Genomic DNA, 48456 nt, shown 5'->3' with positions numbered 1-48456 from the left:
CCGTAGGAGTCATTTAAACTAAATATGCCGACATGGCTCAATTGGCAGAGCAGCTGATTTGTAATCAGCAGGTTATCGGTTCAAGTCCGATTGTCGGCTTTTGCTTATGCAAATGATAAGCGGTCTTTTAGGCAAAGCATAAAAAGATTTGGACCTTTAGCTCAGTTGGTTAGAGCAATCGGCTCATAACCGATCGGTCCTGGGTTCGAGTCCCTGAAGGTCCACTTTTTTAAAAATGAATATGGCCCGGTGGCTCAGTTGGTTAGAGCGCCGCCCTGTCACGGCGGAGGTCGAGGGTTCGAGTCCCTTCCGGGTCGTTTATATCACTTGAGTGATATGATTAAAATTTAATATCCCATGGGATCATAGCTCAGCTGGGAGAGCACCTGCCTTACAAGCAGGGGGTCACAGGTTCGAGCCCTGTTGGTCCCATTATGCCGCAGTGGCGGAACAGGCAGACGCACAGGACTTAAAATCCTGCGGGACTTATACTCCCGTACCGGTTCGATTCCGGTCTGCGGCATATCTTTTAAATTATGTGGGCGTAGCTCAGCTGGATAGAGCGTTTGGCTACGGACCAAAAGGTCGGGAGTTCGAATCTTCTCGCCCACGTTATTAAAAGTTGAAAACACACTAGTCTTTTCGATTAGTGTGTTTTTTTGTATGGAAAATATGAAATTATGCAAAATACATAAAAAATCACATATTACCTTTACAAAATAGTCATAATGCACTAAACTAATGTTATTAGACAAGAAAACGGAGGTACTTGCATTATGAAGGGAAATGTAATTGTAGGACAATCGGGAGGCCCGACAGCAGCAATCAACTCTAGTTTGGCAGGAGTATACAGAACAGCCAAAGATAGAGGAGCAAAAAAAGTGTATGGAATGAGATATGGTATTCAAGGTCTGTTGGAAGAGAAATATATTGATCTTTCCGAACACATTACAAATGAATTGGACGCTGAAATTTTAAAGAGAACACCCGCAGCGTACTTAGGTTCATGCAGATATAAACTTCCTGAAATTCATGAAGATATGACTCTGTATGAGAAAATTTTTGAAATTCTAAACCGCTTAGAGATAGAAGCATTCATTTATATCGGTGGAAATGATTCTATGGATACAATTAAGAAATTATCTGATTATGCTATTATAACAGGTCAGCCGACAAGATTTATCGGCTGCCCAAAGACAATAGATAATGATTTGGCTTTGACTGACCATACGCCGGGATTCGGAAGTGCGGCGAAATATATTGGAACATCGGTCAAAGAGATTATTTGTGATAGTTTTTGTTTGGAATATCATAAAGGGTTAGTGACGATTGTAGAAGTGATGGGACGAAATGCGGGCTGGCTTACCGGCGCGGCAGCACTGGCAAAAGGGGAGGATTGTGCGGGTCCGGATTTAATTTATCTTCCGGAACTTACTTTTGATGTAGAGAAATTTATGGACAAAATAAAAGAACTGCTTAAAAAGAAATCTTCAGTTGTTGTTGCTGTTTCAGAAGGAATTAAACTGGAAGATGGACGTTATGTATGTGAATTGGGAGCAAATGTAGATTTTGTTGATGCTTTTGGACATAAACAACTGACAGGAACGGCAAGTTATTTGGCAAGCAGAGTGGCAGGTGAGATTGGCTGCAAAACAAGGGCAATTGAGTTGAGTACACTGCAAAGAGCAGCGTCTCACTGTGCGTCAAGAGTTGATATATTGGAAGCATATCAAGTAGGCGGAGCGGCAGTAAAAGCCGCTGATGAAGGTGATTCCGGTAAGATGGTTGTTCTGGAAAGACGTTCCGATGATCCATATCAGTGCGGAACAGAGGTAAAAGATGTACACAAAATTGCTAATGATGAGAAAGTAGTTCCGAGAGAATGGGTGAATAAAGAAGGAACCTATGTTACAGATGAATTTGTAACTTATGTCAGACCACTGATTCAAGGAGATGTATCGCCGGTTATGGTGGACGGAATTCCGCGACACTTAAACAGACCAAGATAAAGGAAAGCAGGGAAGCACATTTTGATTGTGTTTCCCTATGTATTCCTTATTTTTGTGCAAAAGTTATCTTGTTTTTAAGGTGAAAGTAGAGCATAGTAGAAGTACTTTTACAGTTGAGTTTCAGAGGTAAGAGTTGTTTTAGGACAAGAAAAACAAAAGGAGAAAATTATTATGCAGAATGTAACATTTAGAGAACCTGTTATAGAAGATGCAAAAGAGATTGTTGATTTTTATAACTATGTAGGTGGAGAAACTTCTTTTTTAAGTTTTGAAAAAGATGAGTACCCATTAGATGTGGAAGGACAGAAAGAAAGTATCCAGGCTACAAATGAATCACCAATTAATACAATGCTTTTAGCTATTGTTGACGGAAAGATTGTAGGAATTGGAACAATCAGTTCAAGCCATAAAATTAAATCAAGACATAGCGGAGAGTTAGGTATTGTTGTGGCACAGGAATATCAGGGAAAAGGTATTGGAACAAGTATTATCCAGCAGTTAATTGATTGGGCAAAGGGGAATGGAGTTACAACAAGAATTCAGTTAGATACACGTACGGACAATGAATTGGCAGTGAAATTATATCAAAGTTTCGGATTCGAGATAGAAGGCTGCTTAAAGAACAGTACATTATTAGATGGAAAATACTATGATTTATATGTCATGGGAATGATGCTAAAATAATATCGTTTTGATGAGGGAGCATAACTATGTTATGTTCCTTTATTAGTATTCTGAGTTGCGCAAATAAATTTGATGTCTTTTTGTGCAAAAAGACATCTTGCTTTTATGGAGAATTTGCAGTATAGTAAAATTACTTTCAAATCTGAAATATGCATTTCTATTGCAGACAAAATCATTTATTCAAGTTCATGAAAATTATTTCCACTATTAGAATATCAAAGAAGGAGGTAGAGCGTGTCCGAGAAAGAAGGATATGAAGTAATAAAGTTTGTGGAGCGGGGAAATGATTGCTATATAGTTGCTGACTATGTAGAGGGAGTTACCTTATATCATTGGATACAACTGCATAAAGAGTTGGAAAAGGTGATATTAAACAAGTGGATTAGGGAATTAATCCGGCAGTTAAGTTTATTTCGAAGGCAGAAAGATAATCCGAAATATACTTATTTGAATCCGCATTGTATTGTGATAACGGAAGAAAAAGAAATTATGCTTTTTTATCCCGGAGAAAATGTTCCACGTTTAAAAGGAAAATTTGCAAAACAGTTTCAATCTGATAGTCCTACTCAGGACGTTGATTTATATTGTCTGGGAAGGACAATACAATTTATTATGGCACATGAGGAATGTGTCCCACATCTGAAGAAAAGAGAAGAAATAAGACTCTTAACATTTATTAAGAAATGTCTGGAAAGTAACCGCAAAAAACAATTAAAAAATATTTTTTCATTAGAGAAAAAGTCGATTAAAAAGAAAATAAAATGGATACCCATTGTGTTGGGAAGCGCTATTTTTGTTATCGGTATAACCGTTTCCACGGAAAAAGAAAAAAAGCCGTGTAAAAATGAAACCGATTATTTTGAACTGGGAATGTATTATTTTTTGGAACAGAAAGATTATACGCAAAGTAAATTATATTTTCAGAAGGCAAAAAAGCAGGAGAAAAGTGCAGATGCTTATGTGAAATTATCGGAGTTTATGCTGAATCAGTCTGATGATAAAGATATGGAAAAAGTTTTAAGAAAGATAGAGAAAGAAGCGGATAAAGAGAAAAAAATAGAGAAAAAGCTGATGTTGGCAAGAGGTTGTGTGTTGCTGGAAATGGATTGGGCATATGAAATGATTGTGGAAATGTATTTGAACAATCCGCAGGAAGTTTCAGAAGAACGATTGAAAGAATGGAATGAATATAAAGCGCTGGCATATGAAAAACTTTCTTTATGGAAAGAAGCGGGAACGCAGTATCGGATTTTAAATGAGCAGGAAAAGAAAAGAGAAGAGAAAGAAAAGATGTACAGAGAAAAATATATGGAGATGGATATAAATTATTTGAAAGAACTGTGGAAGGAAGAGTCTTTTACTATGGAAGAAAAACAAAGTATTTTGCAAAATATGGTAAAGGAAAATCCGCAGATGAAAGAAGAAGAGTCCTTTATACGATTTCTACAGGATAATCATATTCAGATTTAAGGGAGGTTAATATGAACAGAAGAAAATTAGGTGTAATTATTTTTATATTGCTTATTCTTTATGGTCTAAGTGCGATGGCTGTTGCCGAGGAGGGAGAGGAAGAACTACATATTGAATACGAAGAGCCAAACGGAAAAAATCAGTATTATACGAAAAAACCGACGGTAACCGTTTATCATGGAGGCAAAGATGTTATAACGAAAATTCAACTGAAACAGGAAGAGGAAATACTGTTGGAGAAAACGATAGATAATGGGGAAAAAGAGTTTCGGATTGAAGGTGAAGAATTTAAGGAAGGCAGGCATATATTGTGTGTATGGCAGGAAAATGAAAAAGGAGAAGTGATAGAGGAAACGAAAATAGAAAGAGAATTTCATATTGATACTGTTTCGCCTGAAAAAACAGTATTTCAATACGAGGGGAGCAGCGAAGGAGAAATATTATATTTTCAAAAAGAAACAGTAGTAAAATTACAGGCAAAAGATAATGGAGCAGGCGTAGAAAATATTTTTTATCAGATAGGAAAAGGGGAAACAAAGAAGGAGAGTGCAGATGAGATACAGATAGAACTGCCTAAAGAATTTAAGGGGGAAATTACCGCATGGGTGGAGGATAAAGCGGGAAATCGGGGAGATACGGCAGTATCGAAATACATTGTATGCGATGCAAAACTGCCGCAGATAGAAATACATACGGATCTGGAAGAAGGAAAATGGTATTCTCAAAATGTAAACGCAGAGATTATAGTGGAAGAAAATGGTGTTTCATCAGGGGTAGCATCTATCCGCTGCTATTTTAACGGGAAACTGGTAAAAGAAATTGAAAAACTGCCGGAGTTTTGCCAAAGTGAGCGGGTGAAACTGCAAATCAAAGAACTTGGAGAACTTTTAGTTGAAGTAAGGGATTATGCAGGTAATATTTCATGGAAAAAGCAAAAAATGCTTATTGATAAGGAAAAACCGGAGATTACTGTTTCAGGAAGTTATCCGAATATGATTACGAGCAGGACGGTGCATTTAGAAATCAGTGCAAAGGACAGAAAGCAGTTACAGGAAGCCTCTTTTATAGTAAAAAGAAAAAATGATGCAGGAGAAAGTGTTTTCTCAGAGAAAAAAGAAACAAAGTTTGTAAAGAATAGTTGGATAACAGATTTGGAAATTGAGGAAGACGGTATTTATACCATCGAACTAAAAGCCGTTGATATGGCAGGAAATGTGGAGAGAAAAGAGGAAAAGATAATTGTTGATAAGACAAATCCGATTATTCGCTATGTGGAGGATTTGGACGGGAAATGGATAAAGAGTTTTGAATGGAGGTACCCGCTTTCAGAGTTTATTTTTGATTTAACAAAATTTCGATATGAAATTCGGCTGGACGGGAAAATGCAGACATTGTTTCTGACTGAAAGAAAAGAGGGAAAACATATATTTTATGTAAAGGCGACAGATGTTGCGGGAAATGAAGCGGTTGCAAGAGCAGAATTTGTTATAGACCATACAAAACCTGAAATTTTTGTGGAAGGAGCAGCGGATAACGAATCATATGAAGAAAAAACAGAGATAAAGTTAGGGGTAAAAGACAGTACGGAAAGATTGGAAGAAGTGTGGATTAATGGAGAAAAGCAGAAAACAGATGCGGACAGTAAACTGTTTCGGTTTACTGCAGATGAGATAAGAGACTATAATATAGTTGCGCGCGCAGTTGATCTGGCGGGAAATCAGTCGGTAAAAAATATCAATTTTTCCATTATGGAGAAGAAAAATATATTGGAAAAAGTATTTGCTCCAACTGAGACGGAAAAACCGAAAAATCAAAAGGAGAAGAAAGAACACAAAAAGCAAGAGGTATATCTCATAGCAGGTATTGTAATATTGGCGATGATGGGGATTATGTTCGGATATAAAATGAAAAAAAGACCTCATAAAAGGGAGGATGCCGAGTAACCACTTGCATGATCCTCGGCATATATTATGAAAAAGTTTATTCAAAATAGTATAATGTATACTAACTAATTGGTTTGGTTTATCAAAGTTTCATTTGATAGTATAAGTATATGCGAAAGAAGTGAAGAAAAAGTGTTAAACAAATGAAACTTTTTTGAATGATAAATGAACAAATTGTGAACAACTATTTTCTGAAAGCAAAATGTGGAAGTCCGTTTTGCATAGGAATTTCCACTTCTCCCTGAATAAGCGGTGAGGCGTAATTGATAAATTCATCGCTTATATTTGAACCGTTTTCCGTAATCCAGTCAATAGGAACCCCTTTTTCTTTGTTACAGATTGCAGTTACATCTGCTGTTGTGCATTCCATCACATATGGATTGGAAGAAACTCTTTTGAAAGAAATCATTTTCCCTGTTTCTCCTGCGAGGGCAGAGTTTACACCGAAAGCACCGCCTGCAACGGCTTCGTCCAAATCTGTTTTAGAGAGGCAGGAAGAAGAACAGCGCTGGCTTACGTTTAATTCAACTGAGCGGACTTTAACACCTACTTTTTCCTTTACTAAGTTCTCCAAATATTTTCCTGAACCTGTGAGCATTTTATGACCAAATGTATCCACTCCTACATCGCTTGCATATTCGCAGATGAAAGTTCCGTTTCCATCATGAATACCTTCGGATACACATACAATTAAGTTTGTAGTTGTTTCTAAAGAATGTTTTACTTTCTCAATAAAGTCTTCCTGATTAAAAGCAACTTCAGGAAGATAGATAAGAACAGGATTATCTCCTTCAAACTTTCTTGCTAATGCACTGGCAGCAGTGAGCCAGCCTGCGTGTCGTCCCATAATTTCCACGATGGTAACTGATTTTTTGTTATCGTATACAGAAGCATCAATAGCGATTTCACGAACTGTTGTTGCAACATATTTTGCGGCACTGGCAAATCCCGGAGTGTGATCTGTTTCGACAAGATCATTGTCAATTGTTTTTGGAATACCGATGATGCGGATATCACTCTGAACAGATTCGGCATATCTGGACAGTTTGCTTACGGTATCCATAGAGTCATTTCCTCCGATGTAGAAGAAGTAGCCGATATTTTTACTGTTGAATTTTTCAAAAAGTGCAGGATATACAGGATCTGATAAATCTTCAGGTAATTTAAAACGACATGAGCCGAGGTAAGCGCCGGGTGTTGTTTTTAATAATTCCAGTTCGCCTGTAGAAACGAGGGAATTCATTTCCATTACTTCGTCATGAAGAAAACCTTCAATTCCGTTTATCATACCGTATACAATTTCTATATCATCTGATTTTTTTAAGGATTCAGATACAACTCCATATAAACTTCCGTTGATTACAGCGGTAGGGCCGCCGGACTGTCCGACAATTACATTTTTCATTACTAAGTTCCTCCTAATTTATTCTCACTCCAAATAAATGGGTTCATTGGTATTAACTATATTAATATAAATGAAAATAGGAGAATTTACAATAATACAGTTGGAAATTCTCTAAAAATACATTATACTATATAGTATTGTTATAAATGGGAGGTACGAGATGAAATATCTAACTTTTGCAATCCCGTGTTATAATTCAGCGGAATATATGAGCCATGCGGTTGATTCTATTTTAGTTGGGGGAGAAGATGTAGAAATTTTAATTGTCAATGATGGTTCACAAGATGAGACACTGCAGATTGCAAAGAAATATGAAGAAAAATATCCTGATATCATCAGAGTGATTGATAAGGAAAATGGCGGTCACGGTGATGCGGTGAACGCGGGTTTGAGAAATGCGACGGGAAAATACTTTAAGGTAGTAGACAGTGATGACTGGGTGGACGAGCAGTCTTTAAAGAAGATTTTAGATACTTTACATAGTTGGGAAGAGGAGAAGCAGGAAGTAGATATGCTTATTTCTAACTATGTGTATGAAAAAGTCGGTGTGAAGAATAAACGAGTGATCCATTATAGGAATGTTTTGCCGGAAAATAAAATTTTTGGCTGGAGTGATGTAGGGCATTTTGGAATTGCACAGTATATTTTGATGCATTCAGTTATTTATCGGACGGATCTTCTTAAATTAAATCAATTGGAATTGCCGAAACATACATTTTATGTAGATAATATTTATGTGTATTATCCGCTTCCGCATGTAAAGAAAATATATTATTTAGATGTCAACTTTTATCGCTATTATATAGGAAGAGAAGACCAGTCTGTGAATGAGCAGGTAATGATAGGGCGTATTGACCAGCAGATTTTTGTCACGAAAACAATGATAGATATGTATTATCTGCGAAGAATAGGCAATAAAAAGTTGAGAAATTATATGATAAACTATCTGGCTATTATGATGACGGTGTCATCTATCTTATGTATTCGCTCTAAAAAAGAGGAAAACTTGGAGAAGAAGAAAGAACTTTGGAACTATTTAAAAACAAAGGACTATAAAGTATACTGGAAGATTCGATACAGTATATTGGGACAGACCATTAATCTTCCGGGAAAATCAGGAAGAAAAATTTCTTCCTTTGTATATATTGTGGCAAGACAGTTAATCGGATTTAATTAAAAGGTATAAAAATTTGAACGGTATCATATATATCATTTGAGAAATATTTTTCAGGTCGATATATGAATGGACAGAAACTAGAAAATATGTTGAATCTGGCATTAGATGCGACAGAGGAAGAGCGGGAAAAATCACTGGAATTGGACGTGGGTTATAATCCTGTGGAAAGAATATGGGATTTGATTGTGAAATATTCGGGGAACTTGGACAGGGTCAGAGAATTAGGTGCGGAAGTGGTTGAACTGCAGAATGAATTTGCAATTGTTACCATAGCGGAAACTCTGATTGAAAGTCTGGCGCTCCTTCCTGAAATAGAATATATTGAGAAACCAAAACGGTTATTTTTTGAAACAGCAAATGGAAGGCGGGTATCCTGTATCAGTTCGGTGCAGAATGCCCGTCCGTTTTTATTTGGAAAAGGTGTTTTGGTGGGGGTTATTGATTCGGGGATAGCCTATGCAAATGAAGATTTCAGAAAAGAGGACGGAAGCACAAGAATTCGCGTATTGTGGGATCAAAGCATTTCGGGAAACCCTCCTGAACACTACAGCATCGGAACAGAATATACAGAGGAACAGATTAATGACGCATTGCGGCAGGAAAGCAGAAGTGAACAGTTGAAAATTGTTCCGAGTATAGATACGTCGGGACACGGGACGGCAGTGGCGGGGATTGCTGCGGGAAATGGCAGGGGCAGCGTCGGAAATGTTCAAAAGGGGGTTGCGTCAGAGAGTGAGTTGGTTATAGTCAAATTGGCAAGTCCGAGAAAAGACGGATTTCCAAGAACAACGGAGTTAATGCAGGCGATTGATTATGTTGTGCGAAAAGCGAGAGAATTTGAGATGCCTATAGCAATCAATATCAGTTTTGGAAACACCTATGGGTCACATGACGGAACGAGCCTGTTGGAGAGGTTTATCGATGACATTTCTAATTATTGGAAGAGCGTTATTTGTATAGGGAGTGGAAATGAGGGAGCGAGTGCAGGACATACATCAGGACAGGTGCAGAGGGGAGTTGACACGGTTGTCCAGTTGGCAATACAGGAAAGCGAGCAGACGGTAAACTTACAATTATGGAAACAATATTCTGATGTTATGGAAATTTCATTAATTTCTCCATCAGGTGTGCGAATAGGACCGTTTCAGGAGATTTTAGGTTCACAGAGATTTTCAATAGGAAAAACGGAATTACTTGTTTATTATGGCGAGCCAAGTCCTTATAGTACGAACCAAGAAATTTATATTGATTTTCTTCCAAAGGATACATATATTACGGCAGGTATATGGGAGATTGTTTTAACACCGCGACAGATAGTCACGGGAGAATTTGAAATGTGGCTTCCTAGTGAAAATGTATTGAATAAAGGAACGGCCTTTTTATACCCGTCAGAGAGAAAGACATTAACGATTCCATCAACGGCAGACAGAGTTATATCGGTTGGTGCGTATGATGCGTTGACATTTACTTATGCAGATTTTTCGGGACGTGGAGGAGATGGAAAACCGGATTTGGTTGCTCCGGGAGTTCGGGTTGTTGCTCCGACAAGGGAGGGAACTTATGAAGCAGTGAGCGGAACATCTTTTGCCACTCCGTTTGTGACGGGAGGGGCAGCACTTTTGATGGAGTGGGGAATTGTGCAGGGAAATGATCTGTATTTGTATGGGGAAAAGGTGAAGGCGTATTTACAACGGGGGGCTAGACCGCTGCCTGCTTTTACAGAGTATCCGAACAGGCAGGTGGGATATGGAGCGCTGTGTGTGCGGGATAGTTTACCGTTTTTCTAAAAAATTGATACGCCCTGCAATGCGGAATGATACCTTGCAAGTCGTTATAATTTGAATTTTCATAGTCTTCTCCCGCTGAATGTGTTATAATAAAAAGCAGTTGTTTCATGACAAAAAGAAAAGAAGCAGTTGAAAGGAAATGATGAACATCATGGTGAAAAGTATTAAAAAGCGGGACGGGAGAATTGTTCTGTACGATGAAAGTAAAATTGCATCAGCCGTTTTGAAGGCGATGGAGGCGGCGGGAGAAGGAGATGCGACAGATGCCGCGCAGGTTGCAAATGATGTGCATATGGAACTGGAGAAACTTCCGGAAGATATGCCGCCTCAGATTGAACAGGTTCAGGACGCTGTAGAGAGGGAATTGATGAAAAACGGATTTGAACAGTCCGCAAAGAAATTTATTTTATATCGTGCAAAGAGAACGAATATTCGCGAGGCAAATACGAGTCTGATGAGAACGATTGATGAAATCACAAATGTCGACGCGCGCTTAAGTGACATGAAAAGAGATAATGCGAATATTGATGGGAATACGTCTATGGGAAGTATGCTTCAGATTGGGGCTGCGGGGGCAAAAAGTTACAATGCGGCATATCTGCTGACGGAAGAGCAGGCAAAGGCATATTTAAACGGAGACATACATATTCACGATTTTGATTTTTACTCGCTGACAACAACCTGTACACAGATTGATATTGTGAGATTGTTTAAAGGCGGATTTTCTACAGGACACGGCGTAATCCGTGAACCGCAGAGCATTCATAGTTATGCAGCGCTGGCAGCGATTGCCATTCAGTCAAATCAAAATGACCAGCACGGAGGACAAAGCATTCCAAATTTTGATTATGGGCTGGCAAAAGGTGTTGCAAAAACATTTGCGAAACTGTATACGGTAAAGTTGACGGAATCACTGGAAGATGCGTTGGAATCAGACAACGAGTCGGAGATAGTAAAAGAAATTTTGCAGCAGGCAACAGAGGAATTCGGACACAGGCCGTGTTTGGAGAAAGATGAGGAAGCGTTTGATGCTTTTATTGCGGAGGAACTTATCGGACGATGCGGTTTAGACACGCATAAGGCGAAACAGGTTGTGGCTACAACGAGAAGAAGAGCGGTGAGACAGACGGAGAATGAGACGTATCAGGCAATGGAAGGATTTGTGCATAACTTAAATACAATGCACAGCCGTGCGGGAGCGCAGACCCCGTTTTCTTCCATAAACTATGGAACGGATACATCTCCGGAGGGACGTATGGTTATCCGGAATGTTCTTTTGGCAACTGATGCGGGGCTGGGCAACGGAGAAACCTGTATTTTCCCTATACACATTTTTAAAGTAAAAGAGGGCGTAAATTATAATGAGGGTGACCCGAACTATGATTTGTTCCGGTTAAGTTGTAAAGTCAGTGCGAAACGGCTTTTTCCGAATTATGTCTTTTTGGATTCGCCTTTCAATCTGCAATATTATAAGCCGGGACACCCGGAAACAGAGGTTGCAACAATGGGGTGCCGTACCCGTGTAATCGGAAACTATTGCCATAAAGATAAAGAGATTTCGTATTCCAGAGGTAATCTTTCCTTTACATCTCTTAATCTTCCGAGAATAGCCATTGAAAGTAATCATGACGAGAAAGTTTTTTATGAGAAACTGGACAAGATGATGGAATTGGTTGCGCAACAGTTGTATGACAGATTTGAGATTCAGGCGAAGAAACACGTTTACAATTATCCATTTCTTATGGGACAGGGCGTGTGGCTTGATTCGGACAAGTTGGGACCGAACGATGAAGTGCGTGAAGTGTTAAAACATGGAACGCTGTCTATTGGATTTATCGGACTGGCGGAAACGCTGACGGCGCTTTACGGTCATCATCACGGGGAAAGCGAGGAGATGCAAAAGAAAGGTCTTGAAATTATCGGACATATGAGAGAATTTACGGATCGGGAATCAGAGAGAAGAAATCTGAATTATACGTTGTTGGCAACTCCGGCGGAGGGACTTTCCGGAAGATTTGTGAAAATGGATAAAAAGCGTTATGGTGTTATTAAAAATGTAACGGACAGAGAATACTATACAAACAGTTTTCACGTTCCGGTTTGGTACGATATTTCCGCCTACGATAAAATATATAAAGAAGCCCCATATCATGCTCTGACAAATGCGGGACATATCAGTTATGTGGAATTGGACGGAGACACTGCAAAGAATGTGGAGGCATTTGAGAGTGTTATTCGCTGTATGCACGATGCGGGAATCGGCTATGGAAGTGTGAACCACCCGGTTGATCGTGATCCGGCCTGCGGATATGTAGGCGTGATTGATGATGTCTGCCCGAGATGCGGAAGACGTGAAGGGGAGGCAATCAGTGAAGAAAAATTGGAGGAACTTCGTAAACTGTATCCGAATATGCCGCAATTTTACGGTTGTGAATAAAGGAGGAAGAAAGATGGAACAGAGAAACAGATTAGGACAAGATGTTGGGTTTGAACGTATCAGAAGAATTACCGGATATTTAGTGGGAACAATGGATAAATGGAATGACGCCAAAAAAGCGGAGGAGAAAGACCGTGTAAAACACGGACTTGGAAAAACAAATGCTTAGACTTGCAGGGATTGTAAATGACAGTATTGTGGACGGACCGGGAATACGGATAACTATTTTCGGTCAGGGTTGCCCACATCATTGTCATGGCTGCCAGAACCCGGAAACGTGGAGTGATACGGACGGTACGTTAGTGGACGAGCGGGAAGTCGTGCAGATGATAGAGACGAATCCATTGGCGAAAGGGGTAACTTTTTCCGGTGGAGAGCCGTTTGCACAGGCGGAAAGTTTCAATGTTTTGGCGGAATTGTTAAAAGATAAAGGATATGAAGTGGCAAGTTATTCAGGATATACCTTTGAAGAATTGTTAAATGGCACGGAGGAACAGAGAGGGCTTCTGAAGAAAATTGATGTGTTGATTGACGGAAGATATGAAGAGGATAAAAAAAGTCTGAACATTATCTACAGGGGAAGTGTCAATCAGAGAATAATAGATGTGCCGGAAAGTTTAAAACAGGGAACGGCTGTTGAGATAACGGGCGGCCGCTGGGCAGGAGAATATTTATAGAGGTGTCGCATGGCGGCACCTCGTTTTTGTGTATATGGAAGTTATAAAGTAACCAATGTCGGTGTATGTCCGGTATATGTAAGGAATTTTTCTAAAATATCGGAAGTTTTAAGTTTTAAACTGGAAGTATTTACGCAAGGGTGACAGCCTATATATTCACCTTCCAGTAAATCTTTATCAATAATTAGAGTCACCTGTTTTTCCACATCGTTCATCAAGCCGAGTACACTGACTGAGCCGGGAGTAATATCGAGAAATTTCTCCATATATTCCGCCTCGGCAAAAGAAAGACGGGAAATACCGAGTTGTTTTGATAAGTTTTTTGTCAGAAATTTTTTATCTCCGGGCATGAGAAGGAGAAAGAAAGTCGTTTTCTGCCGGTTGCAGAGAAAAAGATTTTTACACATGGTTACCTGCAGTTTCTCATCTATTTTCTCGCATGCCTCCATTGTATCGGCAACTTCGTGGTCCATACGTTCAAAAGGAATTTGTAGTTTTTCCAGCAATTGATACACACGCATTTCTTTTGGAAGCCGGTGATTATCTGTTGGAGCAGTTGTAAATATTTCGTCCATAATGGGAATCCTCCTTATATATTGTCTGTTGTCAGTATAGACAATTTCAGGGGAAATGACAAGTTGAAGAGAGAAAATGTTCGTGGTAAAATAGTGAGTCAGAAGAAATAAAAGAAGGGGAAGAAATGAGAAAGTTATTAAAATATTTAAGGCATTACAAAAAAGAAAGTATTATTGGCCCGCTGTTCAAATTATTGGAAGCATGTTTTGAATTAACGGTTCCGATTATTATGGCGAGAATGATTGATGTGGGGATAAAAAATCAAAATATGTCATTTGTGTGGAAAATGGGTGGAATTTTAGTTGCTTTTGGTGTGCTTGGACTTGCATGTTCCCTCACTGCCCAATATTTTGCAGCGAAAGCAGCTGTAGGATTTGGAACGGAACTGAGAGAAGACTTCTTCAGGCATATCGGACGCCTTTCCTACCGTGAACTGGATATGGTGGGAAATGCCACGCTTGTGACGAGGATAACAAGTGACATCAATCAGGTACAGTCAGGGGTAAATCTTGTACTCCGATTATTTTTGCGCTCTCCTTTTATTGTGGTGGGAGCGATGGCGATGGCGTTTACCATCAGCGTAAAACTGGCGTTGATTTTTGTTGTGGCAGTGCCGCTTCTTTCCGTAGTCATTTACGGAATTATGATATGGACAATACCGTTATATAGAAAAGTGCAGAAAAGACTGGAAAAGGTTATGCTGATGACGAGAGAAAATCTGTCGGGAGTTCGTGTTGTCAGAGCGTTTCGCATGCAGGAAAGGGAAAAAGAGGAGTTTCGTCAGGAGACGAAAAATCTGATGCATATGCAGATTTTCGTGGGGAAAATATCGGCGCTTTTAAATCCGATAACCTATTTGATTGTAAACGGGGCGACGATTTTAATTGTGTGGTTCGGCGGTCAGGAAGTTTATTACGGTAATCTTTCTCAGGGAGAAATAGTGGCGCTTGTAAATTATATGTCACAGATTCTGCTTGCACTGGTTGCACTGGCAAATTTAATTATCACATTTACAAAAGCGCTCGCATCGGCAGAGCGTATCAATGAAGTGCTTGCGCTGGAGACATCAATTCACGGTGGAGACGGTGTGGCAGAAGAAACGAAAAACGGTGAAATGAAAATTGAATTGGACAAAGTGAGCATGATGTACTACGGAGATAAGGAAGAAGTTCTATCAGATATTACCCTGTCCGTAAAGAGAGGAGAAACAGTTGGTATTATCGGCGGAACCGGATCGGGAAAAACAACGCTTATCAATCTTCTGCCAAGATTTTATGATGTCTTTTCGGGAAGTGTGAAGATAGACGGAAGAGATGTAAAAGAGTATGATTTAACAGCGTTGCGGGAGAAATTTGGCATTGTGCCGCAGAAGGCAGTTTTATTTCACGGGACAATCCGTGACAATATGCTGTTTGGAAATGAAAATGCCTCCGATGAGGAAATCTGGGAGGCTCTTCGCATCGCGCAGGCGGGAAACATAGTGAAAGATAAGGAAAAAGAGTTGGATACCATTGTGCAGGAAGGCGGAAAAAATCTATCCGGCGGTCAGAAACAGCGCCTGACAATAGCGAGGGCATTGGTGAGAAAACCGGAGATACTGATTTTGGACGACAGTACATCGGCGCTTGATTTTGCCACAGATGCAAAGTTGAGAAAAGCGATAGCGAAACATACGGATTCCATGACGGTCTGCATTGTCTCGCAGAGAGTAATGTCTATGATGAAAGCGGACAAGATTTTTGTTTTGGATAAAGGAAAACTTGTGGGCAGCGGAACTCATGGGGAACTGCTGAAAAACTGTGAAGTGTACAGGGAAATCTGTTCTTCTCAACTTTCTAAGGAGGAGGTGTCCGACCATGCGTAAACAATATGACACGATAAAGAAAGTGATTTATCTGCTGAAACCATATTTGCCGATTCTCATCTTATCGCTTGGGTTTGCCGTAGCGACAGTTCTCTGTACGCTGTACGCACCGATTCTTATCGGGCAGGGAGTAGATTTGATTTTAGGAAAAGGAAAAGTAGATTTTCAGGGGATAACGGAGATTTTAATGAAGTTGGCAGCGGTGACAATTCTTACAAGTATAACGCAGTGGCTGATGAATTTGTGTAATAACCGCATCACATATCGGGTTGTGAATGACGTGAGGACAGATGCATTTGAACATTTACAGAAATTGCCCCTAAAATATATTGATTCACATCAGTATGGCGAAATTATAAGCAGGGTTATTACAGATGTGGAACAGTTTTCTGACGGATTGTTGATGGGATTTTCACAGTTATTTACGGGAATAGTGACTATTGTAGGAACACTTATTTTCATGGTGTCCATTCATTTTCAGATTTCACTGATTGTTATTTTGATCACACCGCTTTCTTTCTTTGTGGCAGGTTTTGTGGCAAAGAAAACATATATGATGTTTCGGAAACAATCGGAGGTTAGGGGGGAATTGACTTCCCTCACCGACGAGATTGTGGGAAATCAAAAAATCGTACAGGCATTTGGATATCAGGACAGAGCGATGAAACGCTTCAAGAAAGTGAATGAAGAATTGAAAGACTGTAGTGTAAAAGCTATTTTCTTTTCTTCCATAACAAATCCGACAACCCGATTTATCAACGGACTTGTCTATGCGGGTGTAGGGATTACCGGAGCGATTTTTGCCATTCACGGAAGAATCAGTGTCGGTCAGTTATCAAGTTTCTTAAGTTATGCAAATCAATATACGAAGCCGTTTAATGAGATTTCCGGTGTTGTCACGGAACTGCAAAATGCGTTGGCGTGCGCAAGACGGGTATTTGATTTTATGGAAGAACAGGAAGAAAAAGACGATGCAAAAGAGAAAGAAATATTGGAAAAGGCAGATGGAAATGTGGAATTAAAAGAGGTGTCTTTTTCATATCAGCCTGACAAAGAGTTGCTAAAAAATCTGAATCTCAATGTAAAAGCCGGACAGAAAATTGCCATTGTAGGACCTACGGGGTGTGGCAAGACAACATTGATTAATCTTCTAATGCGTTTCTATGATATAGACAGCGGTAAAATGGTTGTCAGCGGCAGAGATGTAAAGGATATAACAAAGGACAGTCTGCGTGCGAACTATGGAATGGTTCTGCAGGAAACATGGTTAAAGTCATGCAGCATTGCCGATAATATTGCATATGGAAAGCCCGATGCCACAAGAGAAGAAATTGAGCGGGCGGCAAAGAAGGCATTTGCTCACGGGTTCATACAGCGAATGGAAAACGGATACGATACCATTATCACGGAGGAGGGAGGAAATCTTTCTCAGGGGCAGAAGCAGTTAATCTGTATAGCGAGAGTTATGCTGCAGTTACCTTCCATGCTCATCTTAGATGAGGCGACCTCTTCCATAGACACGAGAACGGAAGTAAAAGTACAGGACGCTTTCCGACAGATGATGGAGGGAAGGACAAGTTTTATCGTGGCACACAGACTTTCCACCATACAGGAGGCAGACTGTATTTTGGTGATGCGTGACGGAAATATTATTGAACAGGGAAAACATGAAGAATTATTGCAAAAAGAAGGCTTTTACGCAGAACTGTATAAAAGCCAGTTTCATTAAAGTATCTGACAGGTCAGACGGGTGATGTAATCTTCCTCCTTCTGGAAGGTAAGGCTGTCAAATATACAGTCTTCATAAAAGTAGTCCCCAAGTGAGAGAGAATTGTCCTTCGCAAAACTTAACATTTTTTTATAAGTATTCCCCATTGTCTTCCAATGTCCTCTGTGGTAGGCAACAAGGTAGTCCCCTTCAGGTTTTATCTGATAGGGGATTTTTTTTGGTTTTTCGTCCAATAATTCATAGAAAATGCGGTAGCGGTGAAAAACCCCGTTTTGAATATCGGTCGTATTTTGTCTGTATCCGATGGGATCAAGACTTTTTACCCCATTTTCCTCACAGTAATTAAACAATTCCCCGATTTTTTCTGCCCAAACACGCTCATCGTCCAGTGTCGATTCCGATTGTATCATATATTTTTCAGATTCATGTACAACGGAAACTTTCTCAATATTTGTCTGAAGTAGTGTATCAATATGGCAGCGTTTTTTCTCTATCCAGTTTTTCATGTGTGTCAATTTTTTAATCTGCTTATCAATAAGCTGACTTTCTTTCTGAAAAAGTTCCAAAAGATGATGAGGACTTCGGCTGTTCATATATGTTTTGATTTCTTCCAAAGGCATATTCAGTTCTCGCAGAATTTGAATGACATCAAACGCTTCCAACTGTTCTAATGAATAAAAACGATAACCGTTTTCTGCCTTTATGTCGGGAGAAAAAAGCTGAATCTTATCGTAGTAAAAGAGAGTATGTTTTGTCACTCCCGTCAGTTTTGCAAATTCCCCTGTTGTTAAATATCTGTTTGAATTCATGTTAGCCTCCTCTTGACTATAGACTTACTCTATAGTTTATCATAGTATGCGTGATGCGTAAATATATATGGAAAAGGGGGACATAGTATGTCAAATTCAATTTCAAAGGAGTTTAAATTCTTTTCGCTCCTTCGTTTTGCATTTCCGACTATGGTTATGATGGTATTTATGTCACTATATACAATCGTGGACGGAATTTTTATTTCAAGGCTGGTGGGGACAGACGCTCTTTCGGCGACGAATATCGTCTATCCTGCGATTAGTTTATTGATTGCCATAGGAGTTATGCTGGCAACGGGAGGAAGTGCCATTATTGCGAAAAAATTAGGAGAAAAGAAAGAAAAAGAAGCGTGTGAGGATTTTTCTTTTCTTGTTTTGGCAGCAGTTGTCATCGGAATTATTTTTATGGTTTTTGGAAATCTGTTTATCAATCCGATTGTGCGCCTGCTCGGAGCGACGGACGTTCTTATGGATTACTGTGTAGGATATTTGAGTGTCTGTCTGTTTTTAGCGCCTGCCTGTATACTGCAGTTAGTGTTTCAGACGTTCTTTGTGACGGCGGGGAAACCTGTCTTGGGACTTGCCCTCACAATAAGCGGTGGGATTGCAAACATGATTTTGGATTATGTGTTTATGGGCGTATTTCATATGGGAGTAGAAGGAGCGGCGCTTGCCACGGGGATCGGACAGTTAATTCCGGCTTTGGCAGGTATAATATATTTTCTTTTTGTCCGTCATTCACTCTATTTAGTGAAACCGAAAATAAGATGGTCTGTCTTGGCGGAAAGTTCTTTTAACGGTTCATCAGAAATGGTGACAAACCTTTCAGGGGCAATCGTAACCTTCCTATATAACATTATGATGTTGAAGTTAGTCGGAGAAGCGGGTGTTGCCGCGATTACCATTGTTCTGTACGGGCAGTTTTTATTTAATGCGCTGTACATGGGATTTTCGATGGGCGTTGCTCCTGTTATCAGTTACAACTACGGCAGCGGAAATCAGAGACTGTTAAAGAGGATTTTTAAAATCTGCGTTGGGTTTATCGCGATTTCCTCCATTATTGTGACTGTATTTGCTCTGGTAATGTCACCGGTCATCGTGGAGATTTTCACTCCGGTAGGAACGGAGACATATGCACTTGCCAAGACGGGATTTTTCCTGTTTTCTTTAAACTTTGTTTTTGCGGGAATCAATATTTTTTCTTCTTCTATGTTTACCGCATTTTCGGACGGAAAAACTTCTGCGATTATTTCTTTTGTCCGCACATTTGTTTTGATAGTGATAAATATTCTTGTACTTCCTACGTTAATTGGAGTAAACGGAGTGTGGCTTTCCGTACCTCTTGCGGAATTTATGAGCGTATTTTTGTCAGGGTATTTCTTTATCAGGAAGAAAGGAAAATACAATTATATGTAGATAGCATTTGCCTATTGACAAATGAAAAAGAAAAGCGTATTGTATTAGCATACTAATACAATAGGAAAGGGGAGGGAAAGATGATTGAGATTAAAAACCTTACCAAAGTATTTAAACTAAACAAAAAACAAATGAAAGAATCAAAGACGAAGAGCAATACAAAAGTTGCGGTGGATAATTTAAGCCTGACTGCAAATAACGGAGAAATCTACGGTCTGTTGGGACCAAACGGTGCAGGAAAGACAACGACGCTCAGATGTATTGCAACAATCATAAGAGCGACAGATGGGGAAATTTATGTGGCGGGACACGAAGTACAGAAAGAGGCGGAGGCTGTCCGCAACAGTATCGGTTTTCTGACAAGCGACATTAAACTGGATCCTCAGTTTTCACCGGACTATATGTTTGATTTTTTTGGAAGATTACATAATGTGCCAAAAGATGTACTGCGGGAGAGAAAAGAGGAACTGTTTACTTATTTTGGTATCAAGGATTTTGCTCATAAGCAGATTAAAGAATTGTCAACAGGTATGAAACAGAAAGCAGCCATCGCGGTTAGCTTAGTACATGATCCGGAAATTGTTATTTTCGACGAGCCGACAAACGGACTGGACATTGTGACGGCGAGAAGTGTTACGGATTATTTGAAGAAATTAAGAGACGAGGGAAAACTCGTTATTGTTTCCACCCATATTATGTCGGAGGCGGAGAAACTCTGTGACAGGATCGGGGTTATCATCGACGGAAAGAAAGTGGCAGAGGGAACCCTTGCCGAATTATTGGAAAGAACACATACAGATGATTTGGAAGATGCTTTCTTTGAACTGTATAAGGCGAGAAAGGGGGAAGCATAAATGAGTGGAATAAAAGAAATTTTCAAAAAAGAGATTGTCCGTGTATTTAAGGACAAAAAAATGGTATTTTCCGTATTCATTCTTCCGGTTGCCGCAATGCTCGGTGTACTGTATTTAATGGGAAATATTATGAGCAATATGCAGGACGACATTGAAGCGCATAAGTCCAAAGTATATATACAAAATGAACCGGCAGGATTTCAGGCATTTTGTGAGAGTGCAAAACTGGATATGCAAGTGGAAAATTCGGGGAATATAACAGAGAAACAGGAAAAGAAAATCAAACAGGAATTGAAAGACGGGAAGGCAGACTTGTTTATCGTATTCCCGGAAGGATTTGAAGAGGACATTAAAAACTATAAAAATGGGGACAAAGTTCCGCAGGTAACTGTCTACCACAATCCATCGGAGGAGTATTCTCAGGCAGCATACAACAAAATCGGAGTGCAGACGCTTGAGGCATACAGACAGACATTACTGAATGAAAGAGTTGGAGACATGAGCCGTATTTCCATTTTTACGGTAAATGCCGACACAAAAGAGACGATTATTCAGGACGACAATAAGGCGGGAGCGAAAGCGCTTGGAACAATGCTTCCATATCTTTTAACTCTTCTTTTATTCGCCGGAGCAATGTCAATCGGAACGGATATGATTGCAGGGGAGAAAGAAAGAGGAACGATGGCAAGCCTTTTGGTTACTCCGATAAAAAGAAGTTCGATTATTTTTGGAAAAGTGTTCGCCCTGATGGTAATATCAGGAATATCTGCAGTTGTTTCCGTTGTGGGAATGGTTGTAAGTATGCCGATTATTCAGGATCAGATGATGGGCGGAGCGACACAGGGAATGGATATGAAATGGAGTACGCAGCAGATTATTATGCTGGCAGTATTGATTATTGCACTGGCATTTCTGTATGCAACGATTATTGCTCTCGTATCCGTATTTGCAAAGACAATTAAGGAAGCAAACTCGTTTGTTATGCCGGTGTACATGATAGTTCTTGTAGTTGGATTACTGACAATGTACACGACAAAAGATCCGACAATGTCTTCATATTTTATTCCGTTCTATAACAGCGCCATTACACTGCAGGGTATTCTTACGCAGGAAGTGACAATGGTACAGTATGGAATCACCCTCGCCATTACATTGGGTGCAGGACTTGTTCTGACAGGTGTAATTGCAAAAGCATTTGAAAGCGAAAAAGTAATGTCAGCATAAGATTTATGATAGGCCGCATATACTACTAATAATATCAATAAGATAGGACGGTAGTGTATGCGGCTTTGTGAATTAAGAGAGAAAGAAGTGATTAATTCATGTGATTGTAAACGGCTTGGCTGTGTGGTGGATTTGGAAATTAATTTGTGTACCGGAAATGTAGAGGCAATTATTATTCCCGGACCGGGGCGGATATGCGGTTTTCTCGGCAATGACTCGGAGTATGTAATTCCGTTTGAATGTATTAAAAAAATAGGGGAAGACATTATTTTGGTGGAGATAAAAGAAGAAAAATTTCTGAAAAACTGTAAATATTGACAAGTTTCAGACGAACTTATATACTAGAGAAAACGAGTGAAAAGAGGGAAGAGAAATGAAATGCCCATATTGTAATCATGCGGATACAAGAGTTATCGATTCAAGACCGGCGGAGGACGGAACTTCTATTAGAAGAAGGCGTTCATGTGATGAGTGTGGCAAACGTTTTACCACATATGAGAAGATAGAGACCATTCCGCTTATCATTATTAAGAAAGACAATAATAGAGAACAGTATGATCGTTCAAAAATAGAGGCGGGCGTTCTTCGTGCCTGCTACAAACGTCCGGTTTCAGCGGAGGAGATACAGAAAACAATTGATGCTGTTGAGACGGAGATTTTTAAAAGAGAGGAGAAAGAAATTTCCAGCACGGTTATCGGAGAGATTGTTATGGAGAAACTGAAAGAATTAGATGCAGTTGCCTATGTAAGATTTGCTTCGGTATATCGTGAGTTCAAAGACGTGAACACATTCATGGCTGAGTTAAAGAAAATATTGGATAAATAAAAAAAGCGGGACAGTTTCCCGCTTCTTTCTATATTATGACAGTTTTTCCAGTATCGTATTTACGATTTCATTTGCCACATCATCTTTCGACATGACGTCAAGAGAACGCTCGCTGTCTTTTGTGATGAGAGTGACGATATTGGTATCCGTACCGAAACCTGCGCCGCTCTGTTTTAAATTGTTTGCAACAATCATATCTGCGTTCTTCTTTTCCAGTTTTCGTCTGGAGTTTTCCAGCATATTTTCGGTTTCCATTGAAAATCCGCATATAAATTGATTTTCTTTTTTGTTTTGTCCTAAATATTGCAGAATGTCATCTGTCCGTTCCAGTGGAATAGAAAGTTCGCTGTCCGATTTCTTCATTTTTTCTTCTGAAACCGTAATAGGGCGATAGTCTGCAACTGCAGCGGATTTGATAATAATATCCTGTGTTTTGGCGTGGCTGCATACAGTGTCAAACATCTCCTTTGCGGATACGACAGGGATAACGTGAACAAACGGTGGAGGGTCAATACTTGTCGGTCCGGTAACTAAAGTCACTTCCGCTCCACGCAGCATACAGTTTCTTGCGAGAGCATATCCCATTTTTCCCGTAGAGTGATTAGTGATATAGCGGACCGGGTCAATCGCTTCGCGGGTCGGACCGGCAGTGATGAGAACACGTTTGCCCTTCATATCTTTTTCAAATGCGATTTCTTTTAAAATATACTGCAGTAATACTTCAGGGGAAGGCATTTTCCCCTGTCCGATGTCTTCACAGGCAAGGAAACCGGTGTCTGCTTCGATGATTTCGAATCCATAGTGCTGCAATTTCTTCAAATTATCCTGCACGATGGGATTGCAGTACATATTTGTGTTCATCGCAGGGGAAACGATTTTTTTGCATCTGCACGCAAGAACGGTCGTGGTGAGCATATCGTCCGCAATGCCGTTTGCCATTTTGCCGATCACGTTGGCAGTTGCAGGGGCAATCAGAACAACGTCCGCACGCTTGGCGATGGAAACGTGTTCCACCTTATGCTGAAAATTGCGGTCAAATGTATCAATCAGACATTTATTTTTTGTTAGTGTCTCAAAAGCAATCGGGTGAATAAAATTTGTTGCATTCTCCGTCATAATTACTTGTACATCACAATGAAGTTTGACGAGCATGCTTGCCAGATTTGCGATTTTATATGCGGCAATCCCACCGGTTACGCCTAGAACAACGGTTTTTCCTTTTAACATAACGTACCTCCGTAATTTTTTCTATGTACGATTGTAGCATAATTTTGAAATGAACGCCAATGCTTTCAATGGAAAAATGGAAAACAAATATTGCGATAAAGAAATTAGCGTGCTATAATTACGCGGTATTGTATTGTATCTCGCAATGAGAATAATAACAAGGAGGAGAAAAAAATGAATAACACAACGAACGGCAGTAAGCCAAACACACAGGTAAAAGGAATGGTTCAGGTTGCACTTTTCGCAGCACTGATTATCATTATGGCTTTTACCCCATTTCTGGGATATATCCCGCTCGGATTTACGAGAGCGACGATTATCCACATACCCGTCATTATAGGTGCTTTGATACTCGGACCGAGAAAAGGAGCGATTTTAGGATTTGTATTCGGACTGACAAGTCTTATCAATAATACGATGAATCCGACAGCGACTTCTTTTGTATTCTCACCATTTTATTCACTGGGAGAAATTCACGGAGGAATCGGGAGCATTATTATCTGTTTTTTACCAAGAATTTTAGTAGGAATCATTCCATATTATGTATATCGGTTTATGACAAAGATAACAGAAAAATGGAAATCGTCCATGATTTTTTCGCTCGGCGTTTGCGGAGTGATAGGTTCACTGACAAATACACTGTTAGTGATGAATCTTATTTTTGTCTTTTTTAAAGATGCCTACGCAATGGCGAATGGTGTGGCGTCAAATGCGGTATATGGATTTATTCTGTCTGTTATAGGGATAAACGGAGTGCCGGAAGCGATTGTTGCAGGAGTGCTTGTTGCTTTTGTGGGCAGAGTATTATTGAAATCAAGAAGTGTGATAGGTTAGGGAGAAGACAATGATTTTAGCAATAGATATTGGAAATACAAATATCGTAATCGGTTGTTGCGATAGGGAAAAAATTTATTTTGTGGAGCGTTTATCGACAAATAATACAAAGACTGAGTTGGAGTATGCAATCAGTTTTAAAAATGTTTTGGAGTTATATCATATCAATCCAAAGGAAATTGAGGGGGGAATTATTTCGTCCGTTGTTCCGCCGATAACGAATATTGTTCGTGCTTCAGCGGAAAAAGTATTGGGAAAATCGGTGAAAATCGTAGGACCGGGAGTGAAAACCGGACTGAATATTTTGATGGACAACCCTGCTCAGGTAGGAAGTGACAGGATTGTAAATGCTGTGGCGGCAATCAATGAATATACGGCCCCTCTTATCATTATTGATATGGGTACGGCGACTACATTTTGTGTCGTAGATGAGAAGAAAAATTATATCGGAGGAATGATCCTGCCGGGAGTTCGCATCTCTCTTGACGCTCTTACGGCGGGAACTTCACAACTTTCCCGCATCAGTATTGAAGCGCCGAAAAAGATTATCGGAAAGAATACGATAGACTGTATGAAGAGCGGAATTATCAATGGAAATGCGGCGTGCATTGACGGTATGATTTCCCGCATTAACAGGGAATTGGGGCAGGAGGCAACCGTTATTGCAACGGGAGGTCTGGCAAAGAAAATTGTTCCTCACTGCGAGCAGAAGATTTGTATAGACGATGAACTTTTATTAAAGGGACTCCGTTTAATTTATGAAAAAAATAAGTAGTGGTATCGTATGAGAAATTATAAAATGATAATTGCCTATGACGGCACAAAATATCAGGGGTGGCAGAGACAATCGGGTACACCGATGACGATTCAGGGTATTATAGAGAAGACGATAGGGGAAGTTGTCGGTTATCCGGTGGAGATAGACGGTTCGGGGAGGACGGACGGCGGTGTCCATGCAGGCGGGCAGGTGGCGAACGTAAGACTTTCCGGAAAAGTGGAAGAGGCAGTATTTCAAGAGAAGTTAAATGAAAAATTGCCGGAGGATATCCGCATTTGCCATGTGGAACTTGTTCTGAACCGTTTTCACAGTCGCTTAGATGCAGTGGCAAAAACATATGAATATGTAGTGGATATGAGAGAGAAAGCCGACGTTTTTACAAGGAAGTACTGTTATCACTACACAAAACCGCTGGAGCCGGAAAAAATGCGGAAAGCGGCAGCGCTGCTAATTGGAAAACACGATTTCTCTGCTTTTACCGATAAAAAAGATGAGAAATCCGCTGTCAGGGAATTGTATGATATACAGATAGAAACATATAGGCAAAAGTTATATTTCCGTTTTTATGGAAATGGATTTATGTATCATCAGGTGCGCATTTTTGTTGGGACACTTCTGGAGGCTGGAGCAGGCGAACGAAGTGTGGAGAGTGTATTGGAAGCATTAAAATCAAAAAAGAGGGTAAATGCGGGATTTTTAGCCCCTGCACACGCTCTTACGCTGAAAGAAGTAGAATATAAAGTTAAGGAGTCGTTAAAATGAAACTTATATCATGGAATGTAAACGGGATACGCGCCTGCGTACAGAAAGGATTTTTGGATTTCTTTCATCAGGCAGACGCAGATATATTTTGTATACAGGAAAGCAAGATGCAGGAAGGACAACTGCAATTAGAGTTAGAAGGGTATCACCAATATTGGAATTATGCTGAGAAAAAAGGATACTCGGGTACTGCTGTTTTCACAAAGGAAGAACCTCTTTCTGTCACTTATGGAATGGGAATTGAGAAACATGACAAAGAGGGAAGGCTGATTACACTGGAATTTCCGGAATTTTACTTTGCGACAGTATACACACCGAATTCGCAAAACGAATTGGCGCGTTTAGATTACCGCATGCAGTGGGAGACGGACTTTTTGGCGTATATGAAGAAACTGGAAGAGAAGAAACCGGTTATTTTCTGCGGTGACTTAAATGTTGCCCACAGGGAAATTGATTTGAAGAACCCAAAAACAAATCGCAAAAATGCAGGATTTACCGATGAGGAGAGAGGAAAATTCGGAGAACTTTTAGATGCCGGATTTATAGATACATTCCGTTACTTTTATCCGGATATGGAAGGTATATATTCATGGTGGTCATATCGGTTTAGGGCGAGAGAGAAGAATGCGGGGTGGAGAATCGACTATTTTTGTGTGTCGGAAAGTCTGCGTGAAAGACTTGCAGATGCGAAAATATTAACAGATATATTCGGTTCGGATCACTGTCCTGTTGAGTTGGATCTAAAATAGGAGGGCATTATGAAGATAAAAGCGAAAGACACGATTGCCATTGTAGTCGATTATCAGGAAAGACTTATGCCGGTCATGTATGAGAAAGAAGCGTTGCTGAAAAATACAGCCATTCTCTTAAATGGACTGAAGGAACTCGGAGTTCCGATTGCAGTTACTCAGCAGTACACAAAAGGACTTGGACCGACCGTAAAGGAGATTGAAAATGTACTCGGAGAATACGAGCCTTTGGAGAAGATAGCCTTCAGTTCATTTGATGCGGTCAAAGAAGCGATAAAAGGGAAAAAATTTGTGATTGTATGTGGAATAGAGGCGCATATATGCGTATTGCAGACATTACTTGATTTAAAAGAAAACGGATACATTCCGGTTTTGGTGGAAGACTGTCTGTCTTCCCGCACGTTACACAACAAACAGATTGCTCTTGAGAGGGCAAAACAGGAGGGCGTTATCTTAACAACGTATGAATCCATACTGTTTGAATTATTGGAAAAGGCGGGAACAGAAACTTTTAAGAAAATACAGGCGTTAATAAAATAGGTGAAAGCATCGTGGCTTTCACCTGTTTTCATTTATCTACCAGCCTCCGTCCATGCCGATGACCTGTCCGGTCATATAGTCGTGTCCGGTCGCAATGTCAAATGTAAGACGGGCAACTTCCCCGGGAAGCCCGAATCGTCCCGCAGGGATTTCTTCTTCCAGAGCGAGACGTTCCGTTGCGTCTAACTGCTTATTCATCACCGTATCAATGGCACCGCAGGCGATGGCGTTGACCTGAATGTTGCTTGGAGCCAGTTCTTTGGCAAGCGCCTTTGTAAATCCGTGTAATCCTGATTTTGCAGCGGAGTAGGCGACTTCGCAGGACGCTCCCACACTGCCCCATATAGAAGAAATCTGTATAATCTTTCCGGATTTCTGCGAAACCATGTGTGGAATCACCTCTTTTGCACAGTAAAAGGCGGAGGAGAGATTTGTCTGCAGCAGCGTATTCCACTCCGCATTTGTCATATCCGTAAGAAGGCCGATGTAGGAGATACCCGCATTGTTAATTAAAATGTCAATTCCATTACAGTGCCGTCTTATGTGCGCAAACATGTCGGCAACATCATCTGGGTTTCCGACGTCACCTACGGCAAGGTGACATTCTCCCATGTGCATTGCGTCAATTTCTTCTTTTACTTTTTCTAAATCAGAAACCGAACGGGTACAGTTTATAAAGACACGGAATCCTTTCTCGGCAAAGAGAAGGGCAATGGCTTTTCCGATGCCTCGAGATGCCCCGGTAACAAGTACATTTCTTTTATCCATATGTTTATTTCCTCCATATATTATCTCTCGATATTATACATGAAAAAAAGGAAGAATCAAAGGAAAATCCTTTTTACACGAATGGAAAAGTGGTATGATAAAACTATAATTGTACAATAGAAAGGGTAATGTCTATGGTAGAAAAAGCAATCCGATTTGCAACGAAAGCACATGAAGGTCAGTTTAGAAAAGGGACGGACAGGCCGTACATTGTTCACCCACTTGAAGTGGGGAAGATTTTATCGGAGATGACTGCCGATGAGGAAGTAATTGCGGCGGGAATTTTACACGATACAATCGAGGACTGTAAAGAAGTGACGGAAGAGATATTAAGACAGGAGTTTGGGGAAAGAATTACAACGATGGTATTGCATGAAAGCGAGGATAAGACAAAAAGCTGGAAAGAAAGAAAAAGTGCAACAATTGAGAAACTGAAAACAGCGCCATTGGAAGTGCAATATGTTGGACTTGCGGACAAACTGTCAAACATAAGAGATATTGACAGAGATTATCCTATATATAAAGAAGAACTTTGGAACCGCTTTCGCATGAAAGATAAGCAGATAATCGGCTGGTATTATAAAGAAATCCAAAAATCCCTTCAAAGTTTAAAAGGGATTCCGCAATATGAGGAATACTGCAGATTGGTGGAGAGAAATTTCGGGTAATCAATGATTGGGTTGATTATCTTTTGTTCTTGCGATAAAATAGTAATGTTAATTTGAGACAGAGGAGAAAACATCAGATGAGAAAAAGAATATTGATGATTGGAACAGGGGGAACGATTGCGTCAAAACAGACGGAAAACGGATTGAAACCGGGATTGTCCTCAGAGGATATTTTGTCCTATATTCCACAGGTAGAACAGGTATGTGAAGTAAGGACAATGCAGGTTTGCAATATAGACAGCACAAACGTAACTCCTGAGCATTGGACAATATTGTCTAAGACGATAGAGGAACAGTATGACAAATACGACGGATTTGTTATCTGTCATGGGACCGATACGCTGGCATATACCGCTTCGGCGCTCTCCTATATGATTCAGCATTCGAGAAAGCCGATTGTAATTACAGGGGCGCAGAAGCCGATTAATATGGACGTGACAGATGCGAAGACGAATCTTTTGGACAGTTTTATTTATGCGGCAGATGATGAATCACAGGACGTCAATATTGTATTTGACGGGAAAGTAATTGTGGGAACAAGGGCGAAGAAGGTAAGGGCAAAGAGTTATAATGCCTTTGAGAGTATTAATTTCCCATACGTTGCGGTTATTCAGGACGGTAATATTATTCGTTATATTCCGACGATACCGCATAAGAGCCGGGTAAGGTTTTATCATGAGATGAAAAACAGCATTTATGTATTAAAACTGATACCGGGAATGAAAGCGGATATTTTGTCCTATATTTTTAAAGACTATGACTGTATTGTTATTGAAAGTTTTGGAGTGGGCGGAATGCCGGAAAGTATCGTGCATGAATTTTATGAGCAGATGTCTGCATGGAAAGAAAAAGAGAAATTGGTTGTGATGACAACCCAGGTTGCAAATGAGGGAAGCAACATGACAGTGTATGAAGTCGGACAAAAGGTAAAACAGGACTTTGACCTGATAGAAGGGTACGACATGACACTGGAATCCATCATTACAAAACTGATGTGGATTATGACATTGCCCGGTTTGCATTTTGATGAAATCAAGAAAACATTTTATCAGACAATGAATCATGACATTTTATTTAAGGAAAACTAAGCGGAGGAAAACATGGATAAGAAAAAGTTTATCAGAGAATATGGCATCATTACACTTGGTATCTTCATTATTTCTATGGCAGTATATTTTTTCATGATACCGAGTAATGTTATCGTGGGAAGTTTGTCCGGTCTTGTTATCGTGCTTGCAAACTTTATTCCACTTCCAATATCCGTAATGACATTTATTTTAAATGCAGCATTGCTTATTATCGGATTTATTTTTATCGGAAAGGAATTCGGAGCAAAAACAGTGTACACATCTGTCATGCTTCCTGTATTTTTATTTGTATTTGAAAAAATTGTGCCAAATAATAAATCTTTAACGGGAGATATTTTAATTGATACGATTTGTTATGTGCTTGTCGTAAGCGTGGGACTTGCTATGTTGTTTAATGCAAATGCCTCATCGGGCGGACTTGATATTGTGGCAAAAATTGTAAATAAATATCTTCATGTGGAAATCGGAAAGGCAATGACCATCACAGGTATGTGTGTTGCGGTAAGTTCTATTTTAGTGTATGGCACAAAAGAAGTTATTCTAAGTATTTTAGCTACGTATGTCAATGGTATTGTCATTGATAACTTTATCGGTGGATTTAACAGAAGAAAACGTGTTTGTATTTTATCGGACCACTATGAAGTTGTACAGAAATTCATAACGGAAGAATTAAATAGAGGTGTGACACTGTATACTGCTATGGGTGGATATAATAAGACGGAGAGAATTGAAGTTGTGACTATTCTTACACAGAATGAATACGGAAAACTTCTTGAATATCTTCACACGGTGGATATGAGAGCCTTTGTGACGGTTTCAACCGTAAATGAAGTGATTGGAGAATGGAACATAAAGAAAAAAGCAAGAGGATAGATGAGGAGGGCGGTATACGTCCCTTCGTTATTTTAAGGGAGGAAAACAGATGAAAAATTATCAGTACATTTTATTTGATTTGGACGGAACGCTGACAAACTCACAACTGGGGATAACGACATGCGTTGCATATGCACTGGAGTCGTTTGGGATACATACGGAAAATCCGGAGGAACTTAGAAAATTTATCGGACCTCCGTTGAAGGAATCATTTGTGAAATATTACAATATGACCGACGGGGAGGGAGACAGGGCGGTCGAAAAATACAGAGAGCGCTTTGCGACTGTCGGTTTATATGAAAATGAAGTGTATGCGGGTATTCCCGAGTTACTGCAAAAGTTGAAAGCGCAGGGGAAAACGCTTCTTGTTGCCACATCAAAACCAACTGTATACTCAGATAAAATATTGGAGCATTTTGGATTGAAGGAATATTTTTCATATATTGCGGGAAGCGAACTGGACGGCACAAGGGTAAATAAGGCGGAAGTCATTCAATATGCGCTGGAGCAGATGAAAATTACAGAGTCGGAAAAAATTGTAATGATTGGCGATAAGGAACACGACATGATCGGCGCGGGAATATGCGGTGTGGATTCCATCGGCGTTCTCTATGGTTTTGGGGAGCGGGAAGAATTGGAAAATCACGGGGCAACCTACATTGCAGAGACCGTGAGTGATTTAGAGAAAATATTACTGTAGTGGGGGTGAAAAAATGAAGTTATTATATCAGTTTGGAGTTATTTTGACAGTGACGTTTATCGGAGAAGTTTTGTACAGTATCATTCCCCTTCCGATTCCGGCCAGTATTTACGGACTTTTACTTATGCTGTTCTGTCTGTGCACGAAAATCGTGAAGTTAAGTCAGGTGAAAATAGCGGGGGATTTTCTGATTGACATTATGCCGCCGATGTTTATTCCGGCGGCAGTGGGAATCATTGCTGCATGGGCGGACTTAAAGGAAATTCTTGTTCCGGTAGTTGTCATTACATTTGTGACAACCGTAATTGTCATGGTTTGTACCGGAAAAGTTACACAGGCGGTTATCCGCCTGAAACAGCGGGAGGAAATGGAATCATGAAAGAATTGCTGACAGAATCTGTTTATTTTGGAGTGACAATCAGTATTGTCAGTTACGGGATAGGATTGTTTCTGAAGAAAAAGTTAAAATGGGGAATTTTAAATCCGCTGCTGGTTTCTATTCTATTTGTTGTCGGATTTCTTATTCTGTTTGATATTGATTATGATATGTATAATCAAACGGCAAAATATTTAAGTTATCTTTTAACCCCCGCCACTGTGGCGCTTGCAATTCCGCTGTATCAGAAGATTACCCTGTTAAAAAAGAACGGACTTGCCGTTTTTCTGGGCATTTTGTCCGGTGTGCTTTCAAGCCTTTTAAGTGTGCTGGCGATGGCATGGTTGTTCGGACTGTCCCACAGAGGATATGTTACTTTATTGCCGAAGTCCATTACAACTGCCATTGGAATGGGAGTGTCCGATGAACTTGGCGGCATTACGACAATCACGGTTGCGGTTATCATTGTGACAGGAGTACTTGGAAATGTGATTGGACAGTCGGTCTGTAAACTGTTTAAAATTTATGAGCCGATAGCGGTGGGGCTTGCGCTTGGGACGTCTGCCCATGCCATCGGAACGGCAAAAGCATTGGAACTTGGAGAGGTGGAAGGTGCAATGAGCAGTCTTTCCATCGTCGTTTCAGGCTTGATTACGGTGGTTGGAGCGTCAGTTTTTGCAATGTTTTTATAGGAGAATTGCGTCCACAGTTTAAAATTCTAAAGAATTTATGAAGTTCTTGACAAACAGGGGCTTTGGGGGATATGATAATCAACAGTAATGACATTTAAAGGCGATGAGAAAGAAGAGTATATATTGTTCCTTGAAAGAGAAAACTGCTCATAGGCTGAGAGGCAGTTGCAAGAAGAAGGTATAGAAGGTAGCTTTGGAGCTGGGTATCTGAACAGGGCAGTAGGGTATCACGGGTAGTTCACGTTAAGAAACTTAGAGATATATGTACGGTTATTGTATATATAACAAAGGTGGTACCGCGATAATTCGCCCTTTACATTTTTATGTAGAGGGTTTTTTTATTACCTTAAGAAACAAAAAATGTACTGATGAGGGAAAACAGGAGGAAAAAATGAGTAAAAAATTAGAGAAAACATACAATCCGAAAGAGATTGAAACAAAATTATATGAAAAATGGTGTGAGAATAAATATTTTCATGCTGAGGTAGACAGAAGCAGAAAGCCGTTTACAATTGTTATGCCGCCGCCGAACATCACGGGTAAACTTCACATGGGGCATGCGTTAGATAACACCCTTCAGGATATTCTGATTCGTTATAAGAGAATGCAGGGATACAACGCCCTTTGGATTCCGGGAACGGACCATGCTGCCATTTCCACTGAGGTAAAAGTAACAAATCAGTTGAAAGAGGAGGGAATCGACAAGAAAGAACTTGGACGTGAAGGTTTCCTAAAAAGAACATGGGAATGGAAAGAAGAGTACGGCGGAACGATCACATCTCAGTTAAAGAAACTGGGAACATCATGTGACTGGGACAGAGAACGTTTTACAATGGACGAAGGCTGTTCAAAAGCGGTGGAAGAAGTATTTATTAAGTTATATGAGGAAGGTTATATCTATAAGGGATCAAGAATTATTAACTGGTGTCCGGTATGTAAAACTTCCCTTTCAGATGCGGAAGTAGAGCATGAGGAACAGGCAGGACATTTCTGGCACATTAAATATCCGATTGCAGGTACAGACCGTTTCCTTGAAATTGCCACAACACGTCCTGAAACAATGCTTGGGGATACGGCGATTGCGGTACACCCTGACGATGAGAGATATAAAGACATCGTAGGAAAGAATGTTATACTTCCGTTGGTGAACAGGGAGATTCCTATTGTGGCAGACTATTATGTAGATAAAGAGTTTGGAACAGGTGCGGTAAAAATTACACCTGCGCACGACCCGAACGACTTTGAGGTAGGAAAACGTCACAACCTTCCGGAAATCAATATTATGAATGATGATGCGACAATCAATGAACACGGCGGAAAATACGCAGGTATGGAACGCTACGAGGCGAGAAAAGCGATTGTGGCAGATTTGGAAGCAGAGGGTTACCTCGTAAAAATCGAAGAACATACACACAATGTAGGTACACATGACCGCTGTCATACAACTGTAGAGCCGTTGATTAAACAACAGTGGTTTGTAAAAATGGAAGAGTTGGCAAAACCGGCAATCAACGCATTAAAAACAGGTGAGTTAAAATTCGTTCCGGAAAGATTCAACAAGACTTATTTACACTGGTTAGAAAATATTCGTGACTGGTGTATCTCAAGACAGATTTGGTGGGGACACAGAATTCCTGCATATTACTGTGACGAATGCGGTGAGTTTGTAGTGGCAAGAGAGATGCCGGAAAAATGTGAACACTGTGGCTGTACACATTTTACACAGGACGAAGATACACTGGATACATGGTTCAGTTCAGCGTTATGGCCATTTTCGACACTCGGCTGGCCGGACAGCACGGAAGAATTAGACTATTTCTATCCGACGGACGTACTTGTAACAGGATATGACATTATCTTCTTCTGGGTAATCCGTATGGTATTCTCAGGATTTGCCCACACAGGAAAATCACCGTTCCACACTGTGTTTATTCACGGACTTGTGCGTGACTCACAGGGACGCAAGATGAGTAAATCATTAGGAAACGGTATTGATCCATTAGAAATTATCGAACAGTACGGTGCGGACGCTCTTCGTATGACGCTTGTAACGGGAAATGCGCCGGGAAATGATATGCGTTTCTATGACGAAAGAGTTGAGGCAAACAGAAACTTTGCCAATAAAGTATGGAATGCTTCCCGTTTCATTATGATGAATATGGAAGAAAAAGAAATTACAACTCCGTCAGAAAGCGATTTGACAGCGACAGATAAATGGATTTTATCAAAAGTAAATACACTTGCAAAAGATGTAACGGAAAACATGGATAAATTTGAACTGGGTATTGCTTTACAGAAAGTATACGACTTTATCTGGGACGAATTCTGTGACTGGTACATTGAATTGGCAAAATACCGTATTTATCATGCTGATGATGACGCAGTATCTGCAAATGCCGCATTGTGGACATTGAAAACAGTTTTGGCGAACGGATTAAAGATGCTGCACCCTTATATGCCGTTTGTTTCGGAAGAAATTTACAGTGCTTTAGTTCCGGAGGAAGAATCTCTTATGATGTCTTCATGGCCTGAATATAAAGAAGAATGGAACTATGTAAAAGAAGAAAATGTTTTAGAGCATATGAAAGAAGTTATCCGCGGTGTGCGTAATGTCCGTGCGGAGATGAATGTTGCTCCAAGCAGAAAAGCAAAAGCATTTGTTGTTTGTGAAAACGGGGAACTTTGCGAAGGATTTGAAGAAATCAAAGTTTCCTGCGCTTCTTTAATGAATGCAAGTGAAATTGTTATTCAGAAAACAAAAGAAGGTATTGCGGAAGATGCGGTTTCTGTTGTTGTCACAGATGCGGTTGTATATTTGCCGCTTGCCGAACTTGTTGATTTTGAGCAGGAAATTGAGCGTTTAACAAAAGAAGAGAAACGTTTGGAAAAAGAACTTGCCCGTGTAAACGGTATGTTGAGCAATGAAAAATTCATCAGCAAAGCGCCTGAGGCAAAAATCAACGAAGAAAAAGCTAAACTGGAAAAATATACACAGATGATGGAACAGGTAAAAGAAAGATTGGCAGGACTTAAAAAATAATACTGTCCGTGCAAGTTTTAAGAGAGGTTTATAAATGAAGCATATACAGTTTAAAAAAATAAAGAAAGAAGACATAAAAGCATATTGGAAAGCCCGGAAAGAACGGCGGCAGGCTATTCTTGAGAAAAGAAGAAACAGTGCGTTCGCACAGAAAATGAAACCGGTGTACAAGGTAATGAATCAGTTTTCTCTTGTATTTCATGTACTGTATGCGTGTGTTTTAAACCTCACGATAGAGGCAATTTCAAGACACTCGCTGTTTAAAGCGTGGGACTACATGATAGAATCTCCGTGGACATTTTTATTTAATGCCTATTTGATTTTTATTACGTTTTTACTTGCATATCTTGTAAAACGCCGTGTGTTTACAAGAATTTTGCTGAGTGTATTTTGGCTTGGCCTTGGAATTACGAACGGTTATATGCTGTTGATTCGAGTTACTCCGTTTAATGCACAGGATTTGAAAGTAGCGGGAGACGCCGTGACGCTTTTTGATAAGTATTTCACCGGATTTGAAGGGATTATGCTGGCAATAGGCATTGTTGCCGTTGTCATCTGGCTTATTTCCATGTGGAAAAGAGGAGGGCAGTATACGGGGAAAATGCACCGTATCCCTGCTCTTATCGCAATAGTCGCCGCGTTTGGAACAGTTGGTCTTCTGACGAATCTGGCAATTGATAAACGTGTCGTTTCAAATTATTTTGGAAATATTGCATTTGCTTATGAAGATTACGGTTTTCCATACTGTTTTTCTGCCAGTGTATTTAACACGGGAATTGAGGAGCCAAACGGATACAGTGAAGAGACGATGAATAAAATCACAGATAACGGAGCGATTACAGAGTCAAAAACGGGAAGAAAAGAGATGCCGAACATTCTGTTTATTCAGTTGGAATCTTTCTTCGATCCGTATGAAGTGGAATTTTTCAAAACGTCTCAGGATCCGATTCCAAACTTCAGAAAATTATCAGAACAGTATTCATCGGGATACTTTAAAGTACCGTCTGTGGGAGCGGGAACGGCAAACACAGAGTTTGAGGTATTGACCGGAATGAGTATGCGCTATTTCGGACCGGGTGAATATCCGTACAAAACGATTTTGAAGAAGACACAGGCGGAAAGTGCCGCGACAGCGCTGAAAAAATTCGGATACGGGGCGCATGCACTGCATAATAATGGAGGAAACTTCTACAGCCGTGCGGACGTCTTTAACAATATCGGATTTGACAGTTATACAAGTAAAGAATTTATGAACATTTTACAGTTGACGGAAAACGGCTGGGCAAAAGACAGTGTATTGACACAGCATATTAAAAATGCGATGGACTCCACAGAGCAGCAGGATTTTGTGTTCGGTATTACGGTACAGGGACACGGAGATTATCCGGAAGAAAAGAAAATTGAAAATCCCCGCATAAGAGTTACCGGAATTGAGGACGAAGGAAGAACGAATGCATGGGAATATTATGTAAACCAGTTGTATGAGACAGACCAATTTATCGGTGACTTGATTCAGATGCTGAAGGACAGAGACGAGCCGACTGTACTGGTACTCTACGGAGACCATCTGCCGACAATGGGACTGGAAGCGAAAGATTTAAAAGGGCGTTATCTGTACAATACAAATTATGTTATTTGGGATAATATCGGATTGCCGAAACAAGATGAAAATATAGCCGCATATCAGGCAATGGCAGATGTTTTTGATCGTCTCGACATTCATTCGGGAACCGTGTTTAACTACCACCAGAACAGAAGAAAAACTAAAAATTATCTGGCAGACTTGGAATTACTGCAGTATGACATGTTATACGGGGAGCAGTATGTATATGGCGGAAAAGATAAGAATCCTGTAAAAACAGGATATATGCAGATGGGAATTTTAGATGTTACGCTGACCGGCATTGTGCAGCAGGTGGAGGATACTTACAGTCTGTACGGAGAAAACTTTACGAAGAACAGTAAAGTATATATCAATGACGATAAACAGGACGCCACTTTCCTGAACAATACAAGAATTGATTTAAAAGAAACGAAGTTAAAAAACGGAGATAAAATAAAAGTATGTCAGGTTGGTTCAAGTGAAAGAATTTTCAGGGAATCAGCAGAATATGTATATTATGACGGCAAATTACTTACTCCAGAAGAGTGGAAGGCAAAAGAAACACAGGAAGCAGAAGCACAGAAAACAGAGGCGCAGGCAAATGAATAAGGTACAGGCGGAGGCATACATTGCGGATCTTCCTAAATTTACGACAAAGAATTCTCTGGAACATACCAGAGAATTCCTTGTGCGTTTAGGAAATCCGGAGAAAAACAAAAAAATAATTCATGTGGCAGGGACAAATGTAAAAGGTTCGGTATGTGCTTATTTACAGGCAATGCTGTTGGCTGACGGTAAGAAAACCGGAATGTTCATTTCTCCTCATCTGGAAAAAATCAATGAAAGAATCGTTATACAGGGAGAGGAAATCTCTGACGAAAAATTTCTGAAGGCATTTCATTTTGTGATGTATACAATAAAAGAGATGAAAAAGGACGGGATTGCCCACCCTTCTTATTTTGAATTCCTTTTTGGCATGGGAATGTATGCGTTTTCCGAGGCCGATGTGGAATACATTATTTTGGAGACGGGGCTTGGCGGAAGACTCGATGCGACCAACTCAATACAGCACCCGATTATGACTGTCATCACATCAATTACATTGGATCATACAGATATATTGGGAGATACCATTGAAAAAATTGCAGCAGAGAAGGCGGGCATTATAAAGGAAGGAATTCCCGTAGTATGCATGGGGGACAGAGAATATACCCATGTTATTGAAAAAAGGGCGGAAAAACTTCAGTCTCCATGTATAAAAATCTCGAAAAATGCGTACGAAATTATAGAAAGTACGGATAAATATATTGATTTTTTTTCAGTGAATGCGTATGATAAGTATGTTACGTGGAAATTGCACAACAGCGGAGTTTATCAGGTGGAGAATGCCATGCTTGCCATAAAAGCGCTGGAATATCTTTTTCCGGAGAAAGAAGATATGTCTCTATGGAGGAGAGCGCTGGCAAATGTAGTCTGGCAGGGCAGAATGGAAGAAATCATGCCGGGAATTGTGGTGGACGGAGCGCATAATATAGGTGCGGTGGAAGCGTTTGTCAAAAGTGTAAAACAGATGAAAGATACAAAGAATGTTATTCTTTTTTCGTCAGTTTCGGATAAAGACTATGAAAAGATGATACAATATCTCTGTTTACATATGAAAGCGGAGTGTTATATTATCACAGAGATTCCGGACACGCGAGGAGAAGAGCCGGAACGGTTGGCTGAGGTATTTAGAAAATATGTAAAGTCAGAAGTAATTGTGGAGCCAGACCTTTTAAAAGCATTGTCATGTGCAGTGGAAAAGAAAGGTGAAGAGGGCAAAGTGTATTGCCTTGGCTCGCTTTATTTGGCAGGGAAGTTAAAAGAATTACAGGGAGGAAGAAAAGATGTTAAATTTTGAAGAAGAAATTAAGAAGTTTAAACCCAGTTTAGAAGTAGAGCAGATTGAAGACGCGGTATATCAGGAAGACTTAACAGACATGACGGATATTTTGCGTGAAATGATGCAGCAGCAAACAAAGTAGAAAGATTGCGGGGAGAAACAAGGTGGAATATACAAAGAAACTTATCTATCAATCGAATTATTGGTATAATGATGGATTGGCAAAAGCGAAAATTCATGATCTGTCCGGGGCGACGGTATCATTGAGAAAAAGTTTACAATACAACCGGGAGAATGTTGCGGCAAGGAACCTTTTAGGTCTTGTATGCTACGCAAAGGGAGAAATCGCAGAGGCGCTTGTAGAGTGGATTATCAGCAAGAACTTTAAAAATCATGAGAACATTGCGAATTACTACATTAAAAAAGTGCAGGAGTCTGCAGGCGAACTGGATACAATAAACAATGCGATTAAAAAATATAATCAATGTTTAAGTTACTGTCTTCAGGACGGAGAAGATTTGGCTTTGATTCAGTTGAAAAAGGTAGTGGCTGCACACCCGACATTCTTAAAGGCGCTTCAACTTTTAGCATTGTTATATTTACAGACAGAGCAGTATGCAAAGGCAAGGCAGGTTCTAAAAAGAGCCCACAGAATTGACACAACGAATGAAGTGACGCTTAGATATCTGCACGAACTGTCAAAAATCAGCAGCAAAAAAGCGGTTAAGAAAGAACAGGAAGAGAAAGACCAGACAGTTACCTATAATCTGGGTAATGAGACGATTATTCAGCCGGCGGCAGCGGGAGTGAAAGATAACGGGGCAATGTCTACCATTATCAATATCTTTATCGGAATTGTTGTAGGGGCGGCGGTTGTATGGTTTTTGATTGTTCCGACAACAAATCAGATTAAGACGAATAAGCTGAATAAGGAGATTGTCAAATACAGTGACCAGATTTCCGGAAAAAATGCGGAAATCAGCGCGCTGAAAAAAGAGATAGAAGGATACAAGGATACAACAAAGAAAACGGAAGAGGCGCAGGCCACTGCAGAGGCAACAAAGACAAGTTATGAGGCGTTGCTCAGCGTTTACGAACACAGTAAGACGTCAGGATATAATAAAGAGTCGCTTGCCAAGGAATTGAAAGCGGTAAAGAAAGATTCTCTTGGCGACACGGGAGTTGCCGTATACGACAAAATTTATGACGAATACGTTTCGCCGCTCTGTGCGAAGAAATATCGCCTTGCCATAAGAAATTATGAGGTGAAAAACTATACGACAGCCGTAACCGCATTGGAATTTGTCACATCAATTGACGAGAAATACGAGGACGGAAAAGCGCTTCTTAACCTGGCAAAAGCCTATGAGAAAGCAGGTAAAACAGAACAGGCAAAGACGACATACAAACGTGTTGTGGAATTATATCCGGATTCAGAATTGGCAAGTCAGGCACAGCAGGCTTTGACAGGAACTGCTACAAGTGGGGAAAGCAGTACGGATACAGAAGAATAGAGATTTTACAAAAGACAGAAAAAGATTTCCTTTTTCTGTCTTTTTATTTAAGAAAGGGGAAAAGTATGGAATATCAGATACAGGAAAATTGTCTTACCATTTGTCTTCCAAATGAGTTAGATCATCATAATGCGGAACAGATACGAAAGTTATCGGACCAACTTGTAGAAAAAAATCATATCAAATATATTTTCTTTGATTTTCAGAACACTAATTTTATGGACAGTTCTGGGATAGGCGTCATTATGGGGCGCTATAAACAGGTCTGTCTGTTCGGAGGGGAAGTATGGGCGATGAACACGAACGAAAGATTGAAGAAGATTTTGCGAATGTCCGGAGTGACAAAAATAATTCATATTTATGAGGAGGAACTATGTATATGAAAGACACAAATGAAATGGAACTGATTTTTGACAGCCGCTCATCGAATGAAGGGTTTGCGAGAGTTGCTGTGGCATCTTTTATGACACAGTTAAATCCGACGCTGGAGGAAGTGTCCGATGTAAAAACGGCGGTTTCCGAGGCGGTGACAAATGCAATCATTCACGGATACGAAAATGAAATACATAAAATAGAGATTCTTTGCCGTACGGAAGGAAAGACAATCTGTGTGGAAGTGCGTGACAGGGGAAAGGGAATTGAAAATGTAGAAAAGGCGATGGAACCGCTGTTTACGACGAAGCCTGAACTGGAAAGGTCGGGAATGGGCTTTGCTTTTATGGAGGCTTTTATGGATAAGGTGGAAGTTTCTTCCACAGTGGGAGAAGGAACAACGGTAAAAATGGAAAAAACAATCGGAAAAGGAAGGTCTTCATGGAACACACAATCGCTTTAATCAAACGCTCACACGAAGGAGATGAAAAAGCGAGGACACAGTTAGTTGAAGAAAATGTGGGGCTTGTGTGGTGTGTAGTCAAACGTTTTTATGGCAGAGGAACGGAGCCGGAGGATTTGTTTCAGATTGGAAGCATCGGCCTGTTAAAGGCGATTGATAAATTTGATTTGTCTTACGATGTAAAATTTTCTACCTATGCCGTTCCGATGATTTCCGGGGAAATTAAAAGATTTTTGAGAGATGACGGCATGATAAAAGTGAGCCGCTCTCTGAAAGAATTGTCGTATAGAGCCTATCTGGCGAAAGAAGAGATGAAAGAACGTTTAAACAGAGAGCCCACAGTGGAAGAACTTGCGGAGAAACTGGAGGTGGAAAAGGAAGAACTTGCCCTGGCGCTGGAATCCGGCGGTGAGGTAGAGTCTTTGCATAAACCGATTTACCAGAAGGACGGAAATGAAATTCAGTTGATGGACAAACTGGAGGAGAAGGAGGAGCAGGAGGAGAAAATACTAAATCATATGTTACTGCAACAGTTGCTGGAACAGTTAAAAAAGGAAGAACGGCAGTTGATTTATATGAGATATTTTGCAAACAAAACACAGTCGGAAATAGGAAAAACAATGGGCATTTCACAAGTGCAGGTATCCCGACTGGAAAAGAAAATTTTAGGATATTTGAGGGAAAAGATATAGCGAAAGCATACCCGTGTATAATTTTTTTCAAAAAAGCCATACTAACATCTGGAAAGGTGAGGTGCAAATGTATGGAAAAACAAAGAAAAAAAGTGCGGGTATGCTTATTTTGTGTTGTTCTGATTGCGGTGGCAGTAGGTCTTGTCTACTACTTCTCTGATGTGCGTCATGCTGAAAGTACAGACGCAGGGGTTCTCATTACAGGGGTGAATTATTTATGGCAGTGACGAAAGATACCGTATATATAAAAGGGGAACAAAATGTGGAAGTGACAAAAAGCGAAGTTACGCTTGGAGATATTCTGTCCATAGAATGTGCCAATTTGGAAATGATACCCAAAATAAAAGCGTTAAAACTGCTAAAGGTACAGAATAACGGAAAGCACAGATATGTTGTGTCTGTACTAAAGATTATTGAATGTATACACAGACAGTATCCAAATGTGGACATTGAAAATTTGGGAAAAGAAGACATTATCATTACCTGTGAAGACCAGAAAACACCGAATAAATTTATACACTGGACAAAGGTGGCGGCAGTTACGGCGATTACATTTGTCGGGGCGGCGTTTTCCATCATGGCATTTAATAATGATGTGGAGACAACGAAACTGTTCGGGCAGATTTATACATTACTTATGGGAAAACAAAGCAGCGGGTTTACCGTGCTGGAACTGATGTACTGTGTGGGATTGATTGTGGGCATACTGATTTTCTTTAATCATTTCGGAGGAAAAAAATTCAGTGTGGACCCGACACCGATGGAAGTGGAAATGCGGCTGTATGAAAATGATATACAGACAACACTGATTGAAAACTATTCACGAAAGGAGAAAGAACTAGATGTGGGTAAAACAACTTCTGCTGGCACTCATCGGGCTTAGCGCAGGGGTGACGGTAGCGGGCGGATTGTTTTCATTTGTTGTCAGTTTGGGTGTCGTATCGGATTTTGCCGACAGGACGCACACGGGAAATCACATTCTTTTATACGAAACGAGTGTTGCGCTCGGAGGGATACTTGGAAACATTTTATTTATCTATCAGATTCCCGTTCCAATCGGTACCGTGATTTTAATGCTGTTTGGAATATTTGCGGGGATATTTGTCGGCTGCTGGTCTATGGCGCTGGCTGAAATCCTGAATGTATTCCCCATTTTTATCAGAAGGGTAAAAGTTTTAAAGGGAATACCCTATATCATATTAAGTATAGCGCTTGGAAAAGGAATCGGGGCGTGTCTGTTCTTTTTTAAGGGCTGGTAGAAAGGAAAAAAATTATGGAAAAAGAGAAAAAAGAAAAGGCGTATGAACAATATGTCAAGGAAAAAACACCTGTGCATAACGTGTGGCTGAATATGGTAAAAGCATTTGTGACGGGCGGGGGAATCTGTGTTCTCGGTCAGGTGATTTTAAATTACTGCAGCAGTCAGGGACTTTCAAAAGAAATAAGCGGAGCGTGGACATCTGTTGTTCTCGTATTTCTGAGTGTACTTTTAACAGGATTAAATGTCTATTACAAAATTGCAAAATGGGGTGGTGCCGGAGCGCTTGTTCCCATCACGGGATTTGCCAATTCAGTGGCAGCGCCTGCCATAGAATATAAGAAAGAGGGACAGGTTTTCGGTATAGGCTGCAAAATTTTTACGATTGCAGGTCCTGTTATTTTATACGGTGTTGTGACATCGTGGGTGTTGGGCGTTGTGTATTATCTGTTAATCAAATCGGGGGTGACACTATAAAATGATAAAAGGAAGTCAGAGTATTCAGTTTGAAACGGCGCCGTATATAATCAGCAGCGGTTCAATCGTAGGGAAAAAAGAAGGAGAAGGGCCGCTTGGAAAACGGTTTGACATGGTCGGGGAAGATGATTTATTTGGTGAGGAAACGTGGGAACTGGCGGAGAGTACGATGCAAAAAGAGGCGTGTCTTCTTGCTCTTAGAAAAGCAGGAGTAACACCAAAAGAGGTGAGATATTTATACGGGGGAGATTTGTTGCGTCAGGGTGTGGCGACCAGTATGGGAACAGAGGAACTTAAGATTCCGATGTTCGGTTTATATGGGGCGTGCTCGACATCGGGTGAGGCGTTGGCGCTGGCGTCCATGGCTGTGGCAGGCGGGTACGGAGATTTGATGCTTGCGGTTACTTCAAGTCATTTTGGAAGTGCGGAAAAAGAATTCCGATTTCCGCTTGGATACGCCACACAGAGACCTTTGTCGGCACATTGGACAGTAACCGGAAGCGGGGCGTTTCTTGTCGGGACAAGAAAAAGTCATGTGCGGATAACCGGTGTGACGGTAGGAAAAATTGTGGATTACGGGCTGAAAGATTCACAGAACATGGGAGCGTGTATGGCTCCAGCTGCCTGCGATACGATTGTGAGGAATCTGGAAGACTTTAGCCGCAGGGAGACGGATTATGACAGGATTATTACCGGGGATCTCGGATATATCGGACAGAGCATTCTTTTTGATTTGGTCGGAAAACAGGGGAGAGATATAAAGAGCAATCACATGGATTGCGGAATGACTATTTTCGATCAGAAAACACAGGATACGCATGCGGGGGGAAGCGGCTGCGGCTGTGCGGCTACGACATTATCGGCCTATATTCTGCCGAAACTGGAGAGCGGGGAGTGGAGAAGAGTGCTCTTTGTGCCGACAGGGGCTTTGATGTCCACCGTAAGTTACAATGAGGGAGAAAGTGTTCCGGGAATAGCTCACGGTATTGTATTGGAGCATTGTTAAGGAGGAAGAAAAAATGGACTATATAAATGCGTTTTGGGTTGGCGGGCTTGTCTGTGCGATTGTGCAGATTTTGTTGGACAGGACAAAACTTATGCCGGGAAGAGTTATGGTTCTTCTCGTCTGTTCGGGAACCGTATTGGGATTTTTGAATTTATATGAACCTTTTCAAAACTATGCGGGAGCGGGGGCAAGCGTCCCGCTTTTGGGATTTGGAAACGCTCTGTGGAAAGGAGTAAAAGAGGCAATTCAGCAGTATGGATTTATAGGAACTTTCATGGGAGGACTGAAAGCGGCGGCGGTGGGAACGTCCTCTGCGCTGATTTTCGGATACGGCGCATCGTTGATTTTTGAGCCTAAAATGAAAAAATAAGTTGTTTTTGCTGAAAGATAATGGTATGGTAAAAAGGACGTAAGAAAAAGGTAAAAGTTAAAAGTTGACTTTTCGAGGAGGAAATCAATGAGTTACGCAGACATTATTATCCCTTTCGCAGGCGGATTGGGAATGTTTATTTACGGTATGCAGATTATGGCTCAGGGACTTGAGAACGCGGCCGGAAATAAAATGAAATCATTGTTAGAGGTACTAACGAAGAACAAATTTTTTGGAGTATTGCTTGGAGCATTGATCACGGCGGTTATCCAAAGTTCATCGGCAACTACGGTTATGGTTGTCGGATTTGTAAATGCAGGAATTATGAATTTAGGACAGGCCATGGGAGTTATCATGGGTGCGAATATCGGTACTACGGTAACAGGCTGGCTTGTTTCCAGTGTGGAGTGGGCGAAAGCGCTAAGTCCTACGACGCTTGCCCCGATTGCCATTATCATCGGTGTAATCATTATGCTGACAGGCAAGAGACATTCGTCTAAGGAAGTTGCAAGTATCATTATTGGATTTGGTATTTTGTTTGTCGGCATTTCAACAATGTCATCAGCGGTTTCACCGTTGAAAGAATCTCCGGCATTCCGCGAAGTTTTCATTACACTGGGACGTAATCCTATTTTGGGAATTCTTGCGGGAACAGCGGTGACGGCGATTATTCAAAGTTCATCTGCTTCAGTGGGAATTTTGCAGAGTCTGGCAGCAGCGGGACTTGTTCCGATGAGCGCGGCAATCTACATTATCATGGGACAGAACATCGGTACTTGTGTAACTGCCATGTTATCAAGTGTGGGCGCTAAGAAAAATGCGAAGACAGCAGCGCTTATGCACTTACTGTTTAACATTATCGGAACAATCTTATTCAGTGTCATAGCCATTGTCTTCTTCACGGTGATCAATCCGGCGATGGGAACGGGAATGATTACACAGACACAGATTAGTACGGTACACACGATCTTCAACATCGGAACAACAATCCTATTGTTCCCTGTATCAGACTTAATCATTAAACTGGCTAAGAAAATCGGACGTGTGGACGAAAGTGAGCAGGAAGATTCAGCAGTTCTTCTTGATGACAGAATGTTAGAGACACCAAGCATCGCCCTACAGTCTACAATTACGGAAATTGCACGTATGGGACACATTGTTATGGACTCTTTGGAGAAAGCGAAAACGGTGTTGTTCACATTGAGCAGCGATGATATTAAAGCGCTGAAGGAAGAAGAGAGTGTAGTCGATAAACTGAGTGCGGGAATCACCACATATGCGATTAAGATTTCTTCTCTTCAGGTAAGCGAGAAGGAACATCAGGAAGTGGCGCATTTATTACAGATTGTATCTGATATGGAAAGAATCAGTGACTACTGTGAAAACATATCAGAGTTTGCGGAAACACTCCGGGAAAAGAAACTGAAATTTTCAGATATGGGCACAGACGGAATTAAAGAAATGTTAGATGTCTGTGCAAAGAGTTATAAATATGCTCTTGAAGCGTTCGAGGAGGACAGCCAGGATAAAGCGTTGAGAGTAATTGAGAAGGAAACGCAGGCAGATCAACTTGAACTGATGCTTCGTACAAAACATATTAAGCGATTAGCAAATAACCAATGTAATGCGGAAGCAGGAATTGTCTTTTTAGATGCGCTTGTCTGTCTGGAAAGAATTTCGGATCATGCAAGAAATATCGCGGAAGAATTAATGGAAAGATAAAAGATGAATAGGAAAAGCCGATACCGTTTACGTATTGGCTTTTCTCGTATCAGAAGAAACAGGAGCGAAAAAGTGAAGAAACGAAAGTATATTATTTTAGGAATTGTTACTGTCCTGCTCGTGGCAGTGACAGTGGTGCTGGCATACCGCATGCAGCAGGAGAAGAAAAAGGAAGCAGACTATGACGAATACACGGGCGGCAATCAGGAAAGAAATTATATTACTTATAAAGGGGAAAAATATAAATACAATTACGATTTGCGGACGGTTCTTTTTATGGGAATTGACGAGGAGAATGAAATAGAGGAGCGCAAAGTGGGTGACGGCGGTCAGACGGACAGTTTAGTTCTCTTTGCAATGGATACGGAAAAGAAAACGACAAAAGCGCTTTCCATTTCCAGGGACACAATGACGGACATCAAAACGTATGACATGAATGGGAATCCGCTTTCGACGGAAAGAGCGCAGATTGCGCTGCAGTATGCTTACGGGGACGGAGGAAGGAGAAGCTGCGTTCTGACAAGAGAGGCAGTGTCGAACCTTCTGTATCAGATTCCGATTAACGCTTATGTGGCATTAACCATGGAAGGATTTTCAAAGATTACCGATGAATTGGGCGGAGTGAAAATTACGATGACTGAAGATTATACGCACATTAATCCTGCATTTAAGAAAGGGGAGACCGTTACGCTCAACGGAGAAATGGCACAGCAGTATGTCCGCTACAGGGATACAAATGTGTCGGGAAGCAACAATGAACGTATGGAAAGGCAGAGCCTGTTTATAGAAGCGCTTGTGCAACAACTGCAGGAGGAAATGCAGGGGACGAAAGATGTTGTTCAGTTATATAAGAAAATGGAACCGTATATGGTAACGGATATTTCTGAAGGAGAACTGAAAAAAATGATTAATTATAAGTTGGAAGGCGAGGTGGATAAAGTTCCGGGGACGGTCCGACAGGGTGAAAAGTATGATGAGCTCGTTGTCGACAACGAAAAATTGCAGGAAAAAGTTGTAAAAACGTTTTACAGATGAATTGTAAACCGAGAGGTCACATTTGTAATACGAGAAACTTTCTATCTTTCTCTTTTTCACATCTCCGTGCCCACTTGACT

48 protein-coding genes, 6 tRNA genes and 1 other annotated feature are annotated in these 48456 nt (G+C 40.5%); of the genes, 49 read left to right on the top strand and 5 right to left on the bottom strand.

Features of this window, described 5'->3' with window-relative positions; genetic code table 11:
* Positions 1-26 precede the first annotated feature (26 nt).
* The 10 genes from ACYQ35_RS07845 to ACYQ35_RS07800 all read left to right on the top strand — a co-directional run bounded on the left by ACYQ35_RS07845 (position 27) and on the right by ACYQ35_RS07800 (position 6106).
* Positions 27-99: transfer RNA gene (locus tag ACYQ35_RS07845), tRNA-Thr, on the top strand.
* A gap of 51 nt (positions 100-150) precedes the next feature.
* Positions 151-224: transfer RNA gene (locus tag ACYQ35_RS07840), tRNA-Ile, on the top strand.
* A 19-nt stretch (positions 225-243) separates the two neighbouring features.
* Positions 244-317: transfer RNA gene (locus ACYQ35_RS07835), tRNA-Asp, on the top strand.
* Positions 318-359: 42 nt separating this feature from the next.
* Positions 360-432, top strand: a tRNA-Val gene (locus tag ACYQ35_RS07830).
* A 4-nt stretch (positions 433-436) separates the two neighbouring features.
* Positions 437-523 (top strand) — tRNA-Leu (locus ACYQ35_RS07825).
* A 15-nt stretch (positions 524-538) separates the two neighbouring features.
* Positions 539-612, top strand: a tRNA-Arg gene (locus ACYQ35_RS07820).
* Positions 613-776: 164 nt separating this feature from the next.
* Complete coding sequence (locus ACYQ35_RS07815; RefSeq protein WP_459831964.1) at positions 777-2009, top strand: 6-phosphofructokinase; 1233 nt, start codon at positions 777-779, stop codon at positions 2007-2009.
* 171 nt (positions 2010-2180) lie between these two features.
* On the top strand, positions 2181-2693 hold the full coding sequence (locus ACYQ35_RS07810) for an N-acetyltransferase family protein (protein WP_459831958.1): 513 nt from the start codon (positions 2181-2183) through the stop codon (positions 2691-2693).
* Positions 2694-2927: 234 nt separating this feature from the next.
* On the top strand, positions 2928-4163 hold the full coding sequence (locus tag ACYQ35_RS07805; protein ID WP_459831955.1) for a hypothetical protein: 1236 nt from the start codon (positions 2928-2930) through the stop codon (positions 4161-4163).
* Positions 4164-4174: 11 nt separating this feature from the next.
* Positions 4175-6106 (top strand): hypothetical protein, encoded by a 1932-nt coding sequence (locus ACYQ35_RS07800; protein ID WP_459831952.1) that lies wholly within the window; start codon positions 4175-4177, stop codon positions 6104-6106.
* Positions 6107-6290: 184 nt separating this feature from the next.
* On the opposite strand, the gene ACYQ35_RS07795 is transcribed toward ACYQ35_RS07800, so the two are convergent.
* A complete protein-coding gene (locus ACYQ35_RS07795; protein ID WP_009462242.1) occupies positions 6291-7511 on the bottom strand; it encodes a 6-phosphofructokinase in 1221 nt (406 codons plus the stop codon).
* A gap of 160 nt (positions 7512-7671) precedes the next feature.
* On the opposite strand from ACYQ35_RS07795, the gene ACYQ35_RS07790 reads away from it, so the two are divergent.
* The 5 genes from ACYQ35_RS07790 to nrdG all read left to right on the top strand — a co-directional run bounded on the left by ACYQ35_RS07790 (position 7672) and on the right by nrdG (position 13589).
* Positions 7672-8688, top strand: a complete 1017-nt coding sequence (locus ACYQ35_RS07790) for a glycosyltransferase family 2 protein (RefSeq protein ID WP_009462244.1) — start codon at positions 7672-7674, stop codon at positions 8686-8688.
* 62 nt (positions 8689-8750) lie between these two features.
* Positions 8751-10475 carry a S8 family peptidase gene (locus ACYQ35_RS07785; protein ID WP_459831947.1) on the top strand — a complete coding sequence of 575 codons (1725 nt, stop codon included), beginning with the start codon at positions 8751-8753 and terminating at the stop codon, positions 10473-10475.
* A 151-nt stretch (positions 10476-10626) separates the two neighbouring features.
* Positions 10627-12912 carry an anaerobic ribonucleoside triphosphate reductase gene (locus tag ACYQ35_RS07780; protein ID WP_459831968.1) on the top strand — a complete coding sequence of 762 codons (2286 nt, stop codon included), beginning with the start codon at positions 10627-10629 and terminating at the stop codon, positions 12910-12912.
* 13 nt (positions 12913-12925) lie between these two features.
* Positions 12926-13081, top strand: a complete 156-nt coding sequence (gene nrdD / locus ACYQ35_RS07775; RefSeq protein ID WP_009462250.1) for an anaerobic ribonucleoside-triphosphate reductase — start codon at positions 12926-12928, stop codon at positions 13079-13081.
* Complete coding sequence (gene nrdG / locus ACYQ35_RS07770; protein WP_009462252.1) at positions 13074-13589, top strand: anaerobic ribonucleoside-triphosphate reductase activating protein; 516 nt, start codon at positions 13074-13076, stop codon at positions 13587-13589. Before nrdD ends, nrdG begins: the two co-directional genes overlap by 8 nt.
* A gap of 41 nt (positions 13590-13630) precedes the next feature.
* Here the strand turns inward: nrdG and ACYQ35_RS07765 are convergent, their stop codons facing one another.
* Entirely contained in the window at positions 13631-14164 is a 534-nt protein-coding gene (locus tag ACYQ35_RS07765) for a prolyl-tRNA synthetase associated domain-containing protein (protein ID WP_009462254.1), read from the bottom strand.
* Positions 14165-14289: 125 nt separating this feature from the next.
* On the opposite strand from ACYQ35_RS07765, the gene ACYQ35_RS07760 reads away from it, so the two are divergent.
* Together ACYQ35_RS07760 and ACYQ35_RS07755 are read left to right on the top strand one after the other, a co-directional pair.
* Entirely contained in the window at positions 14290-16029 is a 1740-nt protein-coding gene (locus tag ACYQ35_RS07760) for an ABC transporter ATP-binding protein (RefSeq protein ID WP_009462256.1), read from the top strand.
* Complete coding sequence (locus ACYQ35_RS07755; RefSeq protein ID WP_009462258.1) at positions 16022-17758, top strand: ABC transporter ATP-binding protein; 1737 nt, start codon at positions 16022-16024, stop codon at positions 17756-17758. Before ACYQ35_RS07760 ends, ACYQ35_RS07755 begins: the two co-directional genes overlap by 8 nt.
* Here ACYQ35_RS07755 and ACYQ35_RS07750 read toward each other — a convergent pair.
* Complete coding sequence (locus ACYQ35_RS07750) at positions 17755-18567, bottom strand: MerR family transcriptional regulator (RefSeq protein WP_009462260.1); 813 nt, start codon at positions 18565-18567, stop codon at positions 17755-17757. The genes ACYQ35_RS07755 and ACYQ35_RS07750 overlap by 4 nt on opposite strands.
* Before the next feature lie 87 nt (positions 18568-18654).
* Between ACYQ35_RS07750 and ACYQ35_RS07745 the strand changes: the two genes are divergently transcribed.
* The 5 genes from ACYQ35_RS07745 to nrdR all read left to right on the top strand — a co-directional run bounded on the left by ACYQ35_RS07745 (position 18655) and on the right by nrdR (position 22887).
* On the top strand, positions 18655-19983 hold the full coding sequence (locus ACYQ35_RS07745; protein WP_459831937.1) for an MATE family efflux transporter: 1329 nt from the start codon (positions 18655-18657) through the stop codon (positions 19981-19983).
* Between the two features lie 80 nt (positions 19984-20063).
* On the top strand, positions 20064-20837 hold the full coding sequence (locus tag ACYQ35_RS07740; RefSeq protein ID WP_009462264.1) for an ABC transporter ATP-binding protein: 774 nt from the start codon (positions 20064-20066) through the stop codon (positions 20835-20837).
* On the top strand, positions 20838-22061 hold the full coding sequence (locus tag ACYQ35_RS07735; RefSeq protein WP_009462265.1) for an ABC transporter permease: 1224 nt from the start codon (positions 20838-20840) through the stop codon (positions 22059-22061). It abuts the gene before it with no gap.
* Positions 22062-22118: 57 nt separating this feature from the next.
* Positions 22119-22379 (top strand): PRC-barrel domain-containing protein, encoded by a 261-nt coding sequence (locus tag ACYQ35_RS07730; protein WP_009462266.1) that lies wholly within the window; start codon positions 22119-22121, stop codon positions 22377-22379.
* Between the two features lie 55 nt (positions 22380-22434).
* The gene (gene nrdR, locus ACYQ35_RS07725; RefSeq protein ID WP_009462267.1) at positions 22435-22887 is read left to right on the top strand and encodes a transcriptional regulator NrdR; all 453 of its coding nucleotides are present in this window, start codon (positions 22435-22437) and stop codon (positions 22885-22887) included.
* Positions 22888-22920: 33 nt separating this feature from the next.
* Here nrdR and coaBC read toward each other — a convergent pair whose 3' ends face one another.
* Entirely contained in the window at positions 22921-24114 is a 1194-nt protein-coding gene (coaBC, locus tag ACYQ35_RS07720) for a bifunctional phosphopantothenoylcysteine decarboxylase/phosphopantothenate--cysteine ligase CoaBC (protein WP_009462268.1), read from the bottom strand.
* Between the two features lie 174 nt (positions 24115-24288).
* Here coaBC and ACYQ35_RS07715 point away from each other — a divergent pair, with 174 nt between their 5' ends.
* From ACYQ35_RS07715 to ACYQ35_RS07695, 5 genes are read left to right on the top strand one after another with little or no spacing between them, the layout of a single operon-like run.
* On the top strand, positions 24289-24948 hold the full coding sequence (locus ACYQ35_RS07715; protein ID WP_009462269.1) for an ECF transporter S component: 660 nt from the start codon (positions 24289-24291) through the stop codon (positions 24946-24948).
* 10 nt (positions 24949-24958) lie between these two features.
* Positions 24959-25723 carry a type III pantothenate kinase gene (locus ACYQ35_RS07710; protein ID WP_009462270.1) on the top strand — a complete coding sequence of 255 codons (765 nt, stop codon included), beginning with the start codon at positions 24959-24961 and terminating at the stop codon, positions 25721-25723.
* A 9-nt stretch (positions 25724-25732) separates the two neighbouring features.
* A complete protein-coding gene (gene truA / locus ACYQ35_RS07705) occupies positions 25733-26488 on the top strand; it encodes a tRNA pseudouridine(38-40) synthase TruA (protein WP_040449345.1) in 756 nt (251 codons plus the stop codon).
* Positions 26485-27237, top strand: coding sequence for an exodeoxyribonuclease III (gene xth, locus ACYQ35_RS07700; RefSeq protein WP_459831925.1), 753 nt, complete (start codon positions 26485-26487; stop codon positions 27235-27237). The genes truA and xth overlap by 4 nt, the downstream gene beginning before the upstream one ends.
* Before the next feature lie 9 nt (positions 27238-27246).
* Positions 27247-27777: an isochorismatase family protein gene (locus ACYQ35_RS07695; RefSeq protein ID WP_009462273.1), complete on the top strand. Its 531-nt coding sequence runs from the start codon at positions 27247-27249 to the stop codon at positions 27775-27777.
* Positions 27778-27813: 36 nt separating this feature from the next.
* On the opposite strand, the gene ymfI is transcribed toward ACYQ35_RS07695, so the two are convergent.
* The gene (gene ymfI, locus ACYQ35_RS07690; RefSeq protein ID WP_009462274.1) at positions 27814-28545 is read right to left on the bottom strand and encodes an elongation factor P 5-aminopentanone reductase; all 732 of its coding nucleotides are present in this window, start codon (positions 28543-28545) and stop codon (positions 27814-27816) included.
* Positions 28546-28679: 134 nt separating this feature from the next.
* On the opposite strand from ymfI, the gene ACYQ35_RS07685 reads away from it, so the two are divergent.
* From ACYQ35_RS07685 to ACYQ35_RS07580, 22 genes are all read left to right on the top strand, one after another.
* Positions 28680-29213, top strand: coding sequence for an HD domain-containing protein (locus ACYQ35_RS07685; RefSeq protein WP_459831920.1), 534 nt, complete (start codon positions 28680-28682; stop codon positions 29211-29213).
* A 77-nt stretch (positions 29214-29290) separates the two neighbouring features.
* Complete coding sequence (locus ACYQ35_RS07680; protein WP_009462276.1) at positions 29291-30301, top strand: asparaginase; 1011 nt, start codon at positions 29291-29293, stop codon at positions 30299-30301.
* Between the two features lie 12 nt (positions 30302-30313).
* Positions 30314-31174, top strand: coding sequence for a YitT family protein (locus ACYQ35_RS07675; protein ID WP_009462277.1), 861 nt, complete (start codon positions 30314-30316; stop codon positions 31172-31174).
* A gap of 49 nt (positions 31175-31223) precedes the next feature.
* Entirely contained in the window at positions 31224-31874 is a 651-nt protein-coding gene (locus tag ACYQ35_RS07670; protein WP_009462278.1) for an HAD family hydrolase, read from the top strand.
* Positions 31875-31887: 13 nt separating this feature from the next.
* The gene (locus ACYQ35_RS07665; RefSeq protein WP_009462279.1) at positions 31888-32253 is read left to right on the top strand and encodes a CidA/LrgA family protein; all 366 of its coding nucleotides are present in this window, start codon (positions 31888-31890) and stop codon (positions 32251-32253) included.
* Positions 32250-32942: an LrgB family protein gene (locus ACYQ35_RS07660; RefSeq protein WP_459831914.1), complete on the top strand. Its 693-nt coding sequence runs from the start codon at positions 32250-32252 to the stop codon at positions 32940-32942. The genes ACYQ35_RS07665 and ACYQ35_RS07660 overlap by 4 nt, the downstream gene beginning before the upstream one ends.
* Before the next feature lie 94 nt (positions 32943-33036).
* Positions 33037-33259, top strand: a binding site (T-box leader).
* 74 nt (positions 33260-33333) lie between these two features.
* The gene (locus ACYQ35_RS07655) at positions 33334-35982 is read left to right on the top strand and encodes a valine--tRNA ligase (protein ID WP_009462281.1); all 2649 of its coding nucleotides are present in this window, start codon (positions 33334-33336) and stop codon (positions 35980-35982) included.
* Positions 35983-36016: 34 nt separating this feature from the next.
* The gene (locus ACYQ35_RS07650; RefSeq protein WP_009462282.1) at positions 36017-38194 is read left to right on the top strand and encodes a sulfatase-like hydrolase/transferase; all 2178 of its coding nucleotides are present in this window, start codon (positions 36017-36019) and stop codon (positions 38192-38194) included.
* Entirely contained in the window at positions 38187-39485 is a 1299-nt protein-coding gene (locus ACYQ35_RS07645) for a bifunctional folylpolyglutamate synthase/dihydrofolate synthase (RefSeq protein WP_459831909.1), read from the top strand. The genes ACYQ35_RS07650 and ACYQ35_RS07645 overlap by 8 nt, the downstream gene beginning before the upstream one ends.
* Positions 39472-39609 carry a hypothetical protein gene (locus ACYQ35_RS07640; RefSeq protein ID WP_009462284.1) on the top strand — a complete coding sequence of 46 codons (138 nt, stop codon included), beginning with the start codon at positions 39472-39474 and terminating at the stop codon, positions 39607-39609. The genes ACYQ35_RS07645 and ACYQ35_RS07640 overlap by 14 nt, the downstream gene beginning before the upstream one ends.
* Positions 39610-39631: 22 nt before the next feature.
* On the top strand, positions 39632-40981 hold the full coding sequence (locus ACYQ35_RS07635) for a tetratricopeptide repeat protein (RefSeq protein ID WP_459831904.1): 1350 nt from the start codon (positions 39632-39634) through the stop codon (positions 40979-40981).
* Between the two features lie 65 nt (positions 40982-41046).
* Positions 41047-41364 carry an STAS domain-containing protein gene (locus tag ACYQ35_RS07630; RefSeq protein ID WP_009462286.1) on the top strand — a complete coding sequence of 106 codons (318 nt, stop codon included), beginning with the start codon at positions 41047-41049 and terminating at the stop codon, positions 41362-41364.
* Complete coding sequence (spoIIAB, locus tag ACYQ35_RS07625) at positions 41361-41816, top strand: anti-sigma F factor (RefSeq protein WP_009462287.1); 456 nt, start codon at positions 41361-41363, stop codon at positions 41814-41816. Before ACYQ35_RS07630 ends, spoIIAB begins: the two co-directional genes overlap by 4 nt.
* Positions 41795-42508 (top strand): RNA polymerase sporulation sigma factor SigF, encoded by a 714-nt coding sequence (gene sigF, locus ACYQ35_RS07620; RefSeq protein WP_459831897.1) that lies wholly within the window; start codon positions 41795-41797, stop codon positions 42506-42508. The genes spoIIAB and sigF overlap by 22 nt, the downstream gene beginning before the upstream one ends.
* A gap of 71 nt (positions 42509-42579) precedes the next feature.
* Positions 42580-42735, top strand: coding sequence for a hypothetical protein (locus tag ACYQ35_RS07615; RefSeq protein WP_009462289.1), 156 nt, complete (start codon positions 42580-42582; stop codon positions 42733-42735).
* Entirely contained in the window at positions 42726-43391 is a 666-nt protein-coding gene (locus ACYQ35_RS07610; protein ID WP_459831893.1) for a stage V sporulation protein AA, read from the top strand. Before ACYQ35_RS07615 ends, ACYQ35_RS07610 begins: the two co-directional genes overlap by 10 nt.
* Positions 43351-43767, top strand: coding sequence for a stage V sporulation protein AB (locus ACYQ35_RS07605; protein ID WP_459831890.1), 417 nt, complete (start codon positions 43351-43353; stop codon positions 43765-43767). Before ACYQ35_RS07610 ends, ACYQ35_RS07605 begins: the two co-directional genes overlap by 41 nt.
* 14 nt (positions 43768-43781) lie before the next feature.
* Positions 43782-44243, top strand: a complete 462-nt coding sequence (locus ACYQ35_RS07600) for a SpoVA/SpoVAEb family sporulation membrane protein (protein ID WP_459831887.1) — start codon at positions 43782-43784, stop codon at positions 44241-44243.
* 1 nt (position 44244) lies between these two features.
* Complete coding sequence (locus tag ACYQ35_RS07595; RefSeq protein WP_459831883.1) at positions 44245-45249, top strand: stage V sporulation protein AD; 1005 nt, start codon at positions 44245-44247, stop codon at positions 45247-45249.
* Between the two features lie 13 nt (positions 45250-45262).
* Entirely contained in the window at positions 45263-45619 is a 357-nt protein-coding gene (locus ACYQ35_RS07590) for a SpoVA/SpoVAEb family sporulation membrane protein (RefSeq protein WP_009462294.1), read from the top strand.
* Between the two features lie 87 nt (positions 45620-45706).
* Positions 45707-47341 (top strand): Na/Pi cotransporter family protein, encoded by a 1635-nt coding sequence (locus tag ACYQ35_RS07585; protein WP_459831877.1) that lies wholly within the window; start codon positions 45707-45709, stop codon positions 47339-47341.
* 72 nt (positions 47342-47413) lie between these two features.
* Entirely contained in the window at positions 47414-48376 is a 963-nt protein-coding gene (locus tag ACYQ35_RS07580; RefSeq protein WP_459831873.1) for an LCP family protein, read from the top strand.
* Positions 48377-48456 lie beyond the last annotated feature (80 nt).

It is taken from the genome of Faecalimonas hominis (assembly GCF_054660755.1).
Note: the sequence above shows the minus strand (reverse complement) of the source record. Positions and strands in the feature narration are given on the sequence as shown.

Bases quoted from the DNA above. Each gene is read 5' to 3' on its own strand.
- ACYQ35_RS07815 (WP_459831964.1), top strand. From the start codon at position 777: ATGAAGGGAAATGTAATTGTAGGACAATCGGGAGGCCCGACAGCAGCA.
- ACYQ35_RS07810 (WP_459831958.1), top strand. From the start codon at position 2,181: ATGCAGAATGTAACATTTAGAGAACCTGTTATAGAAGATGCAAAAGAG.
- ACYQ35_RS07800 (WP_459831952.1), top strand. From the start codon at position 4,175: ATGAACAGAAGAAAATTAGGTGTAATTATTTTTATATTGCTTATTCTT.
- ACYQ35_RS07795 (WP_009462242.1), bottom strand. From the start codon at position 7,511: ATGAAAAATGTAATTGTCGGACAGTCCGGCGGCCCTACCGCTGTAATC.
- ACYQ35_RS07790 (WP_009462244.1), top strand. From the start codon at position 7,672: ATGAAATATCTAACTTTTGCAATCCCGTGTTATAATTCAGCGGAATAT.
- ACYQ35_RS07785 (WP_459831947.1), top strand. From the start codon at position 8,751: ATGAATGGACAGAAACTAGAAAATATGTTGAATCTGGCATTAGATGCG.
- ACYQ35_RS07780 (WP_459831968.1), top strand. From the start codon at position 10,627: ATGGTGAAAAGTATTAAAAAGCGGGACGGGAGAATTGTTCTGTACGAT.
- nrdD (WP_009462250.1), top strand. From the start codon at position 12,926: ATGGAACAGAGAAACAGATTAGGACAAGATGTTGGGTTTGAACGTATC.
- nrdG (WP_009462252.1), top strand. From the start codon at position 13,074: ATGCTTAGACTTGCAGGGATTGTAAATGACAGTATTGTGGACGGACCG.
- ACYQ35_RS07765 (WP_009462254.1), bottom strand. From the start codon at position 14,164: ATGGACGAAATATTTACAACTGCTCCAACAGATAATCACCGGCTTCCA.
- ACYQ35_RS07760 (WP_009462256.1), top strand. From the start codon at position 14,290: ATGAGAAAGTTATTAAAATATTTAAGGCATTACAAAAAAGAAAGTATT.
- ACYQ35_RS07755 (WP_009462258.1), top strand. From the start codon at position 16,022: ATGCGTAAACAATATGACACGATAAAGAAAGTGATTTATCTGCTGAAA.
- ACYQ35_RS07750 (WP_009462260.1), bottom strand. From the start codon at position 18,567: ATGAATTCAAACAGATATTTAACAACAGGGGAATTTGCAAAACTGACG.
- ACYQ35_RS07745 (WP_459831937.1), top strand. From the start codon at position 18,655: ATGTCAAATTCAATTTCAAAGGAGTTTAAATTCTTTTCGCTCCTTCGT.
- ACYQ35_RS07740 (WP_009462264.1), top strand. From the start codon at position 20,064: ATGATTGAGATTAAAAACCTTACCAAAGTATTTAAACTAAACAAAAAA.
- ACYQ35_RS07735 (WP_009462265.1), top strand. From the start codon at position 20,838: ATGAGTGGAATAAAAGAAATTTTCAAAAAAGAGATTGTCCGTGTATTT.
- ACYQ35_RS07730 (WP_009462266.1), top strand. From the start codon at position 22,119: ATGCGGCTTTGTGAATTAAGAGAGAAAGAAGTGATTAATTCATGTGAT.
- nrdR (WP_009462267.1), top strand. From the start codon at position 22,435: ATGAAATGCCCATATTGTAATCATGCGGATACAAGAGTTATCGATTCA.
- coaBC (WP_009462268.1), bottom strand. From the start codon at position 24,114: ATGTTAAAAGGAAAAACCGTTGTTCTAGGCGTAACCGGTGGGATTGCC.
- ACYQ35_RS07715 (WP_009462269.1), top strand. From the start codon at position 24,289: ATGAATAACACAACGAACGGCAGTAAGCCAAACACACAGGTAAAAGGA.
- ACYQ35_RS07710 (WP_009462270.1), top strand. From the start codon at position 24,959: ATGATTTTAGCAATAGATATTGGAAATACAAATATCGTAATCGGTTGT.
- truA (WP_040449345.1), top strand. From the start codon at position 25,733: ATGAGAAATTATAAAATGATAATTGCCTATGACGGCACAAAATATCAG.
- xth (WP_459831925.1), top strand. From the start codon at position 26,485: ATGAAACTTATATCATGGAATGTAAACGGGATACGCGCCTGCGTACAG.
- ACYQ35_RS07695 (WP_009462273.1), top strand. From the start codon at position 27,247: ATGAAGATAAAAGCGAAAGACACGATTGCCATTGTAGTCGATTATCAG.
- ymfI (WP_009462274.1), bottom strand. From the start codon at position 28,545: ATGGATAAAAGAAATGTACTTGTTACCGGGGCATCTCGAGGCATCGGA.
- ACYQ35_RS07685 (WP_459831920.1), top strand. From the start codon at position 28,680: ATGGTAGAAAAAGCAATCCGATTTGCAACGAAAGCACATGAAGGTCAG.
- ACYQ35_RS07680 (WP_009462276.1), top strand. From the start codon at position 29,291: ATGAGAAAAAGAATATTGATGATTGGAACAGGGGGAACGATTGCGTCA.
- ACYQ35_RS07675 (WP_009462277.1), top strand. From the start codon at position 30,314: ATGGATAAGAAAAAGTTTATCAGAGAATATGGCATCATTACACTTGGT.
- ACYQ35_RS07670 (WP_009462278.1), top strand. From the start codon at position 31,224: ATGAAAAATTATCAGTACATTTTATTTGATTTGGACGGAACGCTGACA.
- ACYQ35_RS07665 (WP_009462279.1), top strand. From the start codon at position 31,888: ATGAAGTTATTATATCAGTTTGGAGTTATTTTGACAGTGACGTTTATC.
- ACYQ35_RS07660 (WP_459831914.1), top strand. From the start codon at position 32,250: ATGAAAGAATTGCTGACAGAATCTGTTTATTTTGGAGTGACAATCAGT.
- ACYQ35_RS07655 (WP_009462281.1), top strand. From the start codon at position 33,334: ATGAGTAAAAAATTAGAGAAAACATACAATCCGAAAGAGATTGAAACA.
- ACYQ35_RS07650 (WP_009462282.1), top strand. From the start codon at position 36,017: ATGAAGCATATACAGTTTAAAAAAATAAAGAAAGAAGACATAAAAGCA.
- ACYQ35_RS07645 (WP_459831909.1), top strand. From the start codon at position 38,187: ATGAATAAGGTACAGGCGGAGGCATACATTGCGGATCTTCCTAAATTT.
- ACYQ35_RS07640 (WP_009462284.1), top strand. From the start codon at position 39,472: ATGTTAAATTTTGAAGAAGAAATTAAGAAGTTTAAACCCAGTTTAGAA.
- ACYQ35_RS07630 (WP_009462286.1), top strand. From the start codon at position 41,047: ATGGAATATCAGATACAGGAAAATTGTCTTACCATTTGTCTTCCAAAT.
- spoIIAB (WP_009462287.1), top strand. From the start codon at position 41,361: ATGAAAGACACAAATGAAATGGAACTGATTTTTGACAGCCGCTCATCG.
- sigF (WP_459831897.1), top strand. From the start codon at position 41,795: ATGGAACACACAATCGCTTTAATCAAACGCTCACACGAAGGAGATGAA.
- ACYQ35_RS07615 (WP_009462289.1), top strand. From the start codon at position 42,580: ATGGAAAAACAAAGAAAAAAAGTGCGGGTATGCTTATTTTGTGTTGTT.
- ACYQ35_RS07610 (WP_459831893.1), top strand. From the start codon at position 42,726: ATGGCAGTGACGAAAGATACCGTATATATAAAAGGGGAACAAAATGTG.
- ACYQ35_RS07605 (WP_459831890.1), top strand. From the start codon at position 43,351: ATGTGGGTAAAACAACTTCTGCTGGCACTCATCGGGCTTAGCGCAGGG.
- ACYQ35_RS07600 (WP_459831887.1), top strand. From the start codon at position 43,782: ATGGAAAAAGAGAAAAAAGAAAAGGCGTATGAACAATATGTCAAGGAA.
- ACYQ35_RS07595 (WP_459831883.1), top strand. From the start codon at position 44,245: ATGATAAAAGGAAGTCAGAGTATTCAGTTTGAAACGGCGCCGTATATA.
- ACYQ35_RS07590 (WP_009462294.1), top strand. From the start codon at position 45,263: ATGGACTATATAAATGCGTTTTGGGTTGGCGGGCTTGTCTGTGCGATT.
- ACYQ35_RS07585 (WP_459831877.1), top strand. From the start codon at position 45,707: ATGAGTTACGCAGACATTATTATCCCTTTCGCAGGCGGATTGGGAATG.